A 48,686-nucleotide genomic window follows, 5' to 3' on the forward strand; every position below is an offset into this window, starting at 1 on the left:
GATCGCGTTTGAGCCAGTCGTCGAGTACATCAAAGATGCCTCTTTCGGTCTGGGCGCGTCCGACTGCGATTGTCATTTACGCAAATCTCCAAATGGATATAATTACAGCGGATTTGTCTCTAGTCATTAGTCCCCAACCGTTGCCTCTGCTTAGCAGAAAACGAGTTGAATTATGAACAGAGTTTACTTTTCTTTACCGTATTCACGATTATAGACGTAATTCTTTACAAGAGCAAGTGTTTCTTCAAGAATTTCCGGATCTTGACTTGTCCTAAGTCCCCGAAGTCCCCTAAGCCCTTGAAGTCGCCGAAGTTGTTGCCCTGGCTGTGGGAACTTCTACTATATAGGACTGTCTGCGCTTTGTGTCAGCAGTGCGGTTGCTTCGTAGATATATCGCCATCAACCTCTTATTTTTCGATCGAGATTTGTCCTAAGTCCCCGAAGTCCCCGAAGAAACCCAGAATCAGGGCGGGCTCTCACAGGCATCGCCCTACAGAAACCGGGTTTTTTCACGGCAATACTTCTTTAGGGCCCGCCGAAACGCTAAAAAACCAGGTTTTTTGAGTCTTGATGCGTCCAGGACTGTCCTATATATATACTGAGGATAGAGCTCCAAACTTAGGTTTTTAAGACTATATGTTCAGCATTGACATCATTGTGAAGAACACGCCCGTCTCGCTGTCGGTGCAGCGGAAGTTGGCGGAGGACGCTGAGGCTGTTTACCAGCAGGTTTTAGAGGCGATTGGCAACTCGCAACCGCAAATTTTGGAACTCACCTGCGAAAAAAATCCTGAGAAAAAGGTAGCTGTCGTCAGCAGCGAGATTTCTGGGGTGGTGGTTTCTCAGAAATCGGGGGCCGCTTCTACGGGCCGAGCACCGGGTTTTGTTTCGATGACTTTGGCAGAATGAGGGCTGGGGGTGTGGGTGCCGATATGGGCCAGTCAGCCGTTGCTGTGCGGGATTTGGGTTTTTGCTGGCCGTCGGGCGATCGAGTTTTGCAAAATTGCTCTCTGGATGTACCCAAGGGCGAGTTTTGGATGCTTTTGGGTACTAACGGTAGCGGCAAATCTACGCTGCTGAGGCTGATGGCTGGGCTGCTGCACCCCCAATCGGGCGAAATTGACCTGGGCGGGCGGGTGGGTTTTGTGTTCCAAAACCCGGATCACCAATTGGTGATGCCGACGGTGGGTGCTGATGTGGCTTTTGGTTTGGTGGAGGAAAAGCTTTCTAATCTTCAGGTGCGCCAGAGGGTGGCTGAGGCTTTGGAGGCTGTGAATTTGCTTGATTTGCAGCGGCGGCCGATTTATGCTTTGAGTGGGGGCCAGAAGCAGCGAATTGCTCTTGCTGGGGCGATCGCCCGTCACTGCGAAATTCTGCTGTTGGACGAACCGACGGCTTTGTTAGATCCTGATTCTCAGTTGGATTTGGTGGCGGCGGTGCAGCGGTTGGTGAAAAATCGCGGGATTACGGCTTTGTGGGTGACTCACCGTTTGGATGAGTTGAATTACTGCGATGGGGCTTTTTTGTTGGAAAAGGGCCAAGTGGTCGATCGGGGAGATCCGGCGCGTTTGAAGCAGCGCTTGATGCAAAGTCAGGATGTTTAGCGATCGAGAAATTTTAGTCATAGTCGCGGCCGGGGCGGGTTTATCTGAATCTCTCACTTGAGTTGTAGATTAGGGTGAACCCGCCCCTACGGTATTTGTGATAATTAACCCGATATAATCTAACTAAATTCATCGCAATCCCCGATCGCGCAACAAAGCATTTGCCCAAATTGTATCAGCCTCTGAGAGTGCTGGTATGACTTCCCAGTTGCGATAATCTATCTTGAGGTCATAATTTGCTACGTCATAAATTTCAGTGAATAACTCCTGCAAGTTGATTACAGGTTCAGTATCGCCCGATCGCAGCGGCAGAGGAAATGCAGGTATCGGGTTTTGGACGTTAAAAGCGTACAAATCTGCAAAAGGGCGGTGATTTCCCGGACAAACTAAAATCCGATAGTGGCTATCAATATTGTTTTCAATAATGGGCATTTTTTGCCCGCGCTGCAATAAATCAATTTCTACTAAATTAGTCCGGCTTCCTAAAATCTCCTCTCGCTTTTTTTCGTATATTTTACGCCCTTTGCCGGCGCGTTTGTTCGTAGGCGATAGGATTTCAATAACTGTTATCAATTCTTTGGTTTCCCTTTCCATAATTTCTAAATACCCTTCCCGTCTTGGAAAAGGCACGGGAAGAGTTACTTTTATAGGTTGTGTTGGTAGTGGTGCAACTTCTAGGTTTGATGCTGTTGCGCCTGGAATGCTAATTAGCAGAGTATCGTCATCAGGAGTTTCATAGATTCTTATTTTTACATCAACTAAATATTTAGGACGCAGTTGGGGAGATAAAAATCTGGCAATTTGATTGATTAACAAGTGATGTATTCCCGGCCAGAGTTCGGGATGTTCTAAATATGGGTCAACACCGGGGAAGGGAGATGGCATCGATGTGACTCCTCAAATCTATTTCCAGTTTAGCAATACTTTTTAGGGACTATTAGGGCGATCGCACATCTTGCATTTATTGTAGTCCGCCGGGGTTTAAACCCCCCTCTGATAGTTAAAGTCCGCCGGGGGTTTAAACCCCCGTCTCATAGCTAAAGTCCGTCGGGGGTTTAAACCCCCGCCTCATAGCTAAAGTCGTCTGAAGACGACTGAAAGGTAATAAATCTAAACTTCCATCTTTTCTTCAGTCCACTTAAGTGGACTTTAGCTATGAGGCAGGGGTTTAAACCCCTGCCGGAATATGGCAACAAATGCAAGATATCAGTTCGATCGCATTAAACTTCGATCGGCAATTGCATCGGAATTGGAACGCTGTTTTCATCCAACACAGACACCGCATTTACGAAAACAATTGTATGCGGGACTGCGGGCATTAAGCGGCGCAGTGCATTTAGGTAAGATTCGGCATCACGGCGGCGGGCGAAACGGGCGACTGTTAACCGCTGACAGTTGGGGAGGTGGCGAATTAGATGCCAAGGTTGAAGTCGATCGCGATATGTCGGTTGTTTTGGTATCATAGAAAAATCCTTCCCACTTTTGTGGGTGGTGAATGAAAGGCGATCGCTCTAGATTTCTGAGGTCACGGGGCGATCGCTAATTTGATAATATTAATCTTATGATACGTTCGTATCGAGTGTCAAGTGCAAGATGGGGCTAATTAGGTTGCGGGTTCGAGAACTAGCGGAAGAGAAGGGTTGGACGCTTAAAGAAGTTTCTGAGCGATCGGGCATTCCTTACAGTACCGTTAGAAGTTATGCCCATTCTCCCAAGTTGGCAACTGTAGATTATACGGCTCTGAACAAAATGGCTCGCGTGTTTGATATTGCGATCGAAGATTTGGTTGAGATTTTGGAAGAGTAGACTGATTTTTTGCTGGGAATATGGGACGAATGAGGCTGCGAGTTCGGGAATTTGCTCAAGAGAAGGGTTGGAATCTGACAGAAGTCTCCAAAAGAACAGGTATTCCATATACCACGATCATTACCTATGCCAATTCTCCAGGCATGGCTACCGTTGACTACACAGCTTTGGACAAGATGGCCCGTGCGTTCGATATTGCGATCGAGGATTTAGTCGAGATTTTGGAACAGTAAACTGATTTGTCAGCGGGAAGATGGGGTTAATACGGTTGCGAGTTCGAGAACTAGCTGAGGAAAAGGGTTGGACGCTGAAAGAAGTTTCCGAAAGAACGGGTATTCCGTACAGCACGGTCAAAAATTACGCGCAAGCTCCTAAGCTGGCAACTGTAGACTATACGGCTTTGCAGAAGCTTGCTGAAGTTTTCGATGTGATGGTCGAAGACTTGGTTGAGGTTTTGGAACGGTAAACTGTTGTTCAAATAGGGCTTACACACGGTTGGTGAGAAACCGGGTTTTTTGCAGCATACTTCGTTACAGCCCGCAGATTCAATAAAAACCCGGTTTCTTTGGTTTTGATGTGTAATTCCCGATCGCGATCGCCCCTCCTAAAAATCACAAAAATCCTCAATCCCTTGCTCGCTCGCAAAAAGTGCGATCGGCGTTGCAAGTCTTGATGGCCAACCGCTAGTTGATACTAAAAATTCTGCGATCGCACTTATCATCGCAGGCAATTCTACTTTCAGATCGTCCTGACAGATAACACTGCGACACCGACTGCTTAACTTTTCTAGCAAATCGGATTCAACCTCTGTTCCCGCTGCGATCGCAATTAATCGTGCAGCATCTTCCAAATTTCCCCCGCACTCCTGAATCGTATCGATAGCAGCTAATGCTTCAGGATCGTGTTTTAATTGTTCGCGCAGGCGATCGATTTTTTCTTGCGTCACTGTAGCGGTAGTTTGACGGGTGGCTGGTTGATTTTTGGCGGCGATTTTTTGCATCAGCCTTTCCTCAATTTCGGTTTCTAACTTTTGCCGCAACTTCGCTTCCACTTCTAATTCAATTTGCGATCGAAGTTTTGCCTCAATTTCTACCTCTAATTTTTGGCGCAATTCCTCCTCCCGTGCTTTTTTCCTTTGTTGTTGTTTTTCGTTATCAATTTCAACTCTTTTCTTAATTGCTTCCTCAGCGATGCGAATATTTTCTTCAATGGGTACACCTTCAGGAGTACACATCGGCCCGTACCACGTCGCCTGTGAATCTGGGGGATTGCGACGGCTAAAAAAGAACCGAATCGCTTCATCATCATCCCGATGCGACAGGACGTAAGCTTTTAATTCAGCTCTGCTCATTTCCTCAAAGTTCGGTTTCATTCAAAAACCTCCAAAGTCCATTACTAGATACGATGATTTGGATTTCATCATTTACGAAAATATATACTTCTCTGGTTTGATAATTAAAACGGAATAGTTGAATATCCCGGTAGTAGCTGGACAACATCTGGCAGACGCGCAGACAGGCTTGGGCTTGTTCGTCAGTGGGATTAATCGATCGTTCCTCAATTCTGCCACAAACTCTAAAATATAATATAACTCTGGCTGTTTCGCTGCTAATTCCAATAATAGGGGCGGGTACGGCGTTGCACCGCCCCTACAAAATCAGGGTGCAACAGGCGTCCCGCCTCTGCATTTCTGCGCTTCCCTACTTCATCTCATAGCCAAACAAATTCGGATCGACTTCTCCCAAATTCAAATCAGCCAAACCATACTCAGCCCAACGCCGATCGACCATCGCCGCCACATCCGGATCGGACTCCAAAACTTCCCCCCACTCGTGATCCGTTTCCGGTGGCATCTTCGTAGTAGCATCAATCCCCATTCTGCCGCCCAAGCCAATCTTTTCGCTGGCAAAATCTAACGTATCAAACGGCGTATTCGGCAAAATAAATACATCTCGAACCGGGTCAACCTTAGAACTAATTGCCCACACTACTTGACGCGGGTCGCGAATGTTGATACTTTTATCGACAACAATCACAAACTTAGTGTAAGTAAACTGCGGCAATGCGCTCCAAAATGCTAAAGCAGCTCTGCGCGCTTGACCGGGATAAGCTTTATCAATGGAAATAATTGCTGCTTTGTAACTCAGCGCTTCCATCGGTAAAAAGAAATCGACAATTTCCGATACTTGCTGCCGCAAAATAGGGGTGTAAATGCGGTTTAGCGCGATCGCCATCATAGCCTCTTCTTTCGGTGGCCGCCCGCTAAATGTGGTCAGATAAATCGGGTCTTTCCGGTGCGTCATGCAGTTGAACCGAACCAGCGGCGAATCTTCGACACCGCCGTAATAACCCATGTGGTCGCCAAACGGCCCGTCGGGTAACACTTCCCCCGGCGTAATCGTTCCTTCTAACACGATTTCCGAGTCCGCCGGTACTTCTAAATCTATGGTTTTGCACTTCGCTAAACTTACGCCGGAACCGCCGTAAAGTCCAGCAAATAACCATTCCGATAAATCTACGGGAATTGGTGTGGCGGCGGCGAGAATAATTAAAGGATCGACTCCGAGGGCGATCGCAACTTCCAACTTTTTACCAGCCTGCGCCGCTTTTCGCAAGTGCCGCGCGCCGCCGCGGACAGATAACCAGTGTACAGTCATCGTGTTTTTTGACTGCAACTGCAAGCGATAAACGCCCACATTCGGCGTACCGGTTTCGCAATCTTTGGTAATTACCAAACCCAGGGTGATAATTTTGCCCGCATCTCCCGGATAGGGGCGAATCATCGGGATTTTGTTCAAATCCAGCCCTTCTCCCTCAATTACTACTTGCTGACAAGCTGGGAAAAAGTCGCGGCCCGGTTTGGCTTTCACTACGTCGAACAGGACTTTGCCAAATTCTATGGCTTGGGAAATCTTTTTCGGCGGTTTCGGCTGTTGCAGCATTCCTAATTTTTTGCCGAGCTCTTCTAGTTCGATCGGCTTTTCCATGTTCATCGCCCAGCAAACCCGTTCTTCCGTGCCCAACAAATTAATCGCGACGGGGAATTCGGCGCCTTTGACGTTTTCAAACAGCAATCCGGGGCCGCCTTTTTGCAGCATTTGGTTGGAAATTTCGGCAATTTCGAGGTCGGAATCGACTAAAGCGCTAATCCGGCGCAGTTGTCCCCTGTCTTCGAGTAGTTTTAGGAATCCCCGCAAGTCTCTAGCCATTTTCTTTAAGATTTGTTAACGGTCTTTATGTTATTATGAGCCGATCGGCAACCATAAGTTAGGCTACGATCGTCAGTTAATGAAAAATCCCCGACGCTCGCCCGATCGATTTCGCAAAAGTGGTCGTTCCTGCAGCAGGCAGTTTTATTCGTCCCAAGCTCGCCGCCAACAATTGTTTGAGCCTGTGGCGCCGTCTAACAGTGGCGGCGCCGAAAGCGATCTCGCCCCAAAAACAGCCGTAAAGTGCGATCGGGGAATTGCGATTTTGTTGCTAGATGCAGAAAACTTGAAACTAGACATTAATACGGAAAAGTTTTTAGCCAGTCTGTGCAGCTATCCCCTGCAAGTTAAGATTGCTTTTGCTAACTGGAAAAATCCCAGCACGAGCAAGCTGGATACCGAACTGTACGATCGCGGTTACGAACTAATTCACGCTCCGGGCGGTTCTAACAGCGCTGACGGTAAAATGATTGCCTTTGGTGCTGCTATTTTATACCGCTATCCTGCTGTCCGACAAGTTTTTGTTGGTTCTTCGGACAGTTTGTTAAATCACCTCTGCAATCAACTGCAAAATCTGGGATTGACTGTCTTTCGGGTACGCAGTCAAAATGCTGTGTTGTCTGTAGAAAATCATCTGACTGGCGAGAGCAAGCACTATTCTTGCAAAGAGGAAGTGGAACTCCCTACTTTTGCAGAACTGGCAAATAAAATTGCCGAGTTGCTGAAGGCAGAACACCAATCTATCAACGAGCGAATAGCTTGGTTTTCTAGTGTCACTCAACTTTTTAAAGAGCGCCGCGCTATCGAATTTAATTCGATAAATTCCACCGATATAGGAGTGTTTCCGTTCCCCTCAAACGAAATTAATGCGGCCGAAGAACCTGCAACTCTTCTTTCCACCGCTCAAAATATTGAACATCAGAATTTGCCACAAACTTTCCCGGCTAATTCAATTGCTATTAATTCGCTGGATGATTTAGAAAAAATACTTTTAGAAATGATTGAGGCGACGAGAGTTGAGTCGGGAGAGGATGCTATTTATTTCTGTGGCAAAACTTAAGAAAAAATTTTTCAAAACATATGAGTGTCATGCCGATTTAATTGTCAAACAATTTTTGGGTAATTCCAGTTTGATAAAATTTTTGCAGTCGCGAGCTTCGGTTTTTAAACTGACATTAAATGGCACAGAACATCAAGTGGCGATCGCTCAAAAAGATGCGCATTCAGAAACTGATACCATTTGAAAAAAAGAATGCAAGTATAGACCCGCGATCCAAATCATGAGAGTCATCAGTCATTTCCAATTATCAAATCTCAAATGGTATGACTATCCTGCAGCGCTTTAAACCTCTGTAGCAAATGTGATAGCGTTAACCGCTCAATCTCCCGGCAGCTATATATCGCAGAAATTTATTTCTGCGATATATAGCTAATAATTCTCATTAATTTGCCAGAGAATGACTCTAATAACTCTTGCAACAGCTAATTCTCAAAAATTTAACCATAATTTAACCATAATTTAAAACAAGCTTATCATTTCCCCGATCTTTACTTGGAGATTTCAGTCTATCCTAGGTCGTAGATTTGCAAAGTCTGCTATCTAATATTTAAGGACGAGGAGTTATGGTTTTCTTCACTAAAAGCTGGCGGCGCGGCTTTATAGTTACGCTAGCGGTAGCAGCATTTTCGCTTTCATTGATTACTTCCGCTGTAGCTGCGGTAACATTAAACGGTTCGGGAGCCACTTTTCCCAAGCCGCTGTACGATCGCTACTTCTCTCAGATGAGAAGTGCAAATCAAATTACTGTAAACTACGAAGGCACTGGCTCCGGAGCTGGTATCAAAGCATTAATTGCAGGTACTGTGGATTTCGCAGGCAGCGATGCGCTGATGACTTCTGAGCAAATCTCTCAAGTCAAGCGCGGCGTGATAGCAATTCCGACAGCCGGCGGCGCGGTTGCAGTTGTCTACAACTTGCCCGGAGTCAACAATGTCAAACTGAGTGCCGATGCGATGAAAGGCATTTTTGAAGGCAAAATTACCCGCTGGAATGATGCGAAAATAGCAGGGATTGCCGGACAAGCTAAAAATTTGCCAAATACTGCAATTCGAGTAGTTGTGCGCGCCGACAGCAGCGGTACAACCTTTATTTTTGCTAACCACTTACAGGCGATTGGGAGCAGCATCAAAGCTGCTGCTCAACCGAGTTGGCCCGGTGGCCCTCTCAGCGGCCAAGGAAACCCCGGCGTAGCTGGTTTGGTGAAACAAACACCTGGTGCAATTGGCTACGTTCAGGATACTTTTGCTCGCCAAAACAAGCTGCAAACAGCGTTTATTCAAAATAAAGCTGGCCGATTTGTAGATGCTAACTTGGCAGAAGCCGAAAAAGCTTTGGCAGGGGAAACATACCCCGCCGACTTCCGCTTGGTTGAAGGAAATCCCAGCGATGGATATCCGATTGTTGGCTTGACTTGGCTGTTAATCTACAAAGAGTATCCTGCTGCCAAAGCAGATGCTATTAAAAAGATGGTTAATTGGGTGATGACTACAGGTCAAGGTCTTAACAAACAGCTAGAGTATACCTCGATTCCGCAAGGGACAGCTCAAAAGGTGGTTCAAACAGTTAATCAGACTGTGGTTGCTAGAGGTTAATTTAAATTTTCTCATGGAGTTATGAGTTTTGAGTTAAATGTATGACTCAAAACTCATAAATTGCAGGGGCTTTGGTGCTTGCGGCGCACTACAAGATAGTTTCAGGGCTTTGGTGCTTGCGGCGCACCATACAACTACAATAAGTTAGCTTTGGTGCGCTTAGCAAGCACCCTACAAGATAGTTTCTCAAGCAAAAATTTCGCTTTTTACGCCATAACTCGGGTATGACCAATTCTTCAAAGAAACCGAAAAAATTGACTCGGAAGCCGGCAGCAATCAACACGCACGTAGACTTGACTGATACCAATGGTGAAGGTTTGTGGCTGGAGTCGGGATTTACTGTATTTGTATGGGCTTTTGCTATAGCGACGGCGGGTACGCTGTTCTGGATGAGCGAGATAATTTTTAAGGATGCTTGGCCGGCTATTAGCAAGTTTGGACTGGAGTTTTTGTGGAATCCGAAATGGGATATCGGCGAGTTGCAGTTTGGAGCTTTGCCGTTTATTTACGGTACAGTAGTTAGTTCTGCGATCGCCATTATCATAGCAATTCCTCTAGGACTTTCAGTCGCGATCGTTACCAGCGAGAACTTTTTGCCGACTTGGGTGCGATCGCCCTTGGGATTCATGGTTGAATTAATATCAGCCATTCCCAGCGTCATCGTTGGCTTGTGGGGAATCTTTGTTTTAATTCCCTTCCTGCTGCCTTTACAGCAGTCGCTGTTCAACAACTTTAGCTGGTTTCCCCTATTCAGCAGCGAACCTTTTGGGCCGGGAATGCTCCCCGCAGGCATACTTTTATCGATTATGATTTTGCCCACAGTCGCCGCCATCAGCCGCGATGTCTTGCTGTCAGTTCCACTCGATTTGCGGAGTGCTTCCATGTCCCTCGGCGCCACCCGCTGGGAAACCATATTTAAGCTGTTATTACCAGCAGCAAGTTCGGGAATTATCGGAGCGACTATCTTAGCCTTGGGACGCGCATTGGGCGAAACAATGGCAGTCACAATGGTAATCGGCAACTCGATTCAAATCAACCAATCTATATTAGCTCCCGGCTACTCAATTCCCGCTGTTTTGGCAAGTCAATTTCGGGAAGCTCAAGAAGAACTGCACATCGGCTCTTTAATGTATTTAGCCTTAATTCTATTTGTGATTACCCTATTGGTGAACGCAATTGCAGTATTGCTAGTTGAGCTAATCAGCGTTAAGGGAGCTAAGAATTAAACATGACTCAAGCACAAAAATCCAACAGTATTCTGGATGCAGAAATCAACAATCCCCTGTCGCTGAGCAGAAACTTTTTCAGCCGGGGAATGACCGTTATTGCCTTCGCTCTTACAGGTCTTGCCTTGCTGCCTTTGTTCGCTATTTTGTACAAAATCTTGGGCGAAGGACTGACACATTTGAGCTGGGAAGTGCTAGTATCTCTGCCCGCACCCGTCGGAGTTGAAGACCAGCCCAACGGCTTTGCCAATGCGATAATCGGCACAGTCATAATGGTAGGAATTGCCACATTAATTAGCGTGCCTATCGGCGTGATGACGGGAATATTTTTGTCAGAGTTTGGCAGGGAAAATAAGGCGATAGCCAATGTAATCCGCTTTATCACCGTCATTCTCAGCAGCGTTCCCTCAATTGTTGTCGGCGTGTTTTCTTACGCTTTAATTGTAGTTACAACTAAGGCATTCTCAGGATTGGCCGGCGGTTTCGCGCTCGGCATTATCATGCTGCCCGTGGTGGCGCTGACAACAGAACAAGCATTAAAATTAGTGCCTGCTTCTTACCGCCTCGCTTCTGCTGGTTTAGGAGGCGGACGCTTTCAAACAATGTTTCGGATTATTATTCCCTCAGCACTTCCGACTATTACCACAGGCATTTTACTCGCAGCTTCCCGCGCGGCCGGGGAAACTGCACCTCTAATTGTAACTGCTTTGTCCAGCCAATTTTGGCCTCCTTTAGTTGAGAAATTGGGCGAGATAGTTCAGTCTCCAGTGGGCGCAGAAACCATCGCAAAACTACAAGAAATTCCCGAGACACTGCTGACTCCGACTCCTTCTATGTCAGTATTAATATACAGTTACGCCAGTTCTCCTTACAAGGAGCAGAATGAATTGGCGTGGACTGCAGCCTCTGTCCTTTTGGGTATGGTTTTGCTCACCAGCTTGGCCTCCCGCGCCGTCACTCGCAAACGCTTGCAAAATCGGTAAATTGCTTGAGAAGGAAGTTCGGCAACGGATTCTTTAACGGATTTAACGGATTTAATGGATTGATATTAGACAAGATGGCATTTATTATTCTCTTTCCTATCTTGAAATGTATCTGCGTTGCATCGTCGGTTGCATCTGCCTTAAATCTGCGGTTTCTGTATCAATACATCCGTGATTAACGAAATGAGTGCATAGCTAGCAAGTCTAACTAAATAATCCCATCTGGTAATATTCTGGATCTAAAAATCTACTGCTAACACTAGACAAACTGCAAATAATGAAACCCAAAAGTAACTTAAAAACTGAAAAATATAGCGACCAATTCCTAGAAGATGCGGCTCCGGAAATCGACCCCAATGTCATGCCAGCATTGCGGGTTCAGGACTTGAGTTTTTACTACGGAACTCACAAAGTGCTCGAAAATCTATCGATGAATATTCCTCACCCGCAAGTGACGGCGATTATCGGCCCTTCAGGTTGCGGAAAATCTACTTTTCTGAAGGCTCTCAACCGCATCGGCGAATTGGAGGGGAAAGTTCAAATCAAAGGCCGGGTTGAGTTTTTTGGACAGGATATTTACAGTCCGAAGGTCAATATTAATAGTTTGCGCCGCCAAATTGGGATGGTGTTTCAAAGGCCGAATCCTTTTCCGCTGAGCATTTACGATAATATTGCTTACGGAGTGCGCATTTTTGGTCGCAAAAGCAAAGCTGAATTAGACGAAATTGTGGAATCTGCGCTCAAAAGTGCGGCGCTTTGGGATGAGGTGAAAGATAATTTGAAGAAGTCGGCGCAGGGGATTTCGGGGGGACAGCAGCAGCGGCTTTGTATTGCTCGCGCTTTGGCGGTGAAGCCGAAAATTTTGCTGATGGATGAGCCTTGTTCTGCTCTAGACCCGATTTCTACGATGAAGATTGAGGAGTTGTTTCAGACTCTGCGGGAGCAGTTAACTGTGGTGATTGTAACGCACAATATGCAGCAGGCGGCTCGGGTTTCTGATTATACGGCTTTCTTTAATACTGATGAAAGCCGTATCGGCAGCTTGGTGGAATTTGGGCCGACAAGCCGGATTTTTACTTCTGCAAGTAATCCGAGTACGAGGGATTACATTCAAGGTCGTTTCGGTTAATCAGGTTCGCAGTGAGGACTTCAGTCTTATAAAATAGTTCGCAGTGAGGACTGAAGTCCTATAAAATAGGTTCGCGCAGTGAGGACTGAAGTCCTATAAAATAGGTTCGCAGTGAGGACTGAAGTCCTATAAAATAGGTTCGCAGTGAGGACTGAAGTCCTTTCTCGGTTGACTTTAAGTCAATCAGGACTAAAGTCCTTACTACGAACCTTATAGGACTGAAGTCCTTACTACGAACCTTATAGGACTAAAGTCCTTACTACGAACTATTTTTATATGTCTCCCCCACTTTTAAAGCGAGAATTAGGTGTTTTCGGTGCAACTCTCATGGGCCTGGGCTCGATTGTGGGCACGGGAGTATTTGTGAGTATTGGAATTGCTGCGGAAATTGCGGGGCCGGGGGTGATTTGGGCTGTGGCTGTTGCTGCTTTGGTTGCTGTTTGCAATGGCCTTAACAGCGCTCAATTGGCGGCGAATCATCCTGTTAGCGGCGGTACTTATGAATATGGATACAAATATCTCAATCCTTGGCTGGGTTTTACGGCCGGCTGGATGTTTCTTGTAGCTAAAACGGCTTCTGCTGCTACTGCTGCTTTGGGTTTTGCGGGGTATTTTTTAAGTGCACTTGGTGTAGCCGATCGCACTTACCTAATCCTAACAGCATTAATCGCCCTCGCGACCTTGACTTTAATTGTGTTGACGGGAATCAGGCGATCGAATATCGCCAATACTGCCACAGTCTCGGTTACACTCTTATCTCTGACTGTGTTTATTGCTGCGGGTTTGCCAGAGGTCAGGTGGGAAATATCCAGTTTACAGAATGATAGCTCGATCGGCTCCATCCTCCACGCCACCGCCCTGATGTTTGTCGCCTACACCGGTTACGGCCGCATCGCCACCATGAGCGAGGAAGTGCGGGAACCGAGCAAAACCATTCCCAAAGCCATAATTTTCACTTTGGTGCTGACAATGCTGCTTTACGTGGCGGTAGCAACTGTTGTCGCGGGCGCGGGGAACATGGATAAATTGTCCTTGCAAACAAGTGGCGCGGCTGCACCCTTGGAAGTCATCGCCCGCAGTTTCCCAATTCCCGGAGTTTCCCAACTGCTAGCCGTCGGCGCCATTACTGCCATGCTAGGAGTCTTGCTGAACTTAATTTTAGGCTTGTCGCGCGTCTGGCTGGCGATGGGGCGGCGGTTGGATATGCCGAGAGTCTTGGCGCGGCTGAATCCTGCGGGGACAACGCCTTATGTGGCTGTGGTGGTTGTGGAAGTTGCGATCGCACTTTTAATCCTCATCGGCGATGTCAAAACTACTTGGTCGTTTAGTGCTTTTAGCGTTTTGATCTACTACGCTATCACCAACGGAGCCGCCCTGCAACTTTCCCCCGCCGAAAGGCTTTACCCGCAGTGGTTGGCTTGGGTGGGCTTGGCTTCGTGTTTGTTTCTGGCTTTCTGGGTGGAGACGCAAATTTGGCTGACAGGGCTGGCGTTAATTGCCGTCGGTTTAATTTGGCGGGCGATCGTCCGGCTGCTAGCGAGAAAGTAACATTATGATAGATTGAGACACCATCCGCATTGTAGAGGGCCATGCCCGATCGAACTCCCTTACCGGCGACTCAAGAATCAGTCGCCTTCAGCGCCATCAGTCGCTATATCGCTCAAACACTAATTTCCATTCAGGAACAACATCCCGAATGGATAGCTGAAAAATACAGGAAAACCCCCTGGGCAAAACCTGATTTTCAGTCAATTTTGATGGGAAAATTGACAAAAAGTTTCAGAGTAGCCAGCGATACAGATTCCCTGCTGCGGACTGCCCAAAAATACCTCGAAATTCTGCTGGTTCCCGAATTCGTTAATTCGCCTCAATTCAGCAAATTATTTGCCAAAATTCAGCAGCTAGCCGCACCCCAAACAGCACCAGCCCCATCACAAAACTCTGTTTCCCCAAAACCTCCAACTCCCACCGCCAATCAACCAAATTCGCGAACTGTCGGCATTGCAATCTTGCTGCTAGATGTCGAAAACTTGCAACTCAACATCGAAACCGAAAAATTCCTAGAAGGAATCTCCCACTATCCCATCCAAATCAAAGTCGCCTTTGCCAACTGGCGCAGCATGGGCAAAAAAGACGGCGAATTTCACCAGCGCGGCTATCAACTGATTCACGTCCCCCCCGGCAAAGACAGCGCCGACTTAAAAATGGCGACAGTCGGCGCCTCGATTTTCGTACATTATCCCACAGCCAAGGAGATTTTTGTCTGTTCGTCCGATCGCGCCCTCACCCACCTCAGCAACACACTGCAAGCCCACGGATTAACCGTCTTTCAAGTCCGCAAACAAATAGATAAAATCATAGTTTTAAACAGCAAAACCGGACAAGTGGAAACCCATTCCCTCGTAACAGTACCGGAAATTACACCCGTAGAACAATTAGTTATTCAGCTCAAAGAATTAATCAAAAAAGAGCAACAGCGCACCTCAGCTCAGTGGATAAAACTTTCTACCATTTCAGCTTTATTTAGGGAAAATTACGGTGCCGTCCTCAATCAAGTTCTTGCCACTCATTTGCTAGGCACTAAAACCCGGGATATCTTTCTCAAATATCCCACCGAGTTTGTCGTCCACAAACCCTCAGAAACTTCTCAAACTTATGTCACTCTCTTTGAAGTCAAATTGTCGCCCCCACCGCCAATACTTAGCAAAGAAAATTTAAACAATCACCAGGCAGCACCTGCGAAATTGACAGATATTAATTCTCTGGAAGACTTGGAAAGAGCTCTAGTCAAAATAGTTAGCGACTTAACCGACAACTCTCCTCACAATTCTGTATTCCTCTCCAATGTAGGCAGCGAATTTCACAGACAATACGGCAAACAAATTACCCAAATAATTAAGGAATTTAATCTCGGTAGAAAGTTTCCTAAATTTTTGCAATCCTGCACTTCTCTCCAGCTAAAAAAAGCCGAAAAAGGCTGGCAAGTTTCTCTAAAATAATTATTGGCATGGGGAATTGGGAATTGGTAATTGGGAATTGGTAATTGGTAATTGGTAATTGGTAATTGGCCCGCGCAGGGCATTGGTGATTGGTAATTGATTATTTGTTCCCTGGGCGGGCCAATTCCCTGGGCGGGCCAATTCCTTGTTTGGCCAATTCCCATAACTTGAGTTATCATACAATCGGGACGTAAAGAAATGTAAAGGGATATGCAGGACAAAGTTGTGGTTGTGGTGGGTGCGACTGGCGGCATCGGTTCAGCGGTGGCCCGCAAACTCGCCGATGCGGGTGCGACGCTAGTGCTCGCCGCCAGAGACAGCAGTAAATTAGACGCTTTCGCAAGCGAACTTGCGACAACAGAGGTACTGTGCGTGCCGACAGATATCACCGATTTGCAGCAAGTCGAGACACTGATGCAAAAAGCTGCGGGGCATTTCGGGCAAATTGATGCCCTCGTAAACGCCGCCGGTGCGGGAATTCTCAAGCAGTGGAACAAGTTAGAACCCGCTGATTTAGATGCGATGCTTGACTTGAACTTAAAAGGCAGTTTTTACACATCTCAAGCCGCCGCGAATGTGATGAAAGAGCGCAAATCCGGCCACATTTGCAATGTCATCGGGATTTTGGGCAAGCATTCGATGGCGATGGGAACGGCTTATTGCGCTTCAAAGTTTGGGGTAGTTGGTTTCAGCAAGTGCATGGCAGATGAGCTGCGGCGCTACGGCATTAAATTTACGCTATTCTATTTTGGCGGGGTGGATTCTCCGTTTTGGGATAATGTGAGTTTGAAGGTAGACCGCTCAAAAATGCTGAGTACCGAAACTGCTGCAAATGCGATTATGTTTGCTCTTTCGTCTGACCCGCAAGCTGTGCCGATGGAAATTAATATTCAGCCGGAAAGTCATTTGTTCTTTTAGCAATTCAGGAGTAATTTGAAGGCATTCTGAAGAAGGCAGCGGAAGCTGAAGGCAAAAAAAATCATGACATCTTTAGGTTTGAAAAATTGCGCCGCAACTCTATATGTAGGGTGCCGCTTGCCGCGCACCTTACCCCTACTAAGTAGCGCCTCAACCATTTTTTACGTCCAGGACTGCTGGCGAATGCCTCGCGGCCAAACCCAAGTTATCCCAGACACCGGGTTTCTTTTAATTGCGGGCGTATTTCTGCCTTCAGAGGGAGCTAGGATATTCAATGTTTAGGTTATTATTAATCGGGCGCACAAAAAACACATGAAAAATATCCATTCCTCAGTCCCTCCCTTGCAGTTTTGCACTGAAAATCTGTCGCTTTTCCCTTTTTCACTTTCCATTTTCAATTATTGATTATGGAGTTCGATCGCATTCACTTTTACGTTGAAAATGCTAAAGTATCCCGCGACTGGTTTGTCAGCCACTTAGGCTTTCAATCAATAGCCGGTTATTCCAACAGCCACACTCGCACTGAAGCTGTCAGCAGCGGCAATGTATGTTTTGTTTTATCTTCGCCCCTGACACCCGCTAGTCCCGCTGCTAGTTGGTTGAAGTTTCATCCTCCCGGGATTGCCGATGTGGGTTTTCGGGTAAAAAATATCGAATTAGCGGTAGCTAGAGCGGCTGCTGCAGGCGCTAAAATCCTCGAACCGATTCAAGAAGACCTAACAGCAGCAGGCTGTTTTAAGCGGGCAAAAATCGCGGGATGGGGAGATTTAAGCCACACGCTCGTTGAGCGAAGCGGCGAGAAGTTAGTGCTACCGGCTGCTCCTAAGCTGCCACTGTTTACCCAGATAGATCATGTAGTTTTAAATGTTGAATCTGGCGATTTGTCAAGTGCTGTTAGTTGGTATCAAAAAATATTAGGTTTTGCCCCGCAGCAAAATTTTGACATTCAAACCGAGAAGTCGGCTTTGCGCAGCCAAGTTATGGTTCATGCTGAAGGTGGGGTGCAATTCCCGATTAATGAACCGGCATCGGCTAATTCTCAAATTCAAGAGTTTTTGAGTGCAAATCGAGGGCCGGGAATTCAGCACATGGCTTTGCAAACTGATAATATTGTGGGGGTTGTTGCCGATTTGCGATCGCGCGGTTTGCCTTTTTTGCCGGTGCCTCCCACATATTACTCCCAATTGCAGCGGCGGCAAAACTATGTGCCGGCAGATTGGCAAGCAATTGCAGCTTCGGAAGTTTTGGCAGATTGGCAAGAAGATACTCCCGCTGCGATGCTGCTGCAAATCTTTACCCAGCCAATTTTTGCAGAACCGACTTTCTTTTTCGAGATTATTGAGCGCCGAGTTACTTTAGTTAAGGGCAAACAGGTGCAAGCGGGAGGTTTTGGGGCTGGGAATTTTCGGGCTTTGTTTGAGGCAATTGAACGGGAACAAATGAAGCGGGGAAGTTTGAGCGATGATTGATAAAACTTCCTATTTTTAGGTCATGCAGGCGTGTTTGTCAGCACTGTGATATCCGTCCACCCGTAAGCAATTTCTGTGAGTATAACTCCTGCTCTGCTTGTCTGCTGCTCCTCCACTTTTTTACCTCCTAAAAATTCATAAAACTGGCAGGCTGAATTGTCTCCGAGTACCCAAACCAGCATCGAATTCAATCCTAATTCAGCCAATTTTGTGGCAATCGCTCGCACGAGTTGCCGTCCAATTCCTTGACGCTGATATTCCTCCAAAATATAGAGGGCAAATAATTCTCCTCGATAAACATATTTGCCTGTGCGCTCGCAACCGCCCGCAGCAAAACCCACAATTTGTCCCGAGTCATTCTCAGCAACGCAGACATAATCCCCAGTATTTTTGACGTTTGACAGGATTTCTTGCCAATTGCTTTCTCGTTTTTCATAGGACAGCTTGGCGAGGTAATCTGCGGGTACGATGTTTCGGTAAGCTGTCCGCCAAGTATCTACATTAACCTGTGCAATTGCAGGTGCATCAGCGATTTTAGCTTCTCTCACAATCATCAGAAAATACTCCTTTCGGGCCCTCAAATTCTATTTTAGAGTCTAGGCAAACTATGCGATCGCGCCCTTCTAGTTTAGCTCGATACAGCGCTCGATCGGCCTCTCCAATTAATCCCTCAATCGATAAACCAGCAGCAGCCACAGCAGTAGCGGCGCCCATACTCAGAGTTATAAACTTACTTACCTTGGAAGCAGCGTGACAAATTGCCGCAGCTTTCAAATCGCTGCGAATAGATTCAGCTACCCGCATTGCTCCTTTCATATCAGTCTGCGACAAAATTAGCGCAAATTCTTCGCCACCGTAGCGGGCGGCTAAATCTCCCGCGCGCCTCGCGTTGCGAGCTAAAATCTGGGCCACTTGTTTTAAACATTCGTCACCTCCTTGATGCCCGTAACGATCGTTGTAAAGTTTGAAAAAATCGATATCGCACAAAATTAAAGACAGCGGCTCTTTTTCTCGCTCCATCCGCTTCCATTCTAACTTCAATGTTTGGTCAAAACAGCGGCGGTTGGGAATTTGAGTCAATCCGTCCACCGAAGCGAGTCGCTGCAATTCCCTGTTAGCAGCTTCTAATTCTAATTTGGCTTGTTCTAATGCTAAATTTTGCTGAGCCAATTTTTCACTTTGCTGTTTTTCCTGTTCGTATAACATTCTGATCGAAGCTTCAGCTTCTTGCAATTCTTGCTCCGCATATTTGCGCTTGACAAACTGCCCTAATTGAGAACCGACAGCAGCCATCATTTGCAGCAAATCTTCATCCGGCGGCAGTTCTTCCCGGGAAAAAAAAGTCATTACTCCCGCAATTTGACCGCTAGCGTGAATGGGGAAACCGAATCCCGATCGCAGTCCGGCTTCCTCGGCCAAGCGCGATCGCAGGAAATTGCGATCGCCCACAATATCAGTAATCCACTGCCCAGAACCGCTGCGCCAAACAGCTCCCGGCAAACCCGCACCCGGAGCAAAAATAATCTGCTGGTCGTTTTCGGCAAACTCGCTAACTTCCCTGACTACCGGCCAAACTCCCACCCGCCGCAAGGGCGGAGTTTCCTCGATCGGACAGCAGAGCGGCAGGCACAAAAGCGACTGGTTTTCGCATTGTTTTTGGGCACCAAATCTCGTTTCTTTCTCCCCTGAAGCCGCCGTCCAAAGTTCGCCAATATCCCACCCAAAACTTTCGCAAATAGCTTGGATAATTTTCGGAGTTGCCATTTCTAGAGAACTTGATTCTGACAGGATGTGAGTCACAGCATACTGTGCTTTTTGACGATTTTTTGTGCGCTGTTGCTCGGTAATGTCTCGGCCGATATAAACAAAATCTTGTATGGTATCGCTGTCTGCATACTTGCTTTCTATGCTGGTCTCGAAAGTAGAGCAGGAAAACGCGAGAATCAGCTTTAAACCTATTTTCGTTTGGCAAACTACTTTTACTTGATGCCAAGATTCGCTTTTAAGTGCCGGAGGTAGCTGGCTGACTTGGCGCAACAATTCCTCGTCAGCCGTAATCATGGATATGGGTTTGCCGATTAATTCCGATTCGGTATATCCAAATAATTGCTGTGCAGCTAGATTCACTTTTTTAATTTTTCCCGATGTTGCTGTTACTAACAAAACATCGCCTAGCGAGTTAATAATTTTGTCTATATAATGGCTAGCCGCAGCTAAGTTATCGACTTTAATACTGTTTTCGTTGGCTGCCTGAACCATGCTTTGCTGAGCTGCAATCCTATCTGTCACATCTTCGCATAAAATAATCAATTTCTCTCCATTTGCTGCTTCTGTAAAACCAAAAATGTACAAGTTTAGATACAAATAAGACCCGTCTTTGAGAACTCGGGTAAGGGATTTTAACTGAAAGTCCTGCTCTCGTTCTTCTATAATATCTTCAAGGATTCCTTCAATTCCGATCAGTTCGGGAAAACTATCGCGCACATCTTTTCCTTTGCCTACTTCCTCGGGAATGTCGGCAAAATCTTGCACGTTCAAAGATATTTCTTGAATCTTAAGTTTCCGATCGACTACGAGGTATTCAAGCCTGCGTAATGATAACAGCTTATAAAGAAGAATATTAATACTTCTCTGGCTGCTCTCTAAACATAATGTTGGAAGCATCTCGTTATTGTAGAGCATCACACTCAATGGTTAGCAGATAAAGTTAGTTGTTGTTTCGCTGCTATTTCTCATGGGAATTTTGATACTGGGGGAGGCCAGCAACTGTTACCGCTGGCTAATTTATCGACACAATAAATTTTTCTGCAAGCTGTTTTTTTCCCTCTTTAAAAAAGGGCAAAATATTAATAATTTGACCAATTTTTTTTGTGAGCAAGCGCCGTCAAAACCAGCCTCGATTTAGGCTTGGATTTATTAACAATACGTAGCGGTTGACTGTATTTGTGCAGCACATTTTAAATTGTAGATTCCCCGATCTTGGTGACAACCGCTACAGTTGAGGATGGGCACAGTGTAATTCAACTGTTGCCTTTAATTAGCACCATTCCTATAGACCTTACCTCCCCTGGGTAATTGTGTCAAGTTTTGTAAAGAAGCTCTTACCTGGAAGTGATATAATATCAAACAATTTGTAGAAAATCTTAAAAATACTCTGCTCAATGCTGAGACTTATCACCGACTTTGACGGCCCGATCGTGGATGTGTCCGATCGCTATTACCGAGTTTACCAGCAGTGTCTGGCCGAGACTCAGCGTCAGGGCCAAGCAGTCCGCGAGATCCCAAAAACCGAGTTTTGGGACATGAAGCGGACACGGGTTCCCGAAACCGAAATCGGCATCCTCTCAGGATTAGACGCAGCCCAAGCCGTCGAATTTGCCCAGAAACGCCGTCAAACTGTCCACACGCTCCCTTACCTGATTTACGATAAACCGGCTCAGGGCGCTGTGGAAACCTTGGAGAAGGTGCAGCGCGCTGGAGTAGACTTAGCGGTGATGACCATGCGCCGCGTCAGGGAACTAGACGAAGCTTTCAACCGCTGCAATTTAGGGCAATTTTTCCCCGAAAACCGCCGCTATTGCCTCCCCAACGATTACGTCAAAACTGGGGATGTTAAAGATAAGCCCCTGCTGATGGCAAGAGCTCTGGCCGAACTGCCGCCGGCTTCTGACCTTTGGATGGTGGGGGATACCGAGGCGGATATTATAGCAGCAAAAACGCACGGTGTCAAGGTAATTGGTGTTTTGTGCGGAATTCGCGATCGCACCCAACTAGAAATGCACCAACCGGATTTAATTGCCAATAATTTGAGCGAAGCAGTTGAGATTATTTTAGGTAGTCATTAGTCAGTTGTCAGTTGTCAGTTGTCAGTTGTCAGTTGTCAATCATTACTCAACCGTCAACAGTCATTAGTTATTGTTAATTGGTAATTGGTAATTGGTAACAATCAACTAACTACTAACACCTAAGAGCTACGAACCAACCAATAACAATTAACCAATAACAATAATTAACAACTGCCAACTGTCAACTGCCAACTGTCACAGGTCAACTGACAACTGACTATCGCAGAAAACTGCTGACCAGCCACAGAATTAAAAACGTAAACAAAGCGATAAATTTCTCTGTTGTGATAAATGCCGTACTGAGCAAAGGGCCCAAAAGGCCTCCCAGCACCAAGCCTATAACCAAGCCCGCCACAGTCAGCAGCACAGCCCGACCAAATTTTTGTTCCTTGCGATTAACAAAATAAAGACAAGAGCCGACCCCAAGAGCCAGAGTCAACTGTAGTAAAGAATCATTAGCCGCCGGATAAATACTGAGTCCGCCTAACCCCACATAAACTCCAGCCGGCCACAAAATGTCCGATCGGCTAGGAGTATCGATCAGGCGCTGCAACCAAGCAGGGCCCCCCGACGGAGGAGACGGAGCAAAGCTGGCGGGTGCGGGAGTCAGCCGCTCGGGAAAGCGGATGCGTTCGGGCACTTTAATTTTACCTTCCTGTCGCTGCCGCAGGCGATCCATGAGGATCGCGTCGTAAGCAACTTCGATCGATTCCAAACGTTTCTTGTCGCCGCTGTACTGCTCGGCTAGACGGGTGCGGGCCTCTTGCACTTCATCAAAGGAAGCATCTTCATCGACTTCAAGCAGTTGATAGGGAGTTGGCTCACTCATGGTAATAACCCGCTGAAGACTCTCGTTATAGGGCAATCTTAACAAGAGAGGAAAGCGGGGCGGGGCTTGTCTGCCGCTTTCCCAAAAGTTTTGCTGCTAGTTTTTAGTGCTTTAATACAGGAACCAGCAAACCTTGCGAAGGTAAAAGGTAGAAGGCCGAAGGCATTCGGAAATAAAAAATCATGAATCCAAAGATGTTTATTTTTACCTTTGCCGTCTAAATTTTTACCTGGTGCCGAATGCCTTCAGCAGGAACTTGTCCCGCAGGCGCTTACAATTCCCGACCACTGGATTTTTTTTAGTCGATCGCGGCGGTAGGAAAAAAAGCGAGCCGAGTCAGAATAAGTACAGAAAGGAGCGATCGCCACTTGAGAAAGATCGATTCCCAACTGTTGCAATTGCAGAGCATTGCAGAGGCGAACATCCAACCGTACTTTTCCCGGTTCTGGATCGGTCAACACAGGCGTTTGGGGTAGTTGGCGTAAAAATTCCAGAATGCCGTCGGCTGTTGCACTAACGGCACTCTTAGGAGCAATCGCGGCTCCCAATTGGGCTGCCACTTCCACAGATACCTGGTAAACCTCTCCAGCGATCGCCGGCCCCATAGCAATCTTCAGATTTTCTAATTGACTGCCTTGCGCCACAAGTTGAGCGATCGCCTCTGGTAATATCTTAGCAGCAGTCCCGCGCCAACCCGCGTGAACTGCCGCGACGAGTCCCGTACCGCTGTCAGCAATCAGCACCGGCACGCAGTCAGCCGAGCAAACCCAAAGCGCCTCCAAATCCCGCGAGGCTACCAAACCATCCGCCTCCGCATAGGTTGGGGCAGCGGTGGACGGGCCTGCAGCCACAACCGGGGACAACTGACTGGTGTTGAGTACCGCATTGCCGTGTATCTGTTGGAGACGGTAAACCCCAGAGCCGGGGGCGAGAACTTCCGTCAGCTCGATCGGGCCGCGCGGCGAGAAATCGCGAGTAAAAAAGCCGTGAGACCACCGGTCGAGCAAGCTGCAAGTCAGATATGGCAATCCTTCGGAGTTCTGCCACTGCCAACTGATACCCTCAGGTTGTCCGGCGCCTACAGAGTCGGGCAAATTTGTCAAGCGATCGCCAGCTACAGTCATGAAACTTATCCTTCCCCAAGCGCATCATTTAGCTTGTATTCTAAACAATCAAAAATTTTGTCAACTAAGTTTAAATGGACGATCGGTTTTAATCAAAAAATCAGGATGAAGGAGGCGGTTAACTCCGGCAGACGGCGCCGAAATTTTGGAGAACCGAGAGAGGGGGAGATGGGCCCGCTCGGCAGCGCTCGGAGGGTAAAAAGATGGGGAGATGGGGAGATGGGGAGATGGGGAGATGGGAGCTTAATTAACAGACACGAACGCCAAAGCGCTATTATCAGTGTGGCCGTCACAGGCGGAGCCGGCCAGTGCAATCGGGATCGAAAAAACCAGGGTATCGATCGCGAATCGACGCAGCAGCATTCGAGCTGGTTCGACGCAAAAAAATTGCCTCAAGCCCGGTAAAATCAGTTAAGTCTGTATTAAAGATCAGGATTGCCATACATTCGATCCAGACCCCGCCAAAAAACAGATACTTGCTTTCCGACGGATGTCGCGAGTAGCCCAAAAATTTAGATCGAAGTTCAATCTCCCAGATTCAAAGCTGCGAGCAAATCTAAAATCTAAAATCTAAAATCTAAAATCGACTAATCTCCTTGCGCCCCCTGTTGAGTTGGGAAAAAAAATCGTGAAACCAGTTCCAGACAAGCAAATAACAGCCCCTTTGAACACCAAACAGCAAAAAAATCACCCCACAGGCGCCCGGACTCGATCGCGCCTTTTGTCCGATCGCTCACTGCTGGTGGGACTGGGTTGCCTTGCCAGTCTGGGACTGCTGAGCAAAGGCATAGTTTGGGCCCAAACCGAAACTCCGCCAGCAGCAGAACAAGCCGTCCCCGGCGCCGCAGACCTCCAGCCACTATTTGAAGCTCCTATGGCGCCCCCGGAACCCGCAGTCAGCGAAGTGCAGCCAGAACCAGATCCTGCACCCCAGGCAGAAGTTGCGCCGCCCGAGCCAGATTACGTCACCGAACAACCTCCGGCCCAATATTATCTGCCCGAGCCCGCGCTGATTCCCCTGCCAGAAGCAACGGCCCAGGAGCCACCTTTTGAAGCGCCAGTTAACCCAGCCCACGCTGCCAGCGACCAAACAGACTACAGCGTTGGCGCTACCAGCGAGTACGAAGCGCCGACAACAATCGAGTTTGCAGAGCGATCGACCGGCTGCGAAGATTCCCTATCATCAGGGCAAGGAGTTGGCGGTTTGTGCGCACCTCCTGCTGTTTCCGAGCCGGTGACGGCAGAAGCAGCCCCTCCCAGCTACAGCCCGGAAACTCCGATCGCAGAAGAACCCAACTACAGGCCGGAAACTCCGATCGCAGGCAACTCCTATATTGCACCCCCACCACCTCGCAATTTGCCCGGGAACATTCCGGGCAATGTTCCCGGGAGCATTCCGCGCAATGTTCGGGGAACAGTCGCCGGAAATAATAGCGGGAATCCTGTCAGTCAAGTCGGTCAAGCCGTTCAACAAATAGGCAACCAGCTTTGGGGTTCGGGAAACCCGCCGGAATCTGCTTACACGCCCCCGGGATACTCGGCAGACGCCGGATACTCAGCAGACGCCGGCTACTCGGCAGACGCCGGCTACTCGGCAGACGCCGGATACTCGGCAGACGCTGGATACTCCGTTAACGCTGCATCCTACGCCAGCGGCCCTCCCGAACCCAGCATGGGACTCGGGCCGGTGCAAGTCGGTGCGATTAGTGTCAGCAGCGGCAGCAATACAGGTTTTGCATACTACAATCTCACGCCGCGTCCCCCAGGCTTGCCCGGAAATGGCAACACCAGCCTGCTGTTTCCGCTATCTATAGCTGCGGAAATTACCTCGCCCTTTGGGTGGCGGACTCATCCGGTTATGGGCTACGGCAGGTTTCACACCGGAACTGACTTGGGGGCCCCGATGGGAACGCCCGTACTGGCCGCCTATGCGGGTCAAGTCGCGATCGCCGATTGGTTGGGCGGCTACGGTTTGACGGTGGTTCTCAACCACAACAAACAGTCTCAAGAAACTCTCTACGGACACCTTTCGGAACTGTTTGTCAAACCCGGAGAGTTTGTGAAACAGGGAGATACGATCGGGCGCGTCGGCAGTACGGGAATGTCTACAGGGCCTCACCTCCACTTCGAGATCCGGCAAATGACTGACCAGGGTTGGGTGGCGATCGACCCAGGCGCTCAGCTAGAATTCGCTGTAGCAAGAATGATCGGCACTTTGGAAACTGCCAAAATACCCCAAATGCCGAAAATCGTCGAAACACAAAGCGCTAGGGGACTCAAGGATTTGGAAAACGATTTGCCCCAGCTTCCACCTCTGCCGTTGGGAATGGACATCGAAGTTCACAACCTCCAGCCGCCATTCCCAGAGCTGCTAAAACCTGACATTTCTAAGATCAAAGCTCCCGAAGCTGTCAAACCCAAAACTCAGAAGCAAGCTAGCAGATAGGTTTTTTATAAGGCAATACGCTTGAGTTAACACTGTTTCTTGCCCGGAGATCCCCCTCGCATACCCCCTACTCCCCCGAACCAAGGGGAGTAGGGGTTGACTGTCGATCGAGTTCTTGTCCCCCCGGGAGGGGGGTTAGGGGGGATCGGACTCGGGCCCAAGCGTATTGTTTTATAAGGACTAAAGTCCTCGCTACAAACAATCAAATAGGTTTGATCGTGCGGACTTTAGTCCTCTCCCGATAGCGCTCCGCCGTAGCGCGTCAAAGCACTTTTTGCGTAAGTCCCGATCCGATGGATTTATCGTTATCAGGCTCTTCCTGGTAACAAGGAAAAGCCCATAATAATTGGTAACTTGTAGCTTATGCTAATAGCGCAGCATTTGTGGGAATTAATTTTATTTCTGATTATTGTAGTCGGCCCGATTCCCCTAAACTTGTCCCTGGCATTCGAGAATCTGAAGGAAAACAGTAACTATTCATTTCCCCATTTTCTCCTCGTACTTTTGACCGGATGGAGTATTGCACAAGTTTGTACCGGCTTGATTTTAGGAAGTGTCGATCGCCTAAATCTTTCTGCGGTCATTATAGCAGAAATTCTGATTTGTGCGATCGGCTTAATCGTGATTTATGCCAAAAACAACAGAGCTTTTACCTTCTCGCAGTGGCAGATTCCCCAACTCAAGCAACCTCTGGGCCAATCCGAATATCTAATTATTGGTGCCGCCGCTTTTGCAGGATTTGTGATGTGGGAAACTATAGCAACCAAACCCACAACCAATTATGACTCATTGTGGTTTCACCTGCCTGCGATCGCCCGATGGTATCAAACCCATTCATTTACATTATTAGATGCCGCCGGAAATTGGATTTTCGATCACGAGCAAGCACGAGTATATCCCTACAATTGGCACGTTTTGTCTGCTTTGTGTTTGCTCCCCTTCCGAGAAGATTTTCTCACAGCTTTTCCCCTGCTAATTGCCTGGATACTTGAGGGAATAGCAGTCTATCTATTGAGCGTAAAATTTGGAGCAAGCCGCATTCACGGCATGGCAGCAGCATCTTTAGTATTAACAGTACCGATGATGCTCAACCAAGTTAACACCATTCACCCCGACTTACCGCTAGCTGCCATATTTACAGTCGGTTTGTATCTAGGTTTATCCTATCACAGCAGCCGATCGCAATCCGATCTCTCCCTATTTTTGGCAACCGCAGGAATGCTAGCCGGAATTAAAATCACCGGAATAGTCTATGCAGCCTCACTTTTAGGAGGATTAGCAATATTAGAAATTAAAAGATTCGCGGTTAATAAAAAATCTACACCAGCTCATTTTAGAATTCGCCACTTTATCAAACCCGTCTTGCTGTGCGGCATACTTTGTTGCTTGCTTTTAGGAGGTTTTTGGTATGCGAGAAACTTGCTGCACATCAATTATCCTGTCGGTGATGCCCGCGATATTAACATTCCCTTACAGCCTGTTCCCTTACCCTCTCCCGTACCTGCACCAAAACCTCCAGTACCGTCGCCAAAACCGACAATAAAGTCATCGCCAACACCTCCGGTACAGCAGCCCACACCTACCATACCTGCGGCGCCAGCTTCGCCACTTTCCAAGATGTGGCAAAGCACCTTAGCAGCTCAATTTAATCCCAGCAATATTTCCCACTGGCAAACTCTCGGCTTGCAAATCATCATTAGATTGCAACTGCCATTTCTGGCGATCGCACTTCAGGTATTAGCAGCACCTCTGGCCTTGCTCCAAGGTAAAACCAGAACAATCAATCAAAATAATATCATCTTAATTGTAGTTCTACTCAGCACCGGAATTCTGTATCTCATTACACCTTACACCTCCGGTACTGCCGGAGAGTCGATCGGTCAACTCAGCCCTTTACTCGGTTTCAATCTCAGATACGGATTTCCCTTTTTAAGCTTGCTGGGCATCGCAGCCGCAGCTACAGCAACTCGGCTCAAAACTCGCAATCAAGTTATTGTGGCAGTTGTTTTAGTTGGCAGTATTTCCGGCATTATTAGCAACACAATTTTCGACCTCATTAAAAATGCTTCTTTTACAGGAAACAGTATTGTTTGGGGGAGTTTGTTGATTGACAGGTTTAAATCTAATCTCGCGTCAGCCATCAATGTTGTGATGAAAATATTAGCTCCCAGTTTGCGAGATTTAGGAATATACCCGTTACTTTATATGGGATTGCTGCTGCTTGCTGGGATTATATTTAAGCGCAATCCCAGTTTAATTGGCTTGAAAAATCTACTCGCCAGCCTGAAAAAATCGAGTTACATAATGATAATTTGTGTCTGCATAGCATTGATGGTAAGTGCTAGTTGGGTGGCGAGGGAAAAGCGAGATGTTGCTCGCGCCCAACTATATCGCGGCATTTACGAGTATATTGATAAAAATACAGTACCCGATGAAAGAATCGGCTTCTTTTTAAGTTCCCGCAGCTACCTGTTTTACGGGAGAAATTTGGACAGACAAGTTTTATACGTGCCTTTTAGAGCCGATCGACTTCCGGCATGGATTGACAACCTCCACAAAAATAATATTAGGACTGTGGGATTCGGGCCCCTGACTGAGACAGACGAATACACAAGACAAGCTTTATCTTGGCTGACAAGTCCCCAGGGCCCGCTGCAACCAGTTTTCGGCAAAGATTTTAATACCGAGTCGGTGCTGTATCGCTTAAAAATATAAAATATATGAGTTATCATGAACGCAGCTAAAACTCTATTTTCAATTATTGTTCCGACTTACAATCGCCCCGAGAAATTAGCGGCCTGTCTTCAGTCTTTTGTTGAACAGGAATATCCGCGCGATAAGTTTCAAGTGATTGTCGTCAACGACAGCACCGAAATATCTGTAGAAAGTACAATTTCCCTTTTTCTTCATCAGCTAAATCTGGCACTTTTGACACAACCCAACTCTGGCCCGGCAACGGCGCGAAATACTGGAGCTTTTGCAGCCGAGGGCAAATTTTTAGTGTTTACAGACGATGACTGTACTGTGGCGGCAGATTGGCTGCAAAATCTGGAAAAGCGATTTGTGGAAACACCAGACTGCTTAATCGGAGGTCGAACTGTCAACGCGCTGCCGGATAACATCTATTCTACTGCGAGCCAGCAACTGATCGATTACCTTTACAGTTATTACAATGCTATTGGCGATCGCGCGCAATTTTTCACTTCTAACAATTTTGCCCTTCCCGCTGAGGCTTTCCAAAAAATCGGCGGGTTTGACACGAGTTTTTCGCTAGCGGCTGGAGAAGACCGGGAATTTTGCTTTCGCTGGCTCAATTTGGGAGGGCGCGCGGTCTACGCTCCCGAAGTTACAGTCTATCACTCCCACGCACTAACTCTGGGCCAATTTTGGCAGCAGCAATTCAATTACGGCAGAGGTGCTTTTTTGTTTCAGGAAATTATCTCGAAACAGGGGGTTAAGGGGAAACTGCAACCTCGGTCATTTTATCTGAATTTGCTAACTTATCCATTTTCCCAGGGATCGGGTATTCAAAGGCTATTAATTGCAGGATTGTTTTTAGTTTCTCAGGCGGGAATTGCGGCGGGATTGTTTTGGGAAAAAAACATTTTTGTTGAGAAATTTCACGAAGTTCCTTAAAATAACCGTTATCAGGTTCGCAGCATGGGACTTTAGTCCTCTCAAAAGAGAGGACCCAAGTCCGAACGATCAAACCAATTTAGGGAAAAAAGGGGACTGAAGTCCGATTCTGCGAAACAATTTAGGGAAAAGAGAGGACTGAAGTCCTTACTACTAACCAATTTATGATTACATAAATCCGTGTTCGGCTAAGAATTCGGGTGTAATTGTTCCCAAACTGTTGATGGCGGGGGTTTCTTCCCATGGTTCGGGATGCGCTTCCCGGCCGCTGCGGAGAAATTTTGCTACGTATTTGCCGAGTATATCTGCTTCTAAATTAACTAAACTTCCTGGCTGCAAATAGCTGAGGTTTGTCTCGGAAAAACTGTGCGGAATTACGGCTACTTCAAACCAATTTCCGTCTGCATCGCAATCTGCCACAGTGAGGCTGATGCCGTTGACGGCGATGCTGCCTTTGGAAACGATGTATGGCGCGATTTGACGCTGCCATCCCGAATTGGCTGCTGGTGGGGCTGTAAACCGCATCTCCCAGGCGTTGGCGGTTTGGGTTGATGCGGCTAAAGCGCCGATCGCATCTACGTGTCCCGTCACGAAATGTCCGCCCAATTTGCTACCGGCGCGCAGGGAGGTTTCTAGGTTCGCCCAAGCATCGGGGAATGCTCCTAAAGTAGTGCGGCGCAAGGTTTCCGGGGAAGCGATGGCGACAAAACCTTGGGGCAGAACTTCCACCACTGTCAAACAAACTCCATCGACTGCTACGCTGTCGCCAATGGCTAAATCTTGTAAAATTTGATAGGAGTTGCTTGAGGTGCAGGAAATTTGGAAGTAATCGTTGCCTAGCGACTTCAGCTTTCCGAGAGATTGAATCAGTCCTGTGAACATAGTTATTTTTTCGTAGTCGATCGCTTATTTAAATCAAACCAGAGACACAAACAAACCAAACACATCAGCTTTTGCCGTCCCCATCTCCCCCCCTCCTTGAATCGAAAATCCCAAATCCGAAAATCTCAAATCGACTGACGGCGATCGGTTGCAGATTCAGGCGAAGATCGAGTCATACTGGATTTAGGTCATCTATTATGTCCCAGTTCTCTACCGCCTTGCAGTGTCTTAATTCTATGAGGCCGATCGAATGATTGAAATGAAAGTCGCTGGAATTGCCTTAGATGCAGCCACGCGCAGCCCTATTGTCCTATTGAGAGACGCTACTGAGCGACGCGCTTTGCCTATTTATATCGGTCAGGAGCAGGCAAAGGCTATTATTAGCGCTCTAGAAGGCCACAAGCCTCCTCGACCTTTAACTCACGATCTGATGGTCACTTTCTTAGAGGCCTGGAGTATTACCTTGGAGCGCATAGTGATTCACTCGCTGCAAGATAACACGTTCTATGCTGTCCTGATCGTCCGTCAGGGTGAAGTGAAAAAAGAGATCGATGCCCGACCCAGCGACGCGATCGCCCTAGCACTGCGCACGAATACCCCCATCTGGGTGATGGAAGAAGTCGTCGCCGATGCTTCCATACCGGTCGATCGAGATGCTGATGAGGCCGAACGCCGGGCCTTTCGCGAATTTATCTCAAACCTCCGTCCAGAGGATTTGATTAAGAGAAGCGGCTTGGGCCAGGGCGAAACTTCGTCGTAACATTTATGCGCTATCGACGGTTTGGCAAAACGGAGTTGTACCTGTCCGTATTTTCCTTGGGAACCATGCGCTATTTGGCTTCTGAGGAAACTGCCGGCCAGACTGTACGGCAGGCGGTGTCTCAGGGAATCAATCACCTGGAAACGGCGGCGGGTTACGGTTGCAGCGAGGAATATCTCGGTGCGGCCCTAGCTGGGTTGCCTGTCGGTCGATCGCGCTTCCACGTCACTACGAAAATCCCCCCAACGGATGATGCTGCTGCAACGGAACGCTGCATCGACTCATCTCTCAAGCGCCTGAATTTAGACTATATCGATTGTCTGGCAATTCACGGTTTGAATACTTGGGAACATTTGGCTTGGGTGCGATCGCCCACAGGCTGCATGGAAACTGTACAAAAAGCCCTCGCTGACGGTCGCATTCGCCACGTCGGTTTTTCGACTCACGGGCCTCTGGATCTGATTTTGGCTGCTATAAATACAGATTTATTTGAATTTGTCAATCTGCATTATTACTATTTTTTTCAGCGCAACGCCCCGGCAATTGAACTCGCCAAAGACAAAGATATGGGCGTTTTTATCATTTCCCCGGCAGACAAAGGAGGGCAACTCTACACGCCCCCGGAAACTCTGGCACAATTGTGCTCGCCTTTCTCGCCTTTAGAGTTGAACTATCGGTTTTTACTGAGCGATGCCAGGATTGGGACTCTGAGTGTGGGGGCTGCAAATCCGACAGAATTAGAGCAACCTCTGAAATATGCCGATCGCGACTTTCCCCTCACCAACGCCGAAATCGCTGCGTTTGTGAGGCTAGAATCGGTGATTGCCGATCGTTTGAAAACCGACAAATGCAGCCAGTGCTATGCCTGTTTGCCTTGCCCGGAAAACATCAACATTCCCGAAGTATTGCGGCTGCGAAATCTCGCCGTCGGGTGCGACATGACTGACTTTGGCAAATACCGCTATGCGATGTTTGAAAATGCCGGACATTGGTTTCCCGGCAGCAAAGGCAACCGCTGCACCGATTGCGGCGAATGTTTGCCCAGGTGTCCCGAAGAGTTAGACATCCCAGCTTTGCTCAAAGATACTCACCAGCGACTGGGCGGCAAAGCCCGCAGGCGGTTGTGGGATTGAAAAAAATGTGAAGCAGTTAAAAAATAAGTATTATAAAACTTCATTAAGATTGTAAGCAGTAGTAAGCAATGGTAGTATGATATAGTCAGGACGGTGAACTGAGAGAATTATTGCGCTCGTCAAAAAAGGGAGAGTCTGAATGCAACTAGCAGAGAGACACATCATTAAATCCACAGAACATCGTTTCGCCCCGATCGATCAATTAGCCTTTCAATCCAAAAATCTTTACAACGCCGCTAACTACGTTATTCGCCAAAACTTCGTATACGGATGGGGATATCTCAATTACAACAAAATGGATCAGTTGATGAAATCTCATCAAACATATAAGGCGTTACCAGCGAAAGTAAGTCAACAAATATTGATGAAATTGGACAAGAATTGGCAATCTTTTTTTGAAGCAGTCAAAGCTTACAAAAATGAGCCGAGGAAATTTACTGGCCGCCCGAAGTTACCGAAGTACAAAGATAAAGTAAAGGGTCGGAATATTCTCGTCTATACGATTCAGGCGATTAGTAGCAAGCAACTCAAGAAAGGAATTATCCAGCTTTCAGGGACTAATATTTTAATTAAAACCCAGGTAAAACCAGAGAAACTTTGTCAAGTTAGATTGGTTCCCAAATGCGATTCCTATGTAATTGAGGTAATTTATGATGAACCGGAGTCCACCATCAATGAAAACCAAAAAGAATTAGTAGCTAGTATAGATTTAGGATTGAATAATTTAATGGCGCTAACTTCAAATCAGCCGGGGTTTGTCCCTTTACTGATTAACGGGCGACCACTGAAATCAATTAATCAATTCTACAACAAGCGTAAAGCACATCTACAATCTCGATTGAAAGGGAGTCGCAAAACATCCTGTAGAATTCAGCGCCTAACTCGTTGTCGCAACCAGAAAATCGATAATTACTTGCACTGCTCTAGTCGTTCCATCATCAATATTTTAAGCTCCCGAAAGATTGGGACTCTGGTAATTGGTAAAAATGTACAATGGAAAAACGAGATGAATTTGGGGAAACAAACTAATCAGAACTTTGTAACAGTTCCTCATGCTCGATTGATTGAGATGTTGGAATATAAAGCTGCATTGGTGGGAATAAGAGTGATGGTACAGGAAGAATCATATACTTCTCAATCCAGTTTCCTAAATTTAGACCCGATTCCTGTTTACGGGAAGAATGGCGTCTTTGATGTCAAGTTTAGTGGCAAACGAATTAAAAGAGGATTATACAAAACATCGGAGGGTCGATTAATCAATGCCGATGTTAATGGGTCTTACAATATCTTGAGAAAAGCAATCCCAAATGCCTTGTGCGATGGGATAGAGAGCTGCGTAGTTCAGCCTAGGCGGGTTAATCCGCTCGAAGTGAAAGCGAAAGGGGAGGGACTCAACGCCTCCCGTGTCATGTAATAAATGACTATACTTTTACAAGCTATCAACCGCGAGTTGCTCAAAAGTTGATTTTGGATGCAGAATATTTAGTTTTCCGAGTGAGGGACACGGGCACCGGCATGACAAAAGAGCAGCAAGAAGAGTCGGCGGTTGAAACCGCTACTATACAAACAATGTCCGCCGGACGCCGACTCAAGAATAATAAAATTAACTGGTTCCTTTAGCTAAGCGCGAAAGGAACCTAAATCTAGAGGAAGAGCCTCGCTTGGAAACATGGAGGCTCTTCCTCCGGATCTGCGTTACTAGGCAAAGCGCCTAGTAACGAGTAAACCGCCCACTCTTCTTCTTTGAAGCGTTCCAATATAGAGGTTTTGTGTAAGTCCCGATCGCAAATCTAAAATAATATGATGAATTACCACAAATTGCGCCACGAAAATCAAGTTTCCCGCCGCAAACACGGCATTTTGGCAAAAAGTTTATTTTTGTTCCTAATTGCCAGTTTTACGTGCGTAGAAGCATTGCTGTGGGGACAATCTGCGGGGTTTTCCCAGCAGCCGGTTTGCCCGACTGGCAACGCTGCGAATTTCCCGGCGCCGCCGCTTTCGCAAACCGAAAAGAGCACGCCGAGTCTGTGGTTGGCTCAAAAACAGTTTGGCGGCAAGTTGCTCGATCGCTGGTTTGTCGATCGCAGCAACACTTGGGTAATCATCATCGTCAACCGCCAACTGTGGAGTTTGCTCGATTATATGGAACGCTATCAGTTTGTCAACCGCTTCGGCGCGGTTTCTAGCGAGTACGGTTACAACCTGCAAGTTTGCAACCGTCAAGGCACGGCTTTGGCGGTTTATTCGTGCAAGGGCGATCGGCAAAGCTGTAAAATAGGCTTAGAATCTCTGTCAAATCCCGGTCTTCGAGGCAAACTCAAAGGCTTTTAGTAGGGTGCGCCAGCAGCGAGTAATTTGATGAATAATGGATAAATCAAGAGCTGACGCACCGTGCATTTTAGCTAACAAAATAACAGACCAAAAATGGCACTTCCTAAAAAAGCTTCACGTAGTATCACCATAAACGGGGAAAAATATCGTTGGCTTATTTCACGCGACGATTGCGGCATTGGTTTGTACGTAGAGTTATATGAGAATCCTGCTCAGAAATTGACGACAGGTTTTTCTGATGATTATCAAGCTATTACGCCTGTGCTGGTACGTGAGGTAATTCTCCATGCCTTAGCACAAGGATACACGCCTCACAAAAAAGGTCAGGATTTTTGTTTACCTGAAAATTCACCCTTAGTAGTAGTTGAGAATCTAAGAGCTGACGCACCATACAGGTACAACTGGTGACTGACGAACCCTACGGTTAAAGGTGCGTCAGTTTTGATGATTTTCTCGGCGCTTGTGGGCTGGTGACTGACGCACCCTACATTTTAGCTTTGCACTACTTGCCGAATTTCTTGCCAGATCGATCGATATTGCTGAATCCCCGCATCCCCGAAAGGCAGCAGAAAGTCGCTAGCAGCAAGAATCTTAGCATCCGGCAACAACAAAGGATTAGCGCGAACATCGGCCGGCAAATCCTCCGGTTTCATACCGACAATTATCGGCGAACTAGCCTTAGCCAGCAAAGATAATTGAGGCGCAATCTGAGGCTGCAAGCAAAAATTAATCCATTTTTCCCCTAACGCAATTGGCTTTCCCGAGGCCGGTTGCACCCACAAATCCGTCCAAATTGCAGTTCCAGAAGCGGGAATTACTACAGCAATATCGTTTTGAGTTTGCAGCAGCGGCAGCAAGTCGCCAGAAGAACCTACGGCCAACCAAGTATCGCCTAAAATCAACGGTTGCAGGTAAGCGTCTGAACTGTAAAGTTTAGCTTGTCGGTGCAGGTTTGCGAGTTCTTTTTTGAGGTTTGGAACTTTATCTAATTGCTGGGTATTGTAAGATTTTCCCAGTTTTTTTAATGTTAAACCGATAACTTCTCTAGCGCTATCCGGCAGAGAAATTCGATCGCGCAATTCGGCTTTCCACAAGTCACTCCAATCTGTCGGAGTCCACCCCAAAGCCTTAAATTTGTCAATGCGATAGGCAATTACCGTACTTCCCCAGCGGTAAGGTGCAGCCCAAACTTTACCTTTAGCGTCTAATTGACCGTCAGCGTTGCGTCTGACGAGTTTTTGCCATCTTTCGGGCAATTTCGACCAATTATCAAATTTAGCAGGATCGATCGGCTGAATCAATTTTTGCCGAATTGCCAAAGTCAGCCAATAATCTCCCAACATCACCAAGTCAGCTTGATTTTTGGCTTCGGGTGTCCGTTTCCACTGCTGCAAAAGGGCAAATAATTCTTTTAATTGTGCTTCTTGCGTTACCTGCAAAAGCCCAGACGGCTTTGAATCGCGGCTAAATTTGCTTACCAGTTGCGCCGGAATACCGTTTTTGAGCGATCGAATTTTGAGAGTGGGTTTCGAGTCGCACCCTGCCGCCAATTGACTTAAAGTTAGGGTGGCGGCCCCCAATAGCAAAGACCTTCGTTTCACCTGTGAATCCGCTTTTCTAAATATCGATCGATTTTTTGTGTTCTGCACCCCGGCAAATAATTGTTTGTCGAGTCCGGTAGTTGGCGCCGAATTATCTTATTTCTTTTTCAAACACAAAGCCATTGTACTCGGTTCTGGTGCGCTCTGACTCTGTTTTGCTGATTCTACCTTCTGCGTTGTCGATCGAGCGCTGCAGAACCGACAACCCCCGTCTACTTAACGCCTGATTTTTCTGCGAAAAGTTCCTTTTGTGCCTGTTTCGCCGGTCTTTGCGGGCGATCGACTCTATCTGTGTTACATTTTTTAATATAACGCAACAGCGATCGCGCTGCACTCTGCCATTGGATGACGCTTTTTCCACAACCGAAGTGAAAAATCCCTTTTAAATCCGCGACAGCTTAATAACTCAAAAACCCGGTTTCTGCGTCCAAAACTCTGTAAAATCTCAAATCGAACAATGGAAAATCGACTGCAAAGTCAATATAACAGGACGCTGGGCGCTCCGACTCTCAGAAACTAGGTTTCTTAACTCTTATTCAAGCTTATCAGGAAGTATGATGGTGAAAGAACCCGGTTTCTGCGTCCCGACCAATCTAAAATCTCAAATCTACAATCTAAAATCTAAAATCTAAAATCTAAAATCCTCAAGCTGAGTCCCTAAATCTACCGTCAGGATTGGGAACACAACAATTACCTCAAAAATTAAATAATTTAGTGATAAATCCCAGTTATGTAAAGATTTCCCTTATATGTAAAGATATAAGTTACTATCCAGAGGATGATTGTATGGAAGCGCTCCGCCAGCAAGTTACAGTATTGAGCCAACAAGTCGATGCCTTGTACAAACTAATAGAAAACCTCAATGAAAAGTTATTGGAGTCCGCTAAGGAGGCGAAGCTGGCCCAGCAGCAGAGCGACGACCGCTCTGGAACATTAGGAAATCACAAAACCTCGCCATATCAAAGCTACAGCAGTCACGACGGCATCCTCGAACACAAGGACATACTGTTAGATGACAGCTACTTTGACAAGAATTATCAAAGCCTGGAAAAAGAGCTGAGTTCCGAGATTCAAATCCAACGCCTCACAGCTCAGCTAACAGCCGCTTACAATCGAATTGCTGCCTTGGAAGAACAGTTGCTCGCCAAAAGAATGCACTCGCAACAGGTAGGCGGATCAAATTAAATATTGCTCCTGGCGATCGGGCATTAATCAAGAAAAAAAATACAAGTTGCGTTGATTTCGGCTCGTCTACTTATACAGTCATTCCAGAGAGTTTTTTGTCTCGCACAATTCACAGTAGGAATACTGCATCAAAGCGAGATATTGTGTAGAAGATTGTGTAAATTTGCAAGCAGCAATGCTACAGAAAATGATATAATTATTCAGCCAAAACAAAGCTAGTTGAGCAGCAAAACCCGGTTCGCAGCTCGATCGCACATCTGAATTTTTCATATTTAATTCCTCGGATGCCGGGACGCACAGAAAACGAAAAACCCGGTTTTAATGTTTAATTTCGCACCTGCGCCGTGCTAAAGCTTCAACAGCTTGGAGGAGTTGAGTAGGAGTCCAATTAGCAGCTAGCCCGCTGGCGATCGCACACGAGCCGGCACCGACACCCTCCTTCACATACCCGCGATCGTAAGCTTGCAGTTGCGGGTAACGAGAGCCAGCAAAACTTAGCTGTGCAGCCAACAGAGGCACACCGCCGATCTCCTTAGCGAGTCCTGCGGTGTCCCCTGTGGGGTCTTCGGCTACCCAGCGCGTAGTCCCCACCGCGACTTGCTCGGGACGCCATAACAGATCGTATTCCCGGGCTAATGCTTGCATCAAAGCGTACACTGCCAGCATTTGCGTGCCGCCAGCCAAGAGCACCCCGCAACTCCGACTCGCGGCGATCGCCATTCCCGCCACCGCTATCTGCATCGGATCGCCCACCGCCGCCACCAAATCCAGGGGAGTGCTATTTTTTATGCCAATTTCCCACCCAGCATTATTTAGTCCCGCTGTCACCGCAGCCAATTTTTGAGCGTGATTGCAGGTAGGGTGAGAACTGTTAACCTTACCCGCCGCCGCAATACCCAAACCCATTAACACGCCCAAAGCAGTAGTCGTTCCCCCAACTACGCACTCCCCTAAAATTAAATAGCTGCCATTAGTTTGGGCCGCCAATTTAGCTCCCCAAATTAACCCTTGTTCCAGCAAATGTTTGACTGTTTCGAGTTCCAAAGCATTCCCAGAAATCAGACACTTTGCCGCAGTGCCGCCCAAATCAATTGCAGGTACTGGAGGCGGGAGGGGCAAACCTGCATTAAACAGGTAAAGGGGAATTTCCAAAGCTTCGACTACAGCGCGAGATATCAGTACCGGCGAGGCACCGGCTTCTAGGGGCGGCAAAGGATACTGCGGCGACGGTTGGGGGCCGTTGTACAAAAATTCTGCATCGGCCAAACAAGTAAATTGTCGATCGCGCGGGGTTGCTCCTGCTGCGGAAATCCCCGGAATTAAGCCAGTAGCAGTGAATCCTAACACGCAGGCAAATATCGGTTGCTGTCCCCGATAGCGATCGAGCCACCGCTGGCCGAGTTCAATTTCTGTATAAATACGAATCATAATTAGTCATTAGTCCTGCCGTCATTAGTCAGTAGTCAGTAGTCAGGGGGAATTGGTAATGGAGAATTGGTAATGGGAATTGGTAATTGCCGAAAAAACCAGAAAGAGGTAAAGCGGATAATTTTATTTTTTTCCTTCCCTCAACAGCCATCAGTTAAATCACTTACAAAATCTTTCTTCCTTCTTCCTTCTTCCTTCATTCCTTCAGCTACGCTGGTAGACAAGTATTCCATCTTCGGTCAATTCGTTACATCCGTTACATCCCGTACATTGCTCGTTGCCGAACTTCCTTCCGATTACCGGAAAACGAGAGGAAAGCCCCGCGAGTTGCATCACGGGGATGAACTCGGAGTAAGGCTGTCTTCCGCCTACAATCTTTTGATTTTCCTTGTCGATTCATTATTTTTGCGCTATAATGGTCAGCGTAAGACATCAAGTTCCAATGCTAGTTTTTGAGTTCAAAACCTACGGAAAACCCAAGCAGTTCGCAGCTATTGATGACGCGATTCGTACTGTGCAGTTCATTCGGAACAAGTGCATCCGAAGAATGGATGGACAATCCGAAGACCAATAAGTACGACCTGAGCAAGCAAAGCGCGATACTAGCGAAGGAATTTCCTTTTGCAGATGAACTCAACTCAACAGCCCGTCAAGCGGCAACCGAACGCGCTTGGTCGGCAATTTCCCGATTCTACGACAACTGCAAGAGTAAGCTATCTGGAAAGAAAGGTTTTCCTCAGTTCCAGAAAGATAATAGATCGGTTGAATATAAAGTGTCGGGATGGAAACTAGCTCTCGATAGAAAGTCAATTGTCTTCACCGATAAAAAGGGGATAGGCAAGCTGAAGTTGAAAGGGACTCGAGATCTGAACTTCTACCAACCCGATCAAATCAAAAGGGTTCGATTGGTAAAAAGAGCGGACGGCTACTACGTTCAATTTTGTGTGTCTGTTGAGCGCCATGAAGTCATCGGGCCAACTCATCAAACCATTGGTTTAGATGTGGGACTAGAGAGCTTCTACACCGATTCATTAGGAATTAAGGTTGAAAATCCTCGGTTCTATCGAACAGGAGAGAAGAAGATGAAGCGGGCACAAAGGCTCGTTTCTCGCAAAGTAAAAGGCTCTAGTAACAGACGTAAAGCTAGGGTTAGATTAGGACGAGTTCACCTCAAAATAAGTAGACAGCGTAAAGACCATGCCATCAAATTGGCGCGGTGCGTAATCACATCTAACGATGTAGTCGTCTATGAAGATTTGCGGATTAAGAACATGGTTAAGAATCATTGTCTGGCTAAGTCCATTAGTGACGGGGGCTGGTATCAATTTAGAGTTTGGTTAGAGTATTTTGGGCGGGTATTCGGACGGATCACGATTGCGGTCAATCCTGCCTATACGTCGCAACAATGCTCTAGATGTGGTGTTGTGGTTAAGAAATCTTTGTCTACGAGAACTCACGTTTGTCAATGTGGATGTACATTAGATCGCGACCACAACGCTGGCATCAATATCCTCAACTCAGGGTTGGGTACTGTGGGACACACAGGAACCTTTGCGCTCGACGCAAGCAACGCTTCTGGAGAATCGACCTCTATCTTAGTTGGCCGGGGCCTGCTAGGGTAAGTTGGCTCGCTGAGAGAAGAATCCCCCCGATTCATCGGTGGGGAGTGTCAATCTTCATAATCGATTAAAACTTGCACCCAGCGCGGCGGCCGCGGAATCGCATTTCCCAAACGATCGAGCAGCAGCAAAGCTACTAAATGCACTACAAATAAATAGACAATATTGTTAACCAAAATCATCCCGGCGGCGATCGCCCCAATAGTGCTCAAACTCGGCACGCTCAGCCAGCCCAGCTTCACAAACACCCATTCCACAATCTCCGTTACCTGAGCGGTTACGTAAACCCAGAGATCTTGACCCACCAAAGCTGACAGCAGCCAAAACTTAAAAAAGAAGCCGACAGTACCAATTAACGCACCCACAGCAACAGACAAAGACCAACTCGCTTTGCGCCGCCAAAGTCCTCCCAGCGCAACTCCCATAACTCCAAAAGGAATCACGTATAAAATGCTCCGCGTCGGGCCCATGAGTACCGACAGCAGCAAACCGGAAACCAAAGCTGACATCCAAGCGGCTCTGTTGCCCCAGCGCAGGTAAACTAGGGCAATGGGCACCGGGAAAAACACCCGCAGCAACGGGCCCAGCGGAAAGTAATAATTGATCAGCCAAATCAAGCTAGCGGTACTTGCCAAAAATGCCGTTTCTACGAGCCTCAAAGGCGCTTCCCCAGCGGCTGGCGTTCCCGGATCTGGATTTGGGCGATCGCCCGCCATTGCTGAAAAAGCGGCGGTTTGCGGCTCATTATTGGTACTGGGTGAACTGCCCGAATTAGACGCGGCATCTGCTGACACAAAATCACTCATCCGATTTTAGATTTTAGATTTTAGATTTTACGGGACTTGCGCACTCTACGGTTGATTCCCGGTTTCACTGTTTCGATGCCTTGCCGCCAAATTTAATATTGCTCGCAGAAACCGGGCTTAGGTAAGAACGCCAGTCTTATTTTAGATTGATGTTCTCAGGAAAATTTTGGGCCGGATCATTTTTGGGCTTTGACTTCCTGAATTACAAATACCGAACAAGATGCGTGGTGAACCACATAATTGCTCACACTGCCGAGGAAAGCTTCTGTGAACCCCGTGCGGCCGCGCCTCCCCAATACTATTAAATCAGCGCCCCAATTTTGGGCGTATTCACAGACACAGTGCCCCGGATCGCCGTCCATTTGGCAGTCAAATTCCGCCTGCAATCCTTGTTTGGCTGCGGCGTCGCAGTAATTTTTCAGCAAAACTTCAGACTGTTTTACCTCGCTTTCCAGCCGCAAACGTTGAGCTTGGTAAGCTTGATCCATTAACCCGACATTCATCCCCAAATCTACGGGAATTGGCACTGCTGTCTCGCCCAGGGAGTTGACAGTAACGCAGTGAAATAGCATCATCTCGGCGCGATCGATCAGCGCTAATTCTAAAGCTTGACTGAAGACGCGGTGGCCGAGTTCAGAATCATCTACGGCGGCGAAAATTTTCTTAAAACTCACAGCTTTACCTCCAGCGGGAAATCATCAATATCAGTTAGTTAACAGAGAGTGCTTTTGAATTAGATTCAAATTAGCAATCTCTGATACTTCTAGACTAACAGACGCTCCAAGGCGTGTAGGTCGGGAATGCACAAAACGTCACGTTCGCGCTGAATTGTTCCTTTTTTTTCCAGCTTGCTCAGCACTCGGGTTACTGTTTCCCTAGCCAGCCCGCTGAGGCTGCTCAATTCTCTGTGCGGTAGGTTGGGAATTTCTGTACCTCCTGTGGACATGATTTTCCCTTGCCCTTCTGCCAAAAATAATAGAATATCTGCTACTCGCGAGGTACTGTCAGACTCTCGCAAACGCAGGCGGCGGTTGACTTGCCGCAGGCGGCGGGCCATCAGTTGAGCTAGCCGAATGCCTGCGAGGGGTTCGGTATGAATGAGCTGCACAAAATCTTGAGCTGGCATATTGCCGATCAGTGTCGGGGCTAGGGTGATGACATCTGTCGATCGCGGTGCTTCTTCGATCGCGGCCATTTCCCCGAACAGTTCTCCTTTCCCTAAAATATTCAGTGTTACTTCTTTTCCGTCTAGGTTGTAGGTGCGAATTTTCACCCAACCATCCAATATAAAATACACTGATGTTCCCCAGTCATTTTCGAGTAAAATCACTTGATTTGACGGATGACTGCGGGTAACGATGTGGACAGTTGCTCTCTCGATTACAGGATCGGGCAAACCTGCAAAAAAAGGAGTAGAAACTATCAATTGATTTATATTGGACTGCGGATCTCGGGTGTTAAAGCGGTCTTCCATGAGGCCATCATTTTAATTTATGCGCTTGAGCTGCGCTGGGCAGTTAGAAATAGCTTGCAGCCGAGTCATTCGATTTTAGATTCAAGAAAAGAGATTCTAGTATCTAAAATCGGCAATTTTTACCTCTAAAGTTTTGCGGTCGATCGCTCTAATATGGGAATTAATAGCCTCAAGTTCTGATTGCGAGCTAGAAACTAAAGACTATACCATAATTTTTTAGATACATACCACCGAGCAAATTTTATTAACAAAATTTTAGCAGCGTGGCAAGCTCAAGAGTGCCGATCGAGTTACCGAAGACAAGCACGGTAGCGAAGACAAGCTTAACACTGCTGAGAGATTTCTTGTCAGCCGACCCCGCAGTCGATCGGTCCCAGGGACAAGCACAAGTCAGCACACCGCGCACACAGCGACCAAATCCGACTGCAACTGCCTGGAACAAGTCAAATGTCAGCACTACCAGGAAAATCCACGGCCATTCCCAGCCTAAAGGTTGGCGCTCTTGGCAACTGAAACCGACGCAGTTTCCAGCAACTTTTTATGCTACCCCGAGATTATTGTACCATTAATCTCTAGTCATCAACACAGATAAACAGCTATCATAAAAGGTTGGTCAAATCGAGTGCACGGGGACAATCCCGAATCCCGGAATCCCCAATCGCAGATTGTTTGAGGTTGTTTCCAAGTCTGTGAAAGAGCGAGACACAACTTGACCGTATTACCTGACGAGAGACAGGCGCGAACTGCCACCGCCCCAAACTCCGGGTGACGGGTGGGGCAGTTGCACTTTCCAGGCGATCGCAGCTATCCCTCTGGGGCCCAATCGCCTGGAAACTACCCGGAAACCAGGAAAGCAACCGCAGAATTTGAGAGCACTTGCAGTCAACACAAGCGGGCATTTGATGCGGAAGTACCGGCTAACCTATCATGGGCAATAGAAGTCATCCGAAGGCAAAAGCAAAAGGTTAATTCAAAGTTGTCAGAAAATATTAGTCAATTATTGATGGACTCGCATTCAGATTATTCTATCTATTGGCATAGCTGCCGCCTGACTTCAATCTTTTTTCAATAAAGTTTATCCCTAGCCGCATTCCCAGAGGTTCCGCCCTTGAATTCTCAGAAGTACAAAATTCAAGCACTGATTGCTGAGATTGACGAGGTACTCAGCAAGCCCGCCCCCCGCTTGCCTTGGACCAGTTCGATCGATACTGTCCACCAGCGCCAACTTTTAGAGCGAGTTCGCGCTTATCTGGTTTCCCCAGAGTCACAGGTAGCAGCCCGCAAGGGGCCCCCCAGCCCAAATGTCCGCCCGCAACCAGTTCCAGTCCCTAAAGTGCCACTGGTGGCCGATCGCCCCTCAGCAGCAGATCAAATCATGCTTGCCGTAACCGGAGAAATCAGCAACCTGCGTTCAAGCCTGACGGGGCCCCTCCAAGAAGACATAGAAGCTCTGCGACAAGAGCAGCAAGCTCTAATTCAAGAAATCAAACAGCTAGAAGCAAAACGGCAGCAGCAACAATCCCTAGCTCAGCAACAAGCAAACCAACAGCAAATCATTTCTGAATTTTTGCAGGTACTGACAGACCGCTTGGAAGAAACCTTGGATCGCGATTTGTCCCAAATTCTCGGTAGCCTAGAAAATCAGTTGTTGCCCAGCAGTGGAGCACAATCGCAGCAATCGGGTTTAAACCCACAAACCTCAGAAGAACACCCGCTGCTGACACCCGCTCAGAGATTGGAGCAAATGCAACGGTTCCAAGCTAGTGCTGACAGTCTGCTGATGAGGCTCGATTCTACGATGGGTATCGTGTTCGAGGCTTTGGAAGCAAATCTGCAAAGCTATCAAGCTTCCTTGGGACAAGGACTCGAAAATATGTATGGTTTGAGCCAGCAGAGCGAGGCAATGTTAGCGACTTTTGTCAACCACTTGGCCGCACAGTTGAGACGAGAAGCCTCTTCTTTCGTGCAGCAGCCGATCGCCCTGGCAAATCTCGAAACTGCCGAACCAACCGCTGCCGATCGCTCTGGTGCCGCCAGCGCCCTCTCAAATACTGCGATCGATCCCTCAGTCGCTCAGATGCGTGAAAATCGCAGCGGCGAACTCGGGGAACAAGACAGATTGCCCTACGCGGGTACTGAAATTTCTCCGCAATTCGGACAGTTGAGGCGCGATCGCGATCGTTTTGAAGCCCCAATCTCGATCCTTGACTTGGAAGATAATTTGTCCGGTTCAGCACCGGCAAGACCTCGACCTGCAACTCGGTTTCCCGGCGCCGAGCCGGAAGATATGTTAGCAGAAAATGGCGAAAATGTTGAGGATTTGTACGCGAGTTTGTTCGCAGGAGAAGCCGTCGCCGAACTCGAATTAGAACAGGAAGATTTCACGATCGAAAATACTGAAAGTGCAGCCGAAATTGAAACGGCACAATCTCAAACAGCAGATTATGAAACTGCCGAACCCCTAAATAATGCCGAAGATTTGTTTGTAAATCTGCTGGATGAAGGCGAATCGCTGTCAGATTTTCTAGTAGCTGAAGATTCGGAATTCGTAATCGGTAATTCTGCCGAGGCTCTAACTTTAGATACTCAAGATTTATTTGAACCGCAAGTTGCAACAGTACCATCCGTTTCAGAACCGTCAGCCCTAAGTTCGATCGAGGCAACATTACCATCCGTTTCAGAACCGCCAGCCCTAAGTTCGATCGAGCCGCAACTTGACTTGGACGATCGAGAAAATCTAGAAACAGCTCAAAACCGAGGCGATCGTTTCGACACAGATGCTGTGCCTCCACCGCCACGGGAGCCGGACGCGCCAGCTTTGAGCGTGCCTGCTGAAATTAGCCCGAACCAACCCAGCGGCGGGCGTGTGCCGAGTGCCCGCGATGTTCAAACTGGCGAGTTTGGAACCTCGTCGCAGGGGATCGGTGATGTGTACATCCAAGCTTCGCCGGACGAGGATTTGCTGCCGGTTGAGGCATTAGAAGATGACCTCGATCGAGCTCTAAATTTGGATAACAATACTCTGGAACAGTTGGAGACAGACCTCTACAATCTGGAGGGATTGGAAAATAGCAGATCCGGGCGATCGAATTCAAGTGCGGTTAACAGCTTAGATTTTTCGGCGAATTCCCCCTCCGGCGGTGCAGAAAATCCCTTTGCGGAGGCAGCAGAGGAAGAACTCGGCACGCTGGAGGATTTGTTCTCCGATGTGTTGGAACTCTCATCAGAGGATGAACCTTTTGTTTTGGAGGACGAACTTGAGGATGATTTGTTTGCTGAGGAAGACGACTCGAAGTTGACGCTAGACGAGATTTTGGCGAGTTTGACCGACGAGACCGATCGAGAAGACGCCCAAACTGCCCAAACCAACGAACTGCCGTCAAGTCCTCGAGAAAGTCAAAAAAAAAACCTAATTTCGACGGAGAGTAAAGCCGGAGTTGTTGAGGGGAAAACCGACTTGAGCGAGTTTGCTGTTCCACAGCAGCATTCTATTCCAGGTGCGATCGCACCTTCATCCTCTCAATCCCAAAAACGCCGGAATTCTCGCTGGTATTTGGGCATAGATTTCGGTTCCTGCGGGCTGTCGGCGGCTTTGCTCGATCGCGAAGAAGGCCAATTGCACCCGATCTACTGGGAAACACCGCAGGCTCAGGGCTCCGCAGCGAGCGCGAGCTTTCGGATTCCCTCGGCTGCGGTGCTGGAGGAAACAGCCTCAAGCGGCAAAAGCGGCCCGCAGGTGACAGTAAAGTCGGTGGGATTGCGGCAGTTGGCTTTGCCTGCAGGAGAATTTTTACTGCAAAATTTTAAATTGCCTTTAAAGGTGGGCATTCCTTATCAGCGGGCAACTGCTGGGATGTACGAACCGCTGTTGCAGTGGTCGCCCGATCGGGCTGTGTCGATCGCCCTACCGCTGCACGGTGTGCGGGCGCTGCTGGCTACTTTGAATCCTCAGCTTTCGGGGCAAAAATTTGGCGGAGCGGGGGAAGTTTTGGATTCTGCAATGGCGGCGAATTTTGCGGCCCGGCCAGTTTCTAATTTAATCTGTAAAGCTTCGGGACTGACGGCCGAAACTCTGGATGCGGCGCTTTTAGACTTGCAGGGTGTAATTTTGGGGACTCCGGCCGGCTGGGGAAATGCTTATCGGTTTAACCTGCGGGAGGCTGTTTTGGGCGCGGAGCTGGTGGCAGAGGGTTCGCAAATTTTTGTGGTGCCCGATGCGATCGCTACTTTAATTGCTGCTGTAACTCCTGTCAAAAATTCCACAGAAGTGCAATCTTCGGCGCCCGATTCTGTTAGGGGCGAACTCGAAGAAGCTGCACCGCTAACTGTAAATGCTTCGTCTTTTAGCGGGGGAACTTTGATTCTGAATGCCGGGGCGGTGACGGTGGAATTAGCTTTAGTTGAGTTGCCGTCCCATCTGCAAGATTTAACTCGCGCTGATTTTACTTGCCAAAGTTTTGATGCGGCTGGCAATGCTTTCGATCAGGATATTATCTGTCAGTTGTTGGCGAAAAATGAAACTTGGGGAATGTCGATCGATTTGCCGCGTCCGGGGCATCCAGATTTACCGAGCCGCTATCAATTGCAGCAGCGGTTGCAAGGTTCTGCTTTTGGCCTGCAATTGTTGGACGCGGCAAGGCATTTGAAAGTTATTTTGCAACATCAAGAAAGTTTTGTTTTGGATATTGGCCAGCAGCATTGGGATGTGAAGCGTAGAGATTTGGAAAGTCTGGTTTTAGTGCCTTTTGTACAGCAGTTGAATCGCGAATTGAATGCTTTGCTCAGCCGCGCGGGAATGTCGCCGGCGGGGATTAATCAGGCGATTTGTGCGGGGGGCATGGGTGCTTGGCCTGCGATCGCCCGTTGGTTGCGCCAAAAGTTGCCGAATGCGATCGTCGTTCAAGAGCGGGAATTGGAGGTCGATCGAGATATTTCTCAAATTCACAATTTTGCATTAAATTCTGTATTTCCAAGCACAAATTATTCAAAAACAAGTGGTCGAGTTGCCTGCGGGTTGGCGAGTTTGGCTCTCTATCCTCAAATTTTGGATGTGCCGCAGCAACAGTACAGCGACTTTTGTCTGCTGTGGGAATTAATGCAGGTTTTGGGCGCTGAAACTCAGAGCTTTGAGAAAATTTTGCAGTTGTTGGAGGGCCAGGGCGTGAATACCCGCACCTGCGAACCCCGGATTCTGGGGATTTTGTCAGGAAAATTGCCGGGGGGACTTTTGCCGGAGGAGGAAGATTTCATGCTGCTAGCCGAGGAGTCGAGGCAAAATCCCGATTGGGAAGCAATTTTGGCCGAGCCGCTTTTCTTTGAAGATGTCTCGCGGGGTTATCGCTTGAATATTGAACACGCCTCTGTTGTTCGCGAATATTTAGGAAAACTCGCCTCTAGCAGCCAGCAAAAATTGTTAGAGCCGCTAACAATTGCTTGGGATGTTCGCACGGATAACGGATAGTATAGCAGTTGACAGTTGACAGCTTGTCAGTCAGCGCAGTCGTTGGGTTGACCGCTTGACAGTTACATATGGGAATCAAACCGTTTAGGGTAGAGGGGTCTCGGGTTCTATTCATGAGGTTATCGGTAGTC

Annotated in this window: 44 protein-coding genes and 1 pseudogene; 30 read left to right on the forward strand and 15 right to left on the reverse strand. The window is 47.6% G+C overall.

Annotated elements, in window-relative coordinates; all coding sequences use genetic code 11:
* The first annotated feature begins 636 nt into the window (after positions 1–636).
* Entirely contained in the window at positions 637–909 is a 273-nt protein-coding gene (locus QUB63_RS33120) for a hypothetical protein (RefSeq protein ID WP_332949629.1), read from the forward strand.
* The gene (locus tag QUB63_RS33125; protein WP_332950479.1) at positions 906–1,604 is read left to right on the forward strand and encodes an energy-coupling factor ABC transporter ATP-binding protein; all 699 of its coding nucleotides are present in this window, start codon (positions 906–908) and stop codon (positions 1,602–1,604) included. The genes QUB63_RS33120 and QUB63_RS33125 overlap by 4 nt, the downstream gene beginning before the upstream one ends.
* Positions 1,605–1,733: 129 nt before the next feature.
* Here QUB63_RS33125 and QUB63_RS33130 read toward each other — a convergent pair whose 3' ends face one another.
* Positions 1,734–2,489: a DUF4058 family protein gene (locus QUB63_RS33130; RefSeq protein WP_332949631.1), complete on the reverse strand. Its 756-nt coding sequence runs from the start codon at positions 2,487–2,489 to the stop codon at positions 1,734–1,736.
* Between the two features lie 301 nt (positions 2,490–2,790).
* Between QUB63_RS33130 and QUB63_RS33135 the strand changes: the two genes are divergently transcribed.
* The 4 genes from QUB63_RS33135 to QUB63_RS33150 all read left to right on the forward strand — a co-directional run bounded on the left by QUB63_RS33135 (position 2,791) and on the right by QUB63_RS33150 (position 3,876).
* Positions 2,791–3,069, forward strand: a complete 279-nt coding sequence (locus QUB63_RS33135) for a hypothetical protein (RefSeq protein ID WP_332949632.1) — start codon at positions 2,791–2,793, stop codon at positions 3,067–3,069.
* Between the two features lie 128 nt (positions 3,070–3,197).
* The gene (locus QUB63_RS33140) at positions 3,198–3,410 is read left to right on the forward strand and encodes a helix-turn-helix domain-containing protein (protein ID WP_006635455.1); all 213 of its coding nucleotides are present in this window, start codon (positions 3,198–3,200) and stop codon (positions 3,408–3,410) included.
* A gap of 29 nt (positions 3,411–3,439) precedes the next feature.
* Positions 3,440–3,643, forward strand: coding sequence for a helix-turn-helix domain-containing protein (locus QUB63_RS33145; RefSeq protein ID WP_242725571.1), 204 nt, complete (start codon positions 3,440–3,442; stop codon positions 3,641–3,643).
* 20 nt (positions 3,644–3,663) lie between these two features.
* The gene (locus QUB63_RS33150; RefSeq protein ID WP_332949634.1) at positions 3,664–3,876 is read left to right on the forward strand and encodes a helix-turn-helix domain-containing protein; all 213 of its coding nucleotides are present in this window, start codon (positions 3,664–3,666) and stop codon (positions 3,874–3,876) included.
* A gap of 138 nt (positions 3,877–4,014) precedes the next feature.
* Here QUB63_RS33150 and QUB63_RS33155 read toward each other — a convergent pair whose 3' ends face one another.
* The 3 genes from QUB63_RS33155 to QUB63_RS33160 all read right to left on the reverse strand — a co-directional run bounded on the left by QUB63_RS33155 (position 4,015) and on the right by QUB63_RS33160 (position 6,619).
* Positions 4,015–4,782, reverse strand: a complete 768-nt coding sequence (locus QUB63_RS33155) for a DUF6887 family protein (RefSeq protein ID WP_332949635.1) — start codon at positions 4,780–4,782, stop codon at positions 4,015–4,017.
* A complete protein-coding gene (locus QUB63_RS35260; protein WP_442921813.1) occupies positions 4,766–5,032 on the reverse strand; it encodes a DUF6888 family protein in 267 nt (88 codons plus the stop codon). The genes QUB63_RS33155 and QUB63_RS35260 overlap by 17 nt, the downstream gene beginning before the upstream one ends.
* A 78-nt stretch (positions 5,033–5,110) precedes the next feature.
* On the reverse strand, positions 5,111–6,619 hold the full coding sequence (locus tag QUB63_RS33160) for a UbiD family decarboxylase (protein ID WP_332949636.1): 1,509 nt from the start codon (positions 6,617–6,619) through the stop codon (positions 5,111–5,113).
* 79 nt (positions 6,620–6,698) lie between these two features.
* Between QUB63_RS33160 and QUB63_RS33165 the strand changes: the two genes are divergently transcribed.
* The 9 genes from QUB63_RS33165 (at position 6,699) to hppD (ending at position 17,995) form a co-directional block, all read left to right on the forward strand.
* Entirely contained in the window at positions 6,699–7,679 is a 981-nt protein-coding gene (locus tag QUB63_RS33165) for an NYN domain-containing protein (protein ID WP_332949637.1), read from the forward strand.
* Positions 7,680–8,242: 563 nt separating this feature from the next.
* Positions 8,243–9,271, forward strand: coding sequence for a phosphate ABC transporter substrate-binding protein PstS (pstS, locus tag QUB63_RS33170; protein WP_332949638.1), 1,029 nt, complete (start codon positions 8,243–8,245; stop codon positions 9,269–9,271).
* Between the two features lie 224 nt (positions 9,272–9,495).
* Positions 9,496–10,497, forward strand: a complete 1,002-nt coding sequence (pstC, locus tag QUB63_RS33175; RefSeq protein ID WP_332949639.1) for a phosphate ABC transporter permease subunit PstC — start codon at positions 9,496–9,498, stop codon at positions 10,495–10,497.
* Between the two features lie 2 nt (positions 10,498–10,499).
* The gene (pstA, locus tag QUB63_RS33180) at positions 10,500–11,480 is read left to right on the forward strand and encodes a phosphate ABC transporter permease PstA (RefSeq protein WP_332949640.1); all 981 of its coding nucleotides are present in this window, start codon (positions 10,500–10,502) and stop codon (positions 11,478–11,480) included.
* A gap of 277 nt (positions 11,481–11,757) precedes the next feature.
* A complete protein-coding gene (gene pstB, locus QUB63_RS33185) occupies positions 11,758–12,609 on the forward strand; it encodes a phosphate ABC transporter ATP-binding protein PstB (RefSeq protein WP_332949642.1) in 852 nt (283 codons plus the stop codon).
* 276 nt (positions 12,610–12,885) lie between these two features.
* Entirely contained in the window at positions 12,886–14,157 is a 1,272-nt protein-coding gene (locus tag QUB63_RS33190) for an APC family permease (protein WP_332949643.1), read from the forward strand.
* A gap of 41 nt (positions 14,158–14,198) precedes the next feature.
* Positions 14,199–15,608 (forward strand): NYN domain-containing protein, encoded by a 1,410-nt coding sequence (locus QUB63_RS33195; protein ID WP_332949644.1) that lies wholly within the window; start codon positions 14,199–14,201, stop codon positions 15,606–15,608.
* A gap of 210 nt (positions 15,609–15,818) precedes the next feature.
* Complete coding sequence (locus QUB63_RS33200; RefSeq protein ID WP_332949645.1) at positions 15,819–16,526, forward strand: SDR family oxidoreductase; 708 nt, start codon at positions 15,819–15,821, stop codon at positions 16,524–16,526.
* Between the two features lie 407 nt (positions 16,527–16,933).
* Entirely contained in the window at positions 16,934–17,995 is a 1,062-nt protein-coding gene (hppD, locus tag QUB63_RS33205) for a 4-hydroxyphenylpyruvate dioxygenase (protein WP_332949646.1), read from the forward strand.
* Positions 17,996–18,015: 20 nt separating this feature from the next.
* Here hppD and QUB63_RS33210 read toward each other — a convergent pair whose 3' ends face one another.
* Together QUB63_RS33210 and QUB63_RS33215 are read right to left on the reverse strand one after the other, a co-directional pair.
* Entirely contained in the window at positions 18,016–18,549 is a 534-nt protein-coding gene (locus QUB63_RS33210) for a GNAT family N-acetyltransferase (RefSeq protein WP_332949647.1), read from the reverse strand.
* The gene (locus QUB63_RS33215; protein ID WP_332949648.1) at positions 18,530–20,659 is read right to left on the reverse strand and encodes a diguanylate cyclase domain-containing protein; all 2,130 of its coding nucleotides are present in this window, start codon (positions 20,657–20,659) and stop codon (positions 18,530–18,532) included. Before QUB63_RS33215 ends, QUB63_RS33210 begins: the two co-directional genes overlap by 20 nt.
* A gap of 497 nt (positions 20,660–21,156) precedes the next feature.
* Between QUB63_RS33215 and QUB63_RS33220 the strand changes: the two genes are divergently transcribed.
* Positions 21,157–21,840, forward strand: coding sequence for an HAD family hydrolase (locus QUB63_RS33220; protein ID WP_332949649.1), 684 nt, complete (start codon positions 21,157–21,159; stop codon positions 21,838–21,840).
* A gap of 217 nt (positions 21,841–22,057) precedes the next feature.
* Here QUB63_RS33220 and QUB63_RS33225 read toward each other — a convergent pair whose 3' ends face one another.
* Positions 22,058–22,669: a CPP1-like family protein gene (locus QUB63_RS33225; RefSeq protein ID WP_332949650.1), complete on the reverse strand. Its 612-nt coding sequence runs from the start codon at positions 22,667–22,669 to the stop codon at positions 22,058–22,060.
* A 245-nt stretch (positions 22,670–22,914) separates the two neighbouring features.
* Entirely contained in the window at positions 22,915–23,793 is an 879-nt protein-coding gene (gene pgeF, locus QUB63_RS33230; RefSeq protein ID WP_332949651.1) for a peptidoglycan editing factor PgeF, read from the reverse strand.
* A 57-nt stretch (positions 23,794–23,850) separates the two neighbouring features.
* Here pgeF and QUB63_RS33235 point away from each other — a divergent pair, with 57 nt between their 5' ends.
* The 4 genes from QUB63_RS33235 (at position 23,851) to QUB63_RS33250 (ending at position 29,875) form a co-directional block, all read left to right on the forward strand.
* The gene (locus QUB63_RS33235) at positions 23,851–24,198 is read left to right on the forward strand and encodes a hypothetical protein (RefSeq protein WP_332949652.1); all 348 of its coding nucleotides are present in this window, start codon (positions 23,851–23,853) and stop codon (positions 24,196–24,198) included.
* A gap of 223 nt (positions 24,199–24,421) precedes the next feature.
* Positions 24,422–26,239 (forward strand): M23 family metallopeptidase, encoded by a 1,818-nt coding sequence (locus tag QUB63_RS33240; protein ID WP_332949653.1) that lies wholly within the window; start codon positions 24,422–24,424, stop codon positions 26,237–26,239.
* Positions 26,240–26,602: 363 nt separating this feature from the next.
* Positions 26,603–28,954, forward strand: coding sequence for a hypothetical protein (locus tag QUB63_RS33245; RefSeq protein ID WP_332949654.1), 2,352 nt, complete (start codon positions 26,603–26,605; stop codon positions 28,952–28,954).
* Between the two features lie 15 nt (positions 28,955–28,969).
* A complete protein-coding gene (locus tag QUB63_RS33250; protein ID WP_332949655.1) occupies positions 28,970–29,875 on the forward strand; it encodes a glycosyltransferase in 906 nt (301 codons plus the stop codon).
* Positions 29,876–30,043: 168 nt separating this feature from the next.
* On the opposite strand, the gene ribE is transcribed toward QUB63_RS33250, so the two are convergent.
* Entirely contained in the window at positions 30,044–30,757 is a 714-nt protein-coding gene (ribE, locus tag QUB63_RS33255; protein ID WP_332949656.1) for a riboflavin synthase, read from the reverse strand.
* A gap of 250 nt (positions 30,758–31,007) precedes the next feature.
* On the opposite strand from ribE, the gene QUB63_RS33260 reads away from it, so the two are divergent.
* The 5 genes from QUB63_RS33260 to QUB63_RS33280 all read left to right on the forward strand — a co-directional run bounded on the left by QUB63_RS33260 (position 31,008) and on the right by QUB63_RS33280 (position 35,389).
* Entirely contained in the window at positions 31,008–31,517 is a 510-nt protein-coding gene (locus tag QUB63_RS33260; protein ID WP_332949657.1) for a bifunctional nuclease family protein, read from the forward strand.
* Between the two features lie 5 nt (positions 31,518–31,522).
* The gene (locus tag QUB63_RS33265) at positions 31,523–32,650 is read left to right on the forward strand and encodes an aldo/keto reductase (protein WP_332949658.1); all 1,128 of its coding nucleotides are present in this window, start codon (positions 31,523–31,525) and stop codon (positions 32,648–32,650) included.
* Positions 32,651–32,789: 139 nt separating this feature from the next.
* Positions 32,790–34,064: an RNA-guided endonuclease InsQ/TnpB family protein gene (locus QUB63_RS33270; protein WP_332949659.1), complete on the forward strand. Its 1,275-nt coding sequence runs from the start codon at positions 32,790–32,792 to the stop codon at positions 34,062–34,064.
* 386 nt (positions 34,065–34,450) lie between these two features.
* On the forward strand, positions 34,451–34,981 hold the full coding sequence (locus tag QUB63_RS33275) for a hypothetical protein (RefSeq protein ID WP_332949660.1): 531 nt from the start codon (positions 34,451–34,453) through the stop codon (positions 34,979–34,981).
* Positions 34,982–35,074: 93 nt separating this feature from the next.
* The gene (locus QUB63_RS33280) at positions 35,075–35,389 is read left to right on the forward strand and encodes a hypothetical protein (protein ID WP_332949661.1); all 315 of its coding nucleotides are present in this window, start codon (positions 35,075–35,077) and stop codon (positions 35,387–35,389) included.
* 83 nt (positions 35,390–35,472) lie between these two features.
* Here the strand turns inward: QUB63_RS33280 and QUB63_RS33285 are convergent, their stop codons facing one another.
* Entirely contained in the window at positions 35,473–36,582 is a 1,110-nt protein-coding gene (locus QUB63_RS33285; protein ID WP_332949662.1) for an extracellular solute-binding protein, read from the reverse strand.
* Positions 36,583–37,368: 786 nt separating this feature from the next.
* Between QUB63_RS33285 and QUB63_RS33290 the strand changes: the two genes are divergently transcribed.
* Positions 37,369–37,767 (forward strand): hypothetical protein, encoded by a 399-nt coding sequence (locus tag QUB63_RS33290; RefSeq protein ID WP_332949663.1) that lies wholly within the window; start codon positions 37,369–37,371, stop codon positions 37,765–37,767.
* A 78-nt stretch (positions 37,768–37,845) separates the two neighbouring features.
* Here QUB63_RS33290 and QUB63_RS33295 read toward each other — a convergent pair whose 3' ends face one another.
* Positions 37,846–38,037 (reverse strand): hypothetical protein, encoded by a 192-nt coding sequence (locus QUB63_RS33295; RefSeq protein WP_332949664.1) that lies wholly within the window; start codon positions 38,035–38,037, stop codon positions 37,846–37,848.
* A 48-nt stretch (positions 38,038–38,085) separates the two neighbouring features.
* Positions 38,086–39,195 (reverse strand): nicotinate mononucleotide-dependent phosphoribosyltransferase CobT, encoded by a 1,110-nt coding sequence (gene cobT / locus QUB63_RS33300; RefSeq protein WP_332949665.1) that lies wholly within the window; start codon positions 39,193–39,195, stop codon positions 38,086–38,088.
* Positions 39,196–39,267: 72 nt separating this feature from the next.
* On the opposite strand from cobT, the gene QUB63_RS33305 reads away from it, so the two are divergent.
* Positions 39,268–39,651: a hypothetical protein gene (locus tag QUB63_RS33305; protein WP_332949666.1), complete on the forward strand. Its 384-nt coding sequence runs from the start codon at positions 39,268–39,270 to the stop codon at positions 39,649–39,651.
* A pseudogene (locus tag QUB63_RS33310) lies at positions 39,638–40,817 on the forward strand (RNA-guided endonuclease InsQ/TnpB family protein). The gene QUB63_RS33305 and the pseudogene QUB63_RS33310 overlap by 14 nt, the downstream one beginning before the upstream one ends.
* A gap of 47 nt (positions 40,818–40,864) precedes the next feature.
* Here the strand turns inward: QUB63_RS33310 and QUB63_RS33315 are convergent.
* From QUB63_RS33315 to QUB63_RS33325, 3 genes are all read right to left on the reverse strand, one after another.
* A complete protein-coding gene (locus QUB63_RS33315) occupies positions 40,865–41,620 on the reverse strand; it encodes a DUF2232 domain-containing protein (protein ID WP_332949667.1) in 756 nt (251 codons plus the stop codon).
* A 176-nt stretch (positions 41,621–41,796) separates the two neighbouring features.
* Entirely contained in the window at positions 41,797–42,294 is a 498-nt protein-coding gene (locus tag QUB63_RS33320; protein WP_332949669.1) for a universal stress protein, read from the reverse strand.
* 89 nt (positions 42,295–42,383) lie between these two features.
* Complete coding sequence (locus tag QUB63_RS33325) at positions 42,384–43,094, reverse strand: Crp/Fnr family transcriptional regulator (RefSeq protein ID WP_332949670.1); 711 nt, start codon at positions 43,092–43,094, stop codon at positions 42,384–42,386.
* 263 nt (positions 43,095–43,357) lie between these two features.
* Between QUB63_RS33325 and QUB63_RS33330 the strand changes: the two genes are divergently transcribed.
* The gene (locus QUB63_RS33330; protein ID WP_332949671.1) at positions 43,358–43,663 is read left to right on the forward strand and encodes a hypothetical protein; all 306 of its coding nucleotides are present in this window, start codon (positions 43,358–43,360) and stop codon (positions 43,661–43,663) included.
* A 539-nt stretch (positions 43,664–44,202) separates the two neighbouring features.
* Complete coding sequence (locus QUB63_RS33335; protein WP_332949672.1) at positions 44,203–48,555, forward strand: hypothetical protein; 4,353 nt, start codon at positions 44,203–44,205, stop codon at positions 48,553–48,555.
* Positions 48,556–48,686 lie beyond the last annotated feature (131 nt).

The organism is Microcoleus sp. ARI1-B5 (assembly GCF_036705795.1).
GTDB lineage: Bacteria > Cyanobacteriota > Cyanobacteriia > Cyanobacteriales > Microcoleaceae > Microcoleus.

Bases quoted from the DNA above. Each gene is read 5' to 3' on its own strand.
- QUB63_RS33120 (WP_332949629.1), top strand. From the start codon at position 637: ATGTTCAGCATTGACATCATTGTGAAGAACACGCCCGTCTCGCTGTCG.
- QUB63_RS33125 (WP_332950479.1), top strand. From the start codon at position 906: ATGAGGGCTGGGGGTGTGGGTGCCGATATGGGCCAGTCAGCCGTTGCT.
- QUB63_RS33130 (WP_332949631.1), bottom strand. From the start codon at position 2,489: ATGCCATCTCCCTTCCCCGGTGTTGACCCATATTTAGAACATCCCGAA.
- QUB63_RS33135 (WP_332949632.1), top strand. From the start codon at position 2,791: ATGGCAACAAATGCAAGATATCAGTTCGATCGCATTAAACTTCGATCG.
- QUB63_RS33140 (WP_006635455.1), top strand. From the start codon at position 3,198: ATGGGGCTAATTAGGTTGCGGGTTCGAGAACTAGCGGAAGAGAAGGGT.
- QUB63_RS33145 (WP_242725571.1), top strand. From the start codon at position 3,440: ATGAGGCTGCGAGTTCGGGAATTTGCTCAAGAGAAGGGTTGGAATCTG.
- QUB63_RS33150 (WP_332949634.1), top strand. From the start codon at position 3,664: ATGGGGTTAATACGGTTGCGAGTTCGAGAACTAGCTGAGGAAAAGGGT.
- QUB63_RS33155 (WP_332949635.1), bottom strand. From the start codon at position 4,782: ATGAAACCGAACTTTGAGGAAATGAGCAGAGCTGAATTAAAAGCTTAC.
- QUB63_RS33160 (WP_332949636.1), bottom strand. From the start codon at position 6,619: ATGGCTAGAGACTTGCGGGGATTCCTAAAACTACTCGAAGACAGGGGA.
- QUB63_RS33165 (WP_332949637.1), top strand. From the start codon at position 6,699: ATGAAAAATCCCCGACGCTCGCCCGATCGATTTCGCAAAAGTGGTCGT.
- pstS (WP_332949638.1), top strand. From the start codon at position 8,243: ATGGTTTTCTTCACTAAAAGCTGGCGGCGCGGCTTTATAGTTACGCTA.
- pstC (WP_332949639.1), top strand. From the start codon at position 9,496: ATGACCAATTCTTCAAAGAAACCGAAAAAATTGACTCGGAAGCCGGCA.
- pstA (WP_332949640.1), top strand. From the start codon at position 10,500: ATGACTCAAGCACAAAAATCCAACAGTATTCTGGATGCAGAAATCAAC.
- pstB (WP_332949642.1), top strand. From the start codon at position 11,758: ATGAAACCCAAAAGTAACTTAAAAACTGAAAAATATAGCGACCAATTC.
- QUB63_RS33190 (WP_332949643.1), top strand. From the start codon at position 12,886: ATGTCTCCCCCACTTTTAAAGCGAGAATTAGGTGTTTTCGGTGCAACT.
- QUB63_RS33195 (WP_332949644.1), top strand. From the start codon at position 14,199: ATGCCCGATCGAACTCCCTTACCGGCGACTCAAGAATCAGTCGCCTTC.
- QUB63_RS33200 (WP_332949645.1), top strand. From the start codon at position 15,819: ATGCAGGACAAAGTTGTGGTTGTGGTGGGTGCGACTGGCGGCATCGGT.
- hppD (WP_332949646.1), top strand. From the start codon at position 16,934: ATGGAGTTCGATCGCATTCACTTTTACGTTGAAAATGCTAAAGTATCC.
- QUB63_RS33210 (WP_332949647.1), bottom strand. From the start codon at position 18,549: ATGATTGTGAGAGAAGCTAAAATCGCTGATGCACCTGCAATTGCACAG.
- QUB63_RS33215 (WP_332949648.1), bottom strand. From the start codon at position 20,659: ATGCTTCCAACATTATGTTTAGAGAGCAGCCAGAGAAGTATTAATATT.
- QUB63_RS33220 (WP_332949649.1), top strand. From the start codon at position 21,157: ATGCTGAGACTTATCACCGACTTTGACGGCCCGATCGTGGATGTGTCC.
- QUB63_RS33225 (WP_332949650.1), bottom strand. From the start codon at position 22,669: ATGAGTGAGCCAACTCCCTATCAACTGCTTGAAGTCGATGAAGATGCT.
- pgeF (WP_332949651.1), bottom strand. From the start codon at position 23,793: ATGACTGTAGCTGGCGATCGCTTGACAAATTTGCCCGACTCTGTAGGC.
- QUB63_RS33245 (WP_332949654.1), top strand. From the start codon at position 26,603: ATGCTAATAGCGCAGCATTTGTGGGAATTAATTTTATTTCTGATTATT.
- QUB63_RS33250 (WP_332949655.1), top strand. From the start codon at position 28,970: ATGAACGCAGCTAAAACTCTATTTTCAATTATTGTTCCGACTTACAAT.
- ribE (WP_332949656.1), bottom strand. From the start codon at position 30,757: ATGTTCACAGGACTGATTCAATCTCTCGGAAAGCTGAAGTCGCTAGGC.
- QUB63_RS33260 (WP_332949657.1), top strand. From the start codon at position 31,008: ATGATTGAAATGAAAGTCGCTGGAATTGCCTTAGATGCAGCCACGCGC.
- QUB63_RS33265 (WP_332949658.1), top strand. From the start codon at position 31,523: ATGCGCTATCGACGGTTTGGCAAAACGGAGTTGTACCTGTCCGTATTT.
- QUB63_RS33270 (WP_332949659.1), top strand. From the start codon at position 32,790: ATGCAACTAGCAGAGAGACACATCATTAAATCCACAGAACATCGTTTC.
- QUB63_RS33275 (WP_332949660.1), top strand. From the start codon at position 34,451: ATGATGAATTACCACAAATTGCGCCACGAAAATCAAGTTTCCCGCCGC.
- QUB63_RS33280 (WP_332949661.1), top strand. From the start codon at position 35,075: ATGGCACTTCCTAAAAAAGCTTCACGTAGTATCACCATAAACGGGGAA.
- QUB63_RS33290 (WP_332949663.1), top strand. From the start codon at position 37,369: ATGGAAGCGCTCCGCCAGCAAGTTACAGTATTGAGCCAACAAGTCGAT.
- QUB63_RS33295 (WP_332949664.1), bottom strand. From the start codon at position 38,037: ATGAAAAATTCAGATGTGCGATCGAGCTGCGAACCGGGTTTTGCTGCT.
- cobT (WP_332949665.1), bottom strand. From the start codon at position 39,195: ATGATTCGTATTTATACAGAAATTGAACTCGGCCAGCGGTGGCTCGAT.
- QUB63_RS33305 (WP_332949666.1), top strand. From the start codon at position 39,268: ATGGGAATTGGTAATTGCCGAAAAAACCAGAAAGAGGTAAAGCGGATA.
- QUB63_RS33315 (WP_332949667.1), bottom strand. From the start codon at position 41,620: ATGAGTGATTTTGTGTCAGCAGATGCCGCGTCTAATTCGGGCAGTTCA.
- QUB63_RS33325 (WP_332949670.1), bottom strand. From the start codon at position 43,094: ATGGAAGACCGCTTTAACACCCGAGATCCGCAGTCCAATATAAATCAA.